The organism is Sphingomonas silueang (assembly GCF_040049155.1).
Lineage (GTDB): Bacteria > Pseudomonadota > Alphaproteobacteria > Sphingomonadales > Sphingomonadaceae > Sphingomonas > Sphingomonas silueang.
In genome coordinates, this window is record NZ_JBDZDK010000028.1 from 1 (window position 1) to 53,398 (window position 53,398).

The 53,398-nt window shown below is 69.4% G+C and carries 50 protein-coding genes, 1 pseudogene and 1 riboswitch; of the genes and pseudogenes, 25 read left to right on the plus strand and 26 right to left on the minus strand.

Annotated features, from left to right (window positions below; all coding sequences use genetic code 11):
• The 4 genes from ABLE43_RS18675 to ABLE43_RS18690 all read right to left on the minus strand — a co-directional run.
• On the minus strand, positions 1-1,203 hold a 1,203-nt coding region (locus ABLE43_RS18675), incomplete at its 3' end, for an AAA family ATPase (RefSeq protein ID WP_348979732.1).
• A 159-nt stretch (positions 1,204-1,362) separates the two neighbouring features.
• On the minus strand, positions 1,363-2,091 hold the full coding sequence (locus tag ABLE43_RS18680) for a thioredoxin domain-containing protein (protein WP_348979733.1): 729 nt from the start codon (positions 2,089-2,091) through the stop codon (positions 1,363-1,365).
• A 29-nt stretch (positions 2,092-2,120) separates the two neighbouring features.
• Complete coding sequence (locus ABLE43_RS18685) at positions 2,121-2,831, minus strand: DsbA family protein (RefSeq protein ID WP_348979734.1); 711 nt, start codon at positions 2,829-2,831, stop codon at positions 2,121-2,123.
• Complete coding sequence (locus tag ABLE43_RS18690; RefSeq protein WP_348979735.1) at positions 2,831-3,364, minus strand: DUF721 domain-containing protein; 534 nt, start codon at positions 3,362-3,364, stop codon at positions 2,831-2,833. The genes ABLE43_RS18685 and ABLE43_RS18690 overlap by 1 nt, the downstream gene beginning before the upstream one ends.
• A 28-nt stretch (positions 3,365-3,392) precedes the next feature.
• Here ABLE43_RS18690 and ABLE43_RS18695 point away from each other — a divergent pair, with 28 nt between their 5' ends.
• Genes ABLE43_RS18695 through nudC form a run of 3 tightly spaced genes read left to right on the plus strand, consistent with a single transcriptional unit; the run spans position 3,393 to position 6,597 of the window.
• Positions 3,393-4,424: an A/G-specific adenine glycosylase gene (locus tag ABLE43_RS18695; protein WP_348979736.1), complete on the plus strand. Its 1,032-nt coding sequence runs from the start codon at positions 3,393-3,395 to the stop codon at positions 4,422-4,424.
• Complete coding sequence (locus tag ABLE43_RS18700) at positions 4,421-5,737, plus strand: serine hydrolase domain-containing protein (protein WP_348979737.1); 1,317 nt, start codon at positions 4,421-4,423, stop codon at positions 5,735-5,737. Before ABLE43_RS18695 ends, ABLE43_RS18700 begins: the two co-directional genes overlap by 4 nt.
• Positions 5,734-6,597 (plus strand): NAD(+) diphosphatase, encoded by an 864-nt coding sequence (nudC, locus tag ABLE43_RS18705; RefSeq protein ID WP_348979738.1) that lies wholly within the window; start codon positions 5,734-5,736, stop codon positions 6,595-6,597. The genes ABLE43_RS18700 and nudC overlap by 4 nt, the downstream gene beginning before the upstream one ends.
• A gap of 145 nt (positions 6,598-6,742) precedes the next feature.
• Here the strand turns inward: nudC and ABLE43_RS18710 are convergent, their stop codons facing one another.
• Positions 6,743-7,633 carry a prephenate dehydratase gene (locus ABLE43_RS18710; protein WP_348979739.1) on the minus strand — a complete coding sequence of 297 codons (891 nt, stop codon included), beginning with the start codon at positions 7,631-7,633 and terminating at the stop codon, positions 6,743-6,745.
• Positions 7,634-7,749: 116 nt separating this feature from the next.
• On the opposite strand from ABLE43_RS18710, the gene ABLE43_RS18715 reads away from it, so the two are divergent.
• On the plus strand, positions 7,750-8,454 hold the full coding sequence (locus ABLE43_RS18715; RefSeq protein ID WP_348979740.1) for a c-type cytochrome: 705 nt from the start codon (positions 7,750-7,752) through the stop codon (positions 8,452-8,454).
• Between the two features lie 73 nt (positions 8,455-8,527).
• Here the strand turns inward: ABLE43_RS18715 and ABLE43_RS18720 are convergent, their stop codons facing one another.
• Positions 8,528-8,950: a CoA-binding protein gene (locus ABLE43_RS18720; protein ID WP_348979741.1), complete on the minus strand. Its 423-nt coding sequence runs from the start codon at positions 8,948-8,950 to the stop codon at positions 8,528-8,530.
• Between the two features lies 1 nt (position 8,951).
• Positions 8,952-9,920 (minus strand): Mrp/NBP35 family ATP-binding protein, encoded by a 969-nt coding sequence (locus tag ABLE43_RS18725; RefSeq protein WP_348979742.1) that lies wholly within the window; start codon positions 9,918-9,920, stop codon positions 8,952-8,954.
• An 84-nt stretch (positions 9,921-10,004) separates the two neighbouring features.
• On the opposite strand from ABLE43_RS18725, the gene hflK reads away from it, so the two are divergent.
• From hflK to ABLE43_RS18750, 5 genes and pseudogenes are all read left to right on the plus strand, one after another.
• Positions 10,005-11,108 carry a protease modulator HflK gene (hflK, locus tag ABLE43_RS18730; RefSeq protein WP_348979743.1) on the plus strand — a complete coding sequence of 368 codons (1,104 nt, stop codon included), beginning with the start codon at positions 10,005-10,007 and terminating at the stop codon, positions 11,106-11,108.
• Positions 11,105-11,971: a protease modulator HflC gene (gene hflC / locus ABLE43_RS18735; RefSeq protein ID WP_348979744.1), complete on the plus strand. Its 867-nt coding sequence runs from the start codon at positions 11,105-11,107 to the stop codon at positions 11,969-11,971. Before hflK ends, hflC begins: the two co-directional genes overlap by 4 nt.
• A gap of 94 nt (positions 11,972-12,065) precedes the next feature.
• Entirely contained in the window at positions 12,066-13,589 is a 1,524-nt protein-coding gene (locus ABLE43_RS18740; RefSeq protein WP_348979745.1) for a Do family serine endopeptidase, read from the plus strand.
• 121 nt (positions 13,590-13,710) lie between these two features.
• Positions 13,711-15,347 (plus strand): annotated as a pseudogene (locus tag ABLE43_RS18745) (helicase HerA-like domain-containing protein).
• 2 nt (positions 15,348-15,349) lie between these two features.
• Entirely contained in the window at positions 15,350-16,282 is a 933-nt protein-coding gene (locus ABLE43_RS18750) for a hypothetical protein (RefSeq protein ID WP_348979746.1), read from the plus strand.
• Between the two features lie 292 nt (positions 16,283-16,574).
• Here the strand turns inward: ABLE43_RS18750 and ABLE43_RS18755 are convergent, their stop codons facing one another.
• From ABLE43_RS18755 to queF, 3 genes are all read right to left on the minus strand, one after another.
• The gene (locus ABLE43_RS18755; protein ID WP_348979747.1) at positions 16,575-17,855 is read right to left on the minus strand and encodes a glycoside hydrolase family 130 protein; all 1,281 of its coding nucleotides are present in this window, start codon (positions 17,853-17,855) and stop codon (positions 16,575-16,577) included.
• Between the two features lie 38 nt (positions 17,856-17,893).
• Positions 17,894-20,161, minus strand: coding sequence for a glycosyltransferase family 4 protein (locus ABLE43_RS18760; protein WP_348979748.1), 2,268 nt, complete (start codon positions 20,159-20,161; stop codon positions 17,894-17,896).
• Between the two features lie 146 nt (positions 20,162-20,307).
• Entirely contained in the window at positions 20,308-20,751 is a 444-nt protein-coding gene (gene queF / locus ABLE43_RS18765) for a preQ(1) synthase (RefSeq protein WP_348979749.1), read from the minus strand.
• Between the two features lie 30 nt (positions 20,752-20,781).
• Here queF and ABLE43_RS18770 point away from each other — a divergent pair, with 30 nt between their 5' ends.
• Entirely contained in the window at positions 20,782-22,329 is a 1,548-nt protein-coding gene (locus ABLE43_RS18770) for a cryptochrome/photolyase family protein (RefSeq protein WP_348979750.1), read from the plus strand.
• Between the two features lie 129 nt (positions 22,330-22,458).
• Here ABLE43_RS18770 and ABLE43_RS18775 read toward each other — a convergent pair whose 3' ends face one another.
• The 4 genes from ABLE43_RS18775 to ABLE43_RS18790 all read right to left on the minus strand — a co-directional run bounded on the left by ABLE43_RS18775 (position 22,459) and on the right by ABLE43_RS18790 (position 27,414).
• Positions 22,459-22,653: a YbdD/YjiX family protein gene (locus ABLE43_RS18775; RefSeq protein ID WP_348979751.1), complete on the minus strand. Its 195-nt coding sequence runs from the start codon at positions 22,651-22,653 to the stop codon at positions 22,459-22,461.
• A complete protein-coding gene (locus ABLE43_RS18780) occupies positions 22,637-24,676 on the minus strand; it encodes a carbon starvation CstA family protein (protein WP_348979780.1) in 2,040 nt (679 codons plus the stop codon). The genes ABLE43_RS18775 and ABLE43_RS18780 overlap by 17 nt, the downstream gene beginning before the upstream one ends.
• A 301-nt stretch (positions 24,677-24,977) precedes the next feature.
• A complete protein-coding gene (locus ABLE43_RS18785; RefSeq protein ID WP_348979752.1) occupies positions 24,978-26,165 on the minus strand; it encodes a M24 family metallopeptidase in 1,188 nt (395 codons plus the stop codon).
• A gap of 4 nt (positions 26,166-26,169) precedes the next feature.
• On the minus strand, positions 26,170-27,414 hold the full coding sequence (locus tag ABLE43_RS18790; RefSeq protein WP_348979753.1) for an NAD(P)/FAD-dependent oxidoreductase: 1,245 nt from the start codon (positions 27,412-27,414) through the stop codon (positions 26,170-26,172).
• A 50-nt stretch (positions 27,415-27,464) separates the two neighbouring features.
• Here ABLE43_RS18790 and ABLE43_RS18795 point away from each other — a divergent pair, with 50 nt between their 5' ends.
• From ABLE43_RS18795 to ABLE43_RS18810, 4 genes are read left to right on the plus strand one after another with little or no spacing between them, the layout of a single operon-like run.
• A complete protein-coding gene (locus ABLE43_RS18795) occupies positions 27,465-28,385 on the plus strand; it encodes a dihydrodipicolinate synthase family protein (protein ID WP_348979754.1) in 921 nt (306 codons plus the stop codon).
• Between the two features lie 10 nt (positions 28,386-28,395).
• On the plus strand, positions 28,396-29,394 hold the full coding sequence (locus ABLE43_RS18800; protein WP_348979755.1) for a 4-hydroxyproline epimerase: 999 nt from the start codon (positions 28,396-28,398) through the stop codon (positions 29,392-29,394).
• A complete protein-coding gene (locus ABLE43_RS18805; protein ID WP_425475289.1) occupies positions 29,391-30,101 on the plus strand; it encodes a GntR family transcriptional regulator in 711 nt (236 codons plus the stop codon). Before ABLE43_RS18800 ends, ABLE43_RS18805 begins: the two co-directional genes overlap by 4 nt.
• A gap of 47 nt (positions 30,102-30,148) precedes the next feature.
• On the plus strand, positions 30,149-31,552 hold the full coding sequence (locus ABLE43_RS18810; protein ID WP_348979757.1) for an amino acid permease: 1,404 nt from the start codon (positions 30,149-30,151) through the stop codon (positions 31,550-31,552).
• Here ABLE43_RS18810 and ABLE43_RS18815 read toward each other — a convergent pair whose 3' ends face one another.
• Together ABLE43_RS18815 and ABLE43_RS18820 are read right to left on the minus strand one after the other, a co-directional pair.
• A complete protein-coding gene (locus ABLE43_RS18815; protein WP_348979758.1) occupies positions 31,553-32,305 on the minus strand; it encodes a molybdopterin-dependent oxidoreductase in 753 nt (250 codons plus the stop codon).
• Positions 32,302-32,994 carry a cytochrome b/b6 domain-containing protein gene (locus ABLE43_RS18820; protein WP_348979759.1) on the minus strand — a complete coding sequence of 231 codons (693 nt, stop codon included), beginning with the start codon at positions 32,992-32,994 and terminating at the stop codon, positions 32,302-32,304. The genes ABLE43_RS18815 and ABLE43_RS18820 overlap by 4 nt, the downstream gene beginning before the upstream one ends.
• Positions 32,995-33,072: 78 nt before the next feature.
• Between ABLE43_RS18820 and ABLE43_RS18825 the strand changes: the two genes are divergently transcribed.
• Positions 33,073-33,678, plus strand: a complete 606-nt coding sequence (locus ABLE43_RS18825; RefSeq protein WP_348979760.1) for a flavin reductase family protein — start codon at positions 33,073-33,075, stop codon at positions 33,676-33,678.
• A 6-nt stretch (positions 33,679-33,684) separates the two neighbouring features.
• On the opposite strand, the gene ABLE43_RS18830 is transcribed toward ABLE43_RS18825, so the two are convergent.
• Positions 33,685-34,443 carry a sulfite exporter TauE/SafE family protein gene (locus ABLE43_RS18830; RefSeq protein ID WP_348979761.1) on the minus strand — a complete coding sequence of 253 codons (759 nt, stop codon included), beginning with the start codon at positions 34,441-34,443 and terminating at the stop codon, positions 33,685-33,687.
• Positions 34,444-34,652: 209 nt separating this feature from the next.
• Between ABLE43_RS18830 and ABLE43_RS18835 the strand changes: the two genes are divergently transcribed.
• On the plus strand, positions 34,653-35,036 hold the full coding sequence (locus tag ABLE43_RS18835) for an HdeA/HdeB family chaperone (protein ID WP_348979762.1): 384 nt from the start codon (positions 34,653-34,655) through the stop codon (positions 35,034-35,036).
• Positions 35,037-35,060: 24 nt separating this feature from the next.
• Here ABLE43_RS18835 and rlmN read toward each other — a convergent pair whose 3' ends face one another.
• The 4 genes from rlmN to ABLE43_RS18855 form a co-directional block, all read right to left on the minus strand.
• Positions 35,061-36,236, minus strand: coding sequence for a dual-specificity RNA methyltransferase RlmN (gene rlmN, locus ABLE43_RS18840; protein WP_348979781.1), 1,176 nt, complete (start codon positions 36,234-36,236; stop codon positions 35,061-35,063).
• An 8-nt stretch (positions 36,237-36,244) separates the two neighbouring features.
• Positions 36,245-36,973: an NYN domain-containing protein gene (locus tag ABLE43_RS18845; RefSeq protein ID WP_348979763.1), complete on the minus strand. Its 729-nt coding sequence runs from the start codon at positions 36,971-36,973 to the stop codon at positions 36,245-36,247.
• A gap of 122 nt (positions 36,974-37,095) precedes the next feature.
• Positions 37,096-37,545: a hypothetical protein gene (locus tag ABLE43_RS18850; protein ID WP_348979764.1), complete on the minus strand. Its 450-nt coding sequence runs from the start codon at positions 37,543-37,545 to the stop codon at positions 37,096-37,098.
• The gene (locus ABLE43_RS18855; protein ID WP_348979765.1) at positions 37,542-38,195 is read right to left on the minus strand and encodes a histidine phosphatase family protein; all 654 of its coding nucleotides are present in this window, start codon (positions 38,193-38,195) and stop codon (positions 37,542-37,544) included. The genes ABLE43_RS18850 and ABLE43_RS18855 overlap by 4 nt, the downstream gene beginning before the upstream one ends.
• A 144-nt stretch (positions 38,196-38,339) precedes the next feature.
• Between ABLE43_RS18855 and ABLE43_RS18860 the strand changes: the two genes are divergently transcribed.
• The 3 genes from ABLE43_RS18860 (at position 38,340) to ABLE43_RS18870 (ending at position 41,809) form a co-directional block, all read left to right on the plus strand.
• A complete protein-coding gene (locus ABLE43_RS18860; RefSeq protein WP_348979766.1) occupies positions 38,340-38,999 on the plus strand; it encodes an outer membrane protein in 660 nt (219 codons plus the stop codon).
• Positions 39,000-39,334: 335 nt separating this feature from the next.
• A complete protein-coding gene (dnaN, locus tag ABLE43_RS18865) occupies positions 39,335-40,447 on the plus strand; it encodes a DNA polymerase III subunit beta (RefSeq protein WP_348979767.1) in 1,113 nt (370 codons plus the stop codon).
• 300 nt (positions 40,448-40,747) lie between these two features.
• Positions 40,748-41,809, plus strand: a complete 1,062-nt coding sequence (locus ABLE43_RS18870; protein ID WP_348979768.1) for an AI-2E family transporter — start codon at positions 40,748-40,750, stop codon at positions 41,807-41,809.
• Between the two features lie 134 nt (positions 41,810-41,943).
• Here ABLE43_RS18870 and ABLE43_RS18875 read toward each other — a convergent pair whose 3' ends face one another.
• From ABLE43_RS18875 to crtY, 4 genes are all read right to left on the minus strand, one after another.
• On the minus strand, positions 41,944-42,873 hold the full coding sequence (locus ABLE43_RS18875) for a phytoene/squalene synthase family protein (protein ID WP_348979769.1): 930 nt from the start codon (positions 42,871-42,873) through the stop codon (positions 41,944-41,946).
• Complete coding sequence (locus ABLE43_RS18880) at positions 42,870-43,451, minus strand: LOG family protein (RefSeq protein WP_348979770.1); 582 nt, start codon at positions 43,449-43,451, stop codon at positions 42,870-42,872. The genes ABLE43_RS18875 and ABLE43_RS18880 overlap by 4 nt, the downstream gene beginning before the upstream one ends.
• Before the next feature lie 198 nt (positions 43,452-43,649).
• Positions 43,650-45,128 carry a phytoene desaturase gene (locus tag ABLE43_RS18885; RefSeq protein WP_348979771.1) on the minus strand — a complete coding sequence of 493 codons (1,479 nt, stop codon included), beginning with the start codon at positions 45,126-45,128 and terminating at the stop codon, positions 43,650-43,652.
• A gap of 13 nt (positions 45,129-45,141) precedes the next feature.
• Positions 45,142-46,305, minus strand: coding sequence for a lycopene beta-cyclase CrtY (crtY, locus tag ABLE43_RS18890; protein WP_348979772.1), 1,164 nt, complete (start codon positions 46,303-46,305; stop codon positions 45,142-45,144).
• A gap of 293 nt (positions 46,306-46,598) precedes the next feature.
• Here crtY and ABLE43_RS18895 point away from each other — a divergent pair, with 293 nt between their 5' ends.
• From ABLE43_RS18895 to thiC, 6 genes are all read left to right on the plus strand, one after another.
• Entirely contained in the window at positions 46,599-47,414 is an 816-nt protein-coding gene (locus ABLE43_RS18895; RefSeq protein WP_348979773.1) for a sterol desaturase family protein, read from the plus strand.
• A complete protein-coding gene (locus ABLE43_RS18900; protein WP_348979774.1) occupies positions 47,371-47,769 on the plus strand; it encodes a DUF2141 domain-containing protein in 399 nt (132 codons plus the stop codon). The genes ABLE43_RS18895 and ABLE43_RS18900 overlap by 44 nt, the downstream gene beginning before the upstream one ends.
• Before the next feature lie 71 nt (positions 47,770-47,840).
• Positions 47,841-48,722, plus strand: a complete 882-nt coding sequence (locus ABLE43_RS18905; protein WP_348979775.1) for a MipA/OmpV family protein — start codon at positions 47,841-47,843, stop codon at positions 48,720-48,722.
• 58 nt (positions 48,723-48,780) lie between these two features.
• Positions 48,781-49,269, plus strand: coding sequence for a DUF2569 family protein (locus tag ABLE43_RS18910; RefSeq protein ID WP_348979776.1), 489 nt, complete (start codon positions 48,781-48,783; stop codon positions 49,267-49,269).
• Positions 49,270-49,308: 39 nt separating this feature from the next.
• The gene (gene dinB / locus ABLE43_RS18915; protein WP_348979777.1) at positions 49,309-50,379 is read left to right on the plus strand and encodes a DNA polymerase IV; all 1,071 of its coding nucleotides are present in this window, start codon (positions 49,309-49,311) and stop codon (positions 50,377-50,379) included.
• Between the two features lie 184 nt (positions 50,380-50,563).
• Positions 50,564-50,674: riboswitch (TPP riboswitch) on the plus strand.
• 25 nt (positions 50,675-50,699) lie between these two features.
• Positions 50,700-52,589 carry a phosphomethylpyrimidine synthase ThiC gene (thiC, locus tag ABLE43_RS18920; RefSeq protein WP_348979778.1) on the plus strand — a complete coding sequence of 630 codons (1,890 nt, stop codon included), beginning with the start codon at positions 50,700-50,702 and terminating at the stop codon, positions 52,587-52,589.
• A 116-nt stretch (positions 52,590-52,705) separates the two neighbouring features.
• Here the strand turns inward: thiC and ABLE43_RS18925 are convergent, their stop codons facing one another.
• Positions 52,706-52,987, minus strand: coding sequence for a DUF3892 domain-containing protein (locus ABLE43_RS18925; protein ID WP_348979779.1), 282 nt, complete (start codon positions 52,985-52,987; stop codon positions 52,706-52,708).
• Between the last annotated feature and the right edge of the window lie 411 nt (positions 52,988-53,398).

Genomic DNA, 53,398 nt, shown 5'->3' on the forward strand with positions numbered 1-53,398 from the left:
GACCTGTGCGGCGGCATGGGCCAGCGCTTCGGCATGGGCGGCGTCGGCGGTCTGTGCATGACCTTCGGCTTCGGCAAGTCGCGCGTGCCGTTCGGGGAGCGCGGCATCGGCTTCGGCCAGCGCGGCGGCGAGGTGGTCGGCCTCGGCGGTCAGGCGGGCGATCGCGGCGGCGGCGTCCTGCCCCAGCGTCGCCTCGCGCGCATGATCGGTGTCGAGCCGCGCCGCCTGTGCGGCAAGATCGGACAGGCGGCGGGCCGCGGCGGTCAGCTGCGCGCGCAGCGTGTCGCGGGCGTGGGTCGCCTCGCGCAGCGCATCGCGCTCGCCCTGCGCGGCGGTGCGGGCGGTCGCGAGCGCCTCGGCCGCCTGCGCCTGCGCGGCGGTGGCGGCGGCATGGGCGGCGGCCTGCGTCGCGACCGCGCCCTCGGCGGCGAGCGCCTGCGCCCGCGCGGCATCGGCGGCAGCGGCGGCGGCGCGCCAGCGGGCGTAGAGCGCGCGTGCCTCTGCCACGCGGATCGCATCGGTCAGCTCGCGGTAGCGCGCCGCCGCCTTCGCCTGTCGCCGGAGCGCCGCGATGCGCGCGTCCTGATCGGACTGGAGTTCGCTCAGGCGTTCGAGGTTGGCCTCGGTCGCGCGCAGCTTGCCTTCGGCGTCCTTGCGGCGGACGTGGAGGCCCGCGATCCCCGCGGCCTCCTCCAGCATCGCGCGGCGTTCGGCGGGGCGGGCGGCGATCACCGCGCCGATGCGGTTCTGGCTGACCAGCGCGGGCGAATGCGCGCCGGTCGCGGCATCGGCGAAGCGCAGCGCCACGTCCTTCGCGCGTACGTCGCGCCCGTTGATGCGATAGGCCGAGCCTGCGCCGCGCTCGATCCGGCGGACGATCTCCACCTCGTCGCCGTCGCCGTCCTCGGCGAGGATCGTCACCTCGGCGAAGTCGCGCGGCGGGCGGGTGGCGGTGCCCGCGAAGATCACGTCCTCCATCCCCGCGCCGCGCAGCGATCGGGCGCTGTTCTCGCCCATCGTCCAGCGCAGCGCCTCGAGCAGGTTGGACTTGCCGCAGCCGTTGGGGCCGACCACGCCGGTCAGCCCCGGTTCGATCACGAGGTCGGCGGGATCGACGAACGACTTGAACCCGGTGAGGCGCAGGCGGCGGATGGTGAGGGCGGGGGTGGGGGTCATCGCGCCGGACGCGGGGTCGATCGACATTCAGGCGTTGAGTCGTCGAAGCGGCTCCCCTCCCTGGAAGGGAGGGGTTGGGGGTGGGTCGGCCTGCGAGGGAAGGTCACGCCCGCCACCGGGCCGACCCACCCCCGACCCCTCCCTTGTCAGGGAGGGGAGAAACCGGCGCGATCCGAACCTGTCGCGTCAGGCCCCGGCACCCTTCAGCGCCGCCTCGACATCCTTCCAGCCCACCGCATTCTCGACCTTGTTGCCGTTGATGAGGAAGGTCGGCGTGCCGGTGACGATCGCGCCGCCGTCCTCGGTGAGCTTGACCACCTGGTTCAGCAGATTCTGGTCGGCGAGGCATGCGCGCGCCTTCGCCTCGGGCACGCCGCGCTGCTTGACGAAATCGACATAGCCCGCCGCATCGGCCCAGCCCGACACCGCCTGCACCGGCGGGATCGACTGGAGCCGGGCCTGTTCGGACTGGGGCAGCGCCTGCATCCGGTTCAGCGTCGCTTCCTGGTCCTGGTACATCGCCTCGAGCAGCGGGAAGAAGGTGGCGGTGCCGTTGCAGCGGCCGAGCACCCCGGCGGCAAGGTCCGGCGCGCCGTGGATCGCGAAGTCGCGGAACTCGAAGCTGACCTTGCCGGTCGAGACATAGTTGTCGATCAGCGGCTCGAACCCCTCGCGGGCGAAGGCGCCGCAGGCCGGGCAGGTGCGCGAGCCGAACTCGACCAGCTTCACCGCCGCATCGGGGTTGCCGATGCGATAGCCGCCCTCGGGCGTCACCGCGACGACATCGGTCCACTTCTGGCCCGCCGGTGCCGCGACATTGGCGACCGGGGCGGCGGCCGAAGCATTGCCGCCCGCGTCTCCGCCGCCGCAGGCGGTCAGGGCGGCAAGGGCGATCAGGGGGAGCGCGAAACGCATGGGCGATACTTTCTGTGGAAAGGGGTGAATTACGCGGCCGGGACCAGCAGCGGCTTGAGCTCGGCCCAGCCATGCGCCTCGACCCGGCGGCCGTTGACCTCGAACGTCGGGGTGGCGGCGATGTTCGCCGCCTGCGCCGCCTCGGCAACCGCGATCGCGCGGTCGTGCCCGGCCTCGTCGTTCAGGCAGCGGGTATAGGCGGCGTCGGGCACGCCCAGCGTCCGGCCCGTGGCGCGCAGCGGCGTGGCGTCGGCCAGTTGCCGCAGCCGTTCGGCGACGGTCGCGGTGGGCGCCTGTGCGGCAGGCGTGGCGGCGAAGGCCGTGGCCCGGTCGAGCATCGCCGTCTGCCCGGCGAAGATCGCGTCATGGAGGGCGACGAAGCGCGTCGGCCCGCCGCAGCGCGCGAGGAGGACGGCGGTGAGATCGAGCGCGTCGCGCGGCATCGGGCGATAGTCGACCCGCACCTTGCCCGCGCGGACCAGCGCGTGCAGCTCCACCTTCGATTCGCGGGCGAAGGCGCCGCAGTGCGGGCAGGTGTAGCTCAGCCATTCGGTCAGCACGACCTTCGCCGCCGGATTGCCGACCAGCACCCCGCCGCCGGGCTGGAACACGACCGAGCGGGTCCAGTCGCGCGCTGGTGCGGCGGCGGCGGGGCGTTTCGCGCCCTTCGCCTGCGCCTGTGCGTGCGGCACGCCGACGAGGGCCAGCAGGAAGGAGAACAGCAGGATCAGGATGCGCATCAGCGGACCTTGCCGAGGATGGGGATGGCGGGCGGCGGCGGGGCGGCGACCGCACCCGCGAGCGCGGTCAGCACGGCCTTGAGTTCGGGATCGGCGATGTCGCGCAGGCTGTCGCCCAGTTCCTGCGGGATCGCCGGGGCCTCGCGGCGCGGCGGTGCGGCGCGGCGCGGGCGGACCTCGCCGTGGCGGAACACCAGCCGGGCGACGGCGGCATAGCCGAAGAAGCGGTTGACCCGCTCGACGATCTCGGGCGCGATATGCTGCATCATCGTGCCGTGCGCGCCGGATACGGTGAGGGTCAGCACCCCTTCCGCCCGCTTGCCCGGCGGGAAGCGGATCGATTCGGGGGCGGAGACGCGGGCGAAGCGATCGCCGACGATCTCGCCCCAGCGGCTGACCACCGCCGACTGGACGAAGCCGAACTTGCGGAAGGCGGTGCCGCCGATGTCGGGCAGCAGCTCGCTGACCGCGCGCATGGAGCCGCGGCGGCGCGGTTCGGGAATCGTCGGGTGCGGGCGGGTGCGCGTCGTCATTGCGGGCATCCCATGCCATAGGGAGCGCGTGGACGCCAAGCATCTCTCTGTCGCCGATCGCCTGCTCGGCTGGTACGACCGCAACCATCGCAGCCTGCCGTGGCGCGCGGCCCCCGGCGATCCGGCGCCCGATCCGTATCGCGTCTGGCTGTCGGAGGTGATGCTGCAACAGACGCAGGTCGCGACGGTGCGCCCGTACTTCCTGGGCTGGACCGCGCGCTGGCCGTCGTTCGCGGCACTGGCGGCCGCCGACGACGGCGAGGTGATGGCGGCGTGGGCGGGGCTCGGCTATTACGCCCGGGCGCGCAACCTGCTGGCCTGTGCAAGGGTGGTGGCGGCGCGCGGCGCCCTGCCCGACACCGAGGGCGAACTGCGCAAGCTGCCCGGCATCGGCGACTATACCGCCGCGGCGATCGCCGCGATCGCGTTCGGGCGGCGGGCGGTGGTGGTCGATGCCAATGTCGAGCGGGTCGTGTCGCGGCTGTTCGCGATCGGAGAAGCGTTGCCCGGTGCGAGGCCCGCGATCCGCGAGGCGACCGACTCGATCACGCCGGACCTGCGGGCGGGCGATTTCGCGCAGGCGATGATGGACCTCGGCTCGGGCATCTGCACCGCGCGTGCCCCGCGCTGCCTGCTCTGCCCGTTGCGCGCCGACTGTGCGGCCTATGCGCGGGGCACGCCCGATGCCTATCCGGTCAAGGCCGCGAAGAAGGCGAAGCCGCAGCGCCACGGCACCTTCTTCTGGGCGGAGCGCGCGGGGCAGGTGCTGCTGGTGCGGCGGCCCGACAAGGGGCTGCTCGGCGGGATGCGCGCGCTGCCGACCGGGCCGTGGGAAGCACATGATCCGGGCACGGCGGGCGCGCCGTTCGCGGCGGAATGGCGGGCAATCGGTACCGTCCGGCACGGCTTCACCCATTTCGACCTTGCGTGCACCGTCGTGGTGGCGGATGCAGCGCCCGACGACGTTGCGGGCGAATGGTGGCCGGTCGCGGACCTTGCGCAGGCGGGGCTGCCGACGCTGTTCGCCAAGGGTGCGGCTCTGGTGGAGGGAATGCGATGAGAGCGATGCTTGCCGGGATTTCGCTGGCGCTGCTGCTGGGCGGCACGGCCCATGGACAGGCCGCCCCGCCGCGCCCGCCCGCGACGCGCAGCATGGGCGCGACCGAGGCGCTGGTGAAACGTTATGTCGCCGAGAAGAAGGCGCCGGGCATCGTCGTCGCGGTCGGCGGGCCGGACTGGACCAGCATCCATGCCGCCGGGCGCACCGGTGCCGACGCCTCGGGCCGCCCGGTCGATGCCGATACGCTGTGGCGGGTCTATTCGATGACCAAGCCGATCACCGGCATGGCGGCGATGATGCTGGTCGAGGACGGCAGGCTGAAGCTGGACCAGCCGATCAGCGACTTCATCCCCGCGTTCCGGAACATGCGGGTGCTGACCGATCCCGACAATTCGCTGGCCAGCCGTCCGGCGGCGCGGCCGATCACGGTGCGCCACCTGCTGACCCATACCGCGGGGCTCGGCTACAATATCGTCACCAAGGGGCCGTTGCTCAAGGAATATGAGCGCCTCGGCATCATCCCCGCATCGGTCAACGCGCAGGTCGAGGTGGAGGTCGCCAGGGCACGCCCGAAGTCGCTGGAGGAATTCGCGAACCGCGTCGCCGGGCTGCCGCTGATCGCCGATCCGGGGACGAAGTGGAGCTATTCGATCGGGCTCGACGTGCTGGGCCGGGTGATCGAGGTGGCGAGCGGCATGTCGTTCGAGCGATTCCTGCAGACGCGGATGTTCGATCCGCTCGGCATGACCTCCACCTATTGGCAGGTGCCCGAATCGCAGAAGGGGCGGCTGGCGACCAATTACGTGTTCGTCGGCGACAATATGGTGCCGCTCGATCCGGCGGCGACCTCGGTCTGGCTTCAGCGCCCGAGCTTTCCGTACGGCGGCGCGGGGCTGGTGATGTCGGCGCGCGACTATGACCGGTTCCTGCACATGCTGCTGGACGGCGGTACGCTGGCGGGCAAGCGGGTGATGAAGCCGGAGACGGTCGCGCTCGGCATGTCGAACCTGCTGCCGCCGGGCGTTGAGTTCGGCGGGGTCGACGGCGGCACCGGCGGCGAGGCAGGGCCGAAGATGGGGTTCGGCGCGGGCGGATCGGTGTATCTGGAAACGCTGCCCGGACGGCCCGCCAGGGGCACCTATGGCTGGGGCGGGGCGGCGGGGACGATCGCGTTCGTCGATCCGGCGCGGCGGCTGCGCGGCACGGCGATGGTCAACTACTTCCCCGCCGACCGCTGGCCGCTGCGGGCCGATCTGGTCAAGGCGCTGGCCGCCGACCTGACGCCGGCCGCCCCGACCCCGGCCACCAGGTGATCGGCTTCACCGGCGCGGCGCTGGTCCGCCTCGACAACGAGCGGGACGATCCGGCGGCGTTCGCGCGGGCGCTGGCCGATCCGGGCGCGCGGCTGCTGATGTTCGGCGGGCTGGAGCCGGAGGTGGGCGCGGACGGCAGGCTGCTGCTGCACCCGATGGACCCGGCGCGGGGCGACGCGCTGCTGCTGGGCGAACTGGACGGGCATCCGCTGTTCGTGACCGGCGGGGGCGAGGGCGATGCCCCGGCGATGCGGTCGCCCGCGCTGATGACGTTGCTGGCGAACATGCCCGCGCCGGACATGGCGCTGTACGGCATCGCGCGCAGCCTGCTCGACTGGCATGCGCGGCACGGATTCTGCGCACGTTGCGGCGCGCGGAGCAAGGTGTCGCGCGGCGGCTGGGCGCGCGAATGCGGCAGCTGTGCTGCGCAGCATTTCCCGCGTACCGACCCGGTGGTCATCATGGCCGTCGAGCATGACGGGCGCGTGCTGCTGGGTCGGCAGCCGTCGTGGCCGCAGGGGCGCTATTCGACGCTTGCCGGGTTCGTCGAAGTGGGCGAATCGGTCGAGGAAGCCGTCGCGCGCGAGGTGCTGGAGGAAGCGGGCGTGACGGTGACGGGCGTGCGCTATGTCGCGAGCCAGCCGTGGCCGTTCCCGTCGCAGCTGATGATCGGCTGCATCGCGACGGCGCGCGACGTCCGGCTGGCGGTGGATGCGCGCGAGCTGGAGGATGCCTTCTGGGCGACGCGCGACGAGGTGCGGGTGGCGCTTGCCGGGGAGCCGGGGCGGTTCGTGGCGCCGCCTGCCCATGCGATCGCGCATAGCCTGCTCAGGGCTTGGGTGGGGGATGTACCCTCCTGACCCTTCCCGTTCGGTTCGAGCAGCTTCAAGCCTGTCGAGAAGCGTCCGTCGAGAACGTCCCGCCGGGGCCATGCCTTCTCGACTACGGGTCTCGACTGCGCTCGACCCTGCGCTCGAAGCGAACGGGGGTGGCGAAGGGGAGGACTTACCCCCGCTCCCTCGCCCTTGCATAGCTGCCGAGCAGCCGCACCCATTTGCTGTGGAACCGCAGCTCGTCCAGCGCGCGGTCGACATGCGCCTCGCCCGGCCGCCCCTCGATGTCGCAGAAGAACTGCGTCGCGGCGAAGCTGCCCGCGGGCTGGTAGCTTTCCAGCTTGGTCATGTTGACGCCGTTGGTCGCGAAGCCGCCCATCGCCTTGTACAGCGCGGCGGGCACGTTCTTCACCTCGAACACCAATGTCGTCATGCATGGCCCCTCGGGCAGCGTGTCGGGCGCGGCGCGGGCGAGGACGACGAAGCGCGTCGTGTTGTGATCGGCATCGGCGATATCGTCGGCCAGCACCCGAAGGCCGTAGAGCGCGGCGGCGGCGGGCGGGGCGAGTGCTGCGACCGCCGGATCGGCCATCGCCGCCGCCGATGCCGCCGCGCCCGCCGTATCGGGATGCGCCACCGGCTCGATCCCGCGCGCCGACAGCCAGCGACGGCACTGTCCCAGCGCCTGTTCGTGGCTCATCGCCTGCTTGACCGCCTCGATCGGCCCCAACCCCAGCAGCGCGTGGCGGATGGGGAGGAAATGCTCGCCGGTGATGACCAGCCCCGATTCGGGCAGCAGGAAATGCATGTCGGCGACGCGACCGTGGAGCGAATTCTCGATCGGGATGATCGCGCAATCGGCCTGCCCCCCGCGCACCGCGTCGATCGCATCGGCGAAGCCGAAGCAGGGCAGCGGCAGCGCGTCGGGAAACGCCTGTGCCAGCGCGACGTGCGAATTGGCGCCGGGCGCGCCCTGGAACGCGACCGCGCGGTGCGGTTCGCGGGCGGCGGCTTCGGTCATCTGCGCCACCAGCGGGCGCGCCGGGGCGGCGTATTTGTGCATGGGGCCGGGCGATTATCCCCGTGACGCGCGATCGGCAACCCTGTCTTGCCAGTAGGGAAAGCCGCCTCTAAGCATGGCTCCAAACATAAGCACCATTAGGCGAGACGGCTGAGCGCATGGACGACCGGACGAACACGATCGCGGGCTGGGTATTGGCCGGATGCGCAGCCGCCCTCGGCCTGTCGATCGCCAGCGGCATGATCTTTCATTCGGGCCCGCCCGAAAAGCCGGGCTATCCGGTCGAAGGCGCCGCCGAGGCGGGTGGCGGCGGCGGTGCGGCGGCGGTGCCGATCGCGACGCTGCTGGCCAGCGCGGACGTTGCCAAGGGCGCGGAAGTCTTCAAGAAATGCGCCGCGTGCCACACGGTGAACCAGGGCGGGGCCAATGGCATCGGCCCGAACCTGTGGGGCGTGATCGGCAAGAAGCACGGCCATATCCCCGGCTTCGCCTATTCGGGCGCGCTGACCGGCATCCCGGGTAACTGGGACTTCGATGCGATGAACGAATGGCTGACCTCCCCGCGCAAATACGCGCCGGGGACGAAGATGACCTTTGCGGGTCTCGGCAATGCGCAGGACCGGGCGAACGTCATCGCCTATCTCAATTCGCAGGGGTCGAACCTGCCGCTGCCCGCCGCGCCTGCGGCAGGAGCCGAACCGGCGGCGGGGGCGGAAGCCAATGCCGCCGCCCCTGCGGGCAACAGCGCCGACGAAGGCAAGCCCGCCGACAGCGCCGATGTGGTGAACGCCGCGACCCCGGCATCGGGCGCGCCCTCGGTCGATCCGGCGGCGGCGGAGCAGGCGGCGAAGAAGGGGCGGTAATCACGACCGTCGTCATTCCCGCGCAGGCGGGAAGGACGATCCGAATGTTGTCGGAGGCGGTAGGGATCCGCCCTCAACCCACCGCCGCAATCCCCAGCCGGGGGATCTCGATCGCCGGGCAGCGGTCCATCACGACCTTGAGCCCCGCGGCCTCGGCACGCGCGGCGGCGGCGTCGTTGACGACGCCCAGCTGCATCCACACCGCCTTCGCGCCGACCGCGATCGCCTGATCGACCACCTCGCCCGCCGCCGCCGAATTGCGGAAGATATCGACGATGTCGATCGGCTCCCCAATCTGCGAAAGGTCGCGGAAGACGAATTCGCCGTGGAGATGCTCGCCGGTGATCTGCGGGTTGACCGGGATCACCCGGTACCCCTGTCGTTGCAGATAGGCCATCACGCCATAGGACGGCCGACCGGGCCGGTCCGACGCGCCGACCAGCGCGATCGTGCGCGCGGTCGTCAGCAACTCGCGGATGCCGTGATCGTCCAGCATGTCAGTTCCTCGTCAGCCAGTCGCCGACCCGTGCGGCGATACCGAGGAACGGTCCGGCATCGGCCCCGTTCCCCGCAGCGGGGGGTGTGCCCCCGTCCGACGCGCTGCGGATGTTCATCGTGAGCGGCACCCGCCCGAGGAAGTCGATGCCGAGTTGCGCCGCGCGCGCCTCCGCGCCGCCGTGGCCGAACGGGTCCGACACCTCTCCGCAATGCGGACAGGCATAGCCCGCCATATTCTCGACCAGCCCGATGATCGGCACGCCCGCCTTGTGGAACAGGTCGATCGCGCGGGTCGCGTCGATCAGCGCGAGGTCCTGCGGCGTCGACACGATCACCGCGCCTGCCGGGCGGTGCTTCTGGATCATGGTCAGCTGCACGTCGCCGGTGCCCGGCGGCAGGTCGACGACCAGCGTGTCGGCCATGTCCCAATGCGCATCGACCAACTGGGTCAGCGCGCCCGCCGCCATCGGCCCGCGCCATGCGATCGCCTGGTCGGCGGGCACCAGCTGCCCCATCGACAGCAGCGGCACGCCGTGCGGCGTGGCGACCGGGACCAGCTTCTTGTCGTGCGCCTCGGCCTTGATCCCCGCGACGCCGAGCAGCCGCGGCTGCGACGGGCCGTAGATGTCGGCGTCGATCAGCCCGACCCGCCGCCCGGCACCGTGCAGCGCGACCGCGAGATTGGCGGCGAGCGTAGACTTGCCGACCCCGCCCTTGCCGCTGGCGACGGCGACGATCCGCGCGGCGGTGCGCTCGCTGGTCTGGAGGATGCGGACCTCGGCGATGCCGGGCGCCCCGGTTGCGGCGGCGCGGACATCGGCCTCCAGCGCGTCGCGGGCAGGCGCGGGCAGGCCGGTCACGTCGAGGATGATGCTGGCGCGCGCATCCTGCACCCGGATGGTCGCGCGCCCGGCGGCGACGGGGGCAAGGAGCGCGGACAGCGCGGCGGCGGGTTCGGAACGGCTCATGACCCGCGCGATGTAGCGCTGCGGTGGCGTGTTACCACTGTAAAAGGCGCGGATGCCCCCTATAAAGGAGGGATGCGATGGATCATGGGACGCGCCGCTCGCGCGCGGGTGCTGGGGATGAGCGACAACGGCCCATGGGGCGGCGGCGGTTCCGGAGGCGGCTCGGGCGGCGGCGGCGGTGACGACGGGCCGCGCAATCCGTGGTCGATGCCGCCCGGCGGACGGCGCGGCAAGCCCGGCGGCGGTTCGACCTCGCTCGAGGATTTCCTGAAGCGCGCGCGCAGCGGCGGCGGCGGCGGGCCGCAGCTTCCGGCCAATGTCGGGCGGCTGTGGGCGGCGGCGGTGGCCGCGCTGGTGCTGGTGTGGATCGCCTTTTCGAGCATCCATTCGATCGAGCCGCAGGAACGCGGCGTCGTGACCCTGTTCGGGCGCTATACCGGCACGCTGAACCCCGGTATCCAGTTCACCCTGCCCGCGCCGCTGATGCGGGTGCAGGTGGAGGACGTGCAGAACACCCGGACCGAAGTGTTTCCGGCGGGCGGCACCCAGCCGAACCTGATGCTGACCGGCGACCAGAATATCGTCGACCTCGCCTATTCGGTGCGCTGGAACATCAAGTCGCCCGAGGATTATGTCTTCGAGATCAAGAACCCGAAGGAAACCGTGCGTGCCGTCGCCGAAAGCGCGATGCGCGCGGCGGTGGCGGGCGTGAACCTGACGACGGCGATCGGGCCGGGGCGCGGCGCGATCGAGGCCGAGGTGCAGACGCGGATGCAGGCGCTGCTCGACGAATATCAGTCGGGCGTGCGCGTGCTGGGCGTCAGCATCCAGAAGGCGGCGGCCCCGGCCGAGGTCGACGATGCGTTCAAGGCGGTGACGGCGGCGCAGCAGGAGGCGCAGTCGAACCTCAACCGCTCGCGCGCCTATGCGCAGCAGGTGATCGCGCAGGCGCAGGGCAGCGCGACCGAGTTCGACAAGATCTACGAACAATATCGCATGGCCCCCGACGTCACCCGGCGGCGGCTGTATTACGAAACCATGGAGCAGGTGTTGAGCCGCGCCGACAAGACGATCGTCCAGCCGGGCACCCAGGCCTATCTGCCGCTGCCCGAGGTGCGCCGCCAGCAGCAGGCGCCCGAACCGGAGGCGCCGGCCCCGGCCCCCCAGGCGAGCGGAGCGGCACGATGAACCGGGCGCTGCGCAACCCCATCGCCATCGCGATCGTCGCGCTGGTGCTGCTGATCCTGCTGTTCAACACGGTCAAGCCGGTGCCCGAGACGCGGCAGGCGGTGATCCTGCGCTTCCAGCAGCCGGTCGCCATCGTCAATCCGTACCGTGCCGACCAGCCGTTCGGACAGACCGGCGCGGGGCTGATCTACAAGGTTCCGTTCGTCGATCGCATCGTGTGGATCGACAAGCGGGTGCTGGATATCGAGCTGAACAACCAGCCGGTGCTGTCCACCGACCAGCTGCGGCTCGAGGTCGACGCCTTCGCCCGGTTCCGCATCGTCGATCCGCTGCAGGCGGTGATCTCGACCGGATCGGCGGGCAATACCGAGGAGCGCGTCGCCAACCAGCTCGAACCGCTGCTGTCGTCGGCGCTGCGCGCCGAGCTGGGGCGGCGGACGTTCGCGTCGCTGCTCAGCCCCGAACGGGGCGCGGTGATGGACAATATCCAGAACGCGCTCCAGCGCACCGCCCGCCAGTACGGCGCGGAGATCGTCGACGTGCGGATCAAGCACGCCGACCTGCCGACCGGCAGCCCGCTCGATTCGGCGCTGGCGCGGATGCGCTCGGCCCGCGAGCAGGAGGCGGTGACGATCCGTGCGCAGGGCGAGCGCGACGCGCAGGTGGTGCGCGCCGAGGCGGAGGCCCGCGCCGCGCAGATCTATGCGCAGAGCTTCGGCAAGGATGCCGAATTCTATGCCTTCTGGCGCGCGATGCAGTCGTACCGCACCACGCTGGTGCCGCAGCGCGGACAGGGGAACACGTCGATCATCCTGTCGCCGCAGGACGGCTATCTGCGCGAATTCGGCGGGCGGGAACGCTAGGCCCCGTCCGCACATTCAAACCGCGTTCAGCAAGTGCCCGGCACGATCCCGCCTGAAGGGGTCTGCCAAGCCAATCTGAGAGGACCACACGATCGTGCGTTACGCCTACGCCATTACTTCCGCGCTATTGCTCGGCGGCGCCGCCGCCACGCTGACGCTCAACCCGTCGGACGCACAGACCGCCCAGAACGAACCCGGCGCGATCAACGCCGCCAGCGCGCCGCGCGCGGGCGCGCCGATGAGCTTCGCCGACATGGTCGCCCGCCTGTCGCCCGCGGTCGTCAACATCTCGACCACGCAGCGCATCACCGTGCAGCAGCAGGCGAACCCGTTCCAGGGCACGCCGCTCGAACAGTTCTTCGGCCAGCGCGGCGGCGGCGGCGGCCGGTCGCAGGAGGCGCAGTCGCTCGGCTCGGGCTTCCTGATCTCGAACACCGGCTATATCGTCACCAACAACCATGTCGTCTCGGCCGGGGCGCAGGGCGCGACGGTCGAATCGATCAAGGTGACGCTGGCCGACCAGAAGGAATATACCGCAAAGCTGGTCGGGCGTGACGAACTGTCCGACCTCGCGGTGCTGAAGATCGAGGGGGCCAACTTCCCCTTCGTCCGCTTCGGCGATTCGCGGCAGGCGCGGGTCGGCGACTGGGTGGTGACGATCGGCAATCCGCTGGGCCAGTCGGGTACGGTCACGGCGGGCATCATCTCGGCGCTGAACCGCGTCGGGCAGGGACCGTACGACCGCTTCATCCAGACCGACGCCGCGATCAACCGGGGTAACTCGGGCGGGCCGATGTTCGACATGCAGGGCAATGTCATCGGCATCAATTCGCAGATCCTGTCGCCGACCGGCGGCAGCATCGGCATCGGCTTCGCGATCCCCGCCGAACAGGCCAAGCCGATCGTCGACAAGCTGATGAAGGGCCAGTCGGTCACGCGCGGCTATCTGGGCCTGACGCAGCAGGAGGTGAACGAGGACATCGCCGCCGCACTGGGCATCGCCAAGGAGCGCGGCGCGCTGGTCAACGGCGTCACGCCGGGCGAGCCTGCGGCGCGGGCCGGCATCCGGCCGGGCGACGTGATCCTGTCGGTCAACGGCAAGGAGATCAATCCGCAGCAGTCGCTGACCTATCTCGTCGGCCTCGAGACGCCGGGCAGCCGCGTCACGCTCGACGTGCTGCGCGACGGTCGCCGCCAGCAGATTCCGGTGACGCTCGGCACCCGCCCGCCCGAACAGCAACTGCTGGCGCAGGACGAGCGGTTCGATCCGAACGGCCAGCCCGATACGCCGCAGACGGGCAGTGCGCTGTCGGCGACGGCGGGGCTGGCGGTCCAGCCGCTCACCCCGGCGATCGCGCGGCAGCTCGGCTTCGACCAGGCGATGCGCGGCGTGGTGGTCGCGGGCGTCGATCCCGACAGCGATGCCGCGTCCAAGGGCGTCAAGCGCGGGGTGGTGATCCTGACCATCGACCGGCAGCCGGTCACGTCCACCGCGGACGTGGCACGGCTGGTACAGGCGGCGCGGGCCGCCGGGCGCAAGCAGGTGCTGCTGTTCGCGCAGCAGCCGGGTTCGCGCGCGCCGGTCTTCGTGCCGATCGCGATCGACAGCCGCAACTGATCCGGTTGCGATGAAACACGGGGGGCGGCGATCCGGGCGATCGCCGCCCCCTTTATTTTGGGCGATGCGCGGCAGATTAAAACAGGTTAGCAGGACCGGGTAACGCTTTGGGAAACGGCGGATGAGCGACACGACGCAACTGTTCCTCGGCGCGACGGCGGCGGGCGTGCCCCAGTCGCTGGTACTGCGCCGCGCCAACCGCCACGGGCTGATCGCGGGGGCCACCGGCACCGGCAAGACGGTGACGTTGCAGGGCCTCGCCGAAAACTTCGCCGCCGCCGGAGTCCCGGTGTTCGTGGCGGACGTGAAGGGCGACCTGTCGGGCATCGCCATGGCGGGCAGCGCCACCGCCCGGGGCCATGCCGCCTTCGCCGCGCGCGCCGCTGAGATCGGCGACAGCGACTGGCGCTATCGCGACACGCCGACCGTGTTCTGGGATCTGTTCGGCGAGGCCGGGCATCCGGTGCGCGCCACCGTATCGGAAATGGGGCCGCTGCTGCTCGCGCGCATGCTCAACCTGAACGAGGTGCAGGAGGGCGTGCTGACCATCGCCTTCCACGTCGCCGACGAGGAAGGACTGCTGCTGCTCGACCTCGACGATCTGCAGGCGATGCTGGCGCATTGCGCGGAGCGGGCGGAGGAACTCACCCCCCGCTACGGCAATGTCGGCAAGCAGTCGGTCGGCGCGATCCAGCGGGCGCTGCTGCAACTGCGTGCCCAAGGCGGCGACCGCTTCTTCGGCGAACCGGCGCTCGACCTCGCCGATTTCCGGCGGACGGGCGACGACGGGCGCGGTATCGTGTCGGTGCTGGCGGCGGACAGGCTGATGGCCTCGCCCAGGCTCTACGCCACCTTCCTGCTGTGGCTGCTGTCCGAACTGTTCGAGACGCTGCCCGAGATCGGCGATCCCGACAAGCCGGTGCTGGTGTTCTTCTTCGACGAGGCGCACCTGCTGTTCGACGATGCGTCGGACGCGCTGGTCGAGAAGGTCGAGCAGGTGGTGCGGCTGATCCGTTCCAAGGGCGTCGGCATCTATTTCGTGACGCAGAACCCGGTCGACATCCCCGAACGGATCGCAGCGCAACTCGGCAACCGCATCCAGCACGCGCTGCGGGCGTTCACGCCGAAGGAAGCGCGCGCCATCCGCGCGGCGGCGGAGACGTTCCGCCCCAATCCGGCGATCGACGTGGGTCAGGCCATCACCGAACTGGCGATCGGCGAGGCGCTGGTATCGGTGTTGCAGGACGACGGCACGCCGAGCCCGGTCGAGCGGGTGCTGATCCGCCCGCCCGCGTCGCGCGTCGGCCCGGTAAGCCCGGAGGAGCCGAAACCGATGCGATCGGCGACCGCTACGACACCGCGATCGACCGCGACTCCGCCGCCGAACTGCTGGGGGCCAAGGCCGAGGAGGCCAGGGCCGCCGCCGCCGCCGCCAAGGCGCAGGTCGCCGCCGCCAGGGAAGCCGCGTTGCAGGCGAAGGAGGACGCCCGCGCCGCCAAGGAAGCCGAGCGCCAGCGCATCGCCGCCGCGCGCGAGGCGGAGCGGGCCGAACGCGCCGCCGCGCGCGAGGCGGCGAACAGCCCATGGGCCCGCGCCACCCAGTCCGCCACCCGGTCGGCCGGATCGGCGGTGGGGCGGATCGTCGTCAACGAGATCGGCAAGCAGGTGTTCGGCACCACCCGCGGCGGACGCGCGAAGAGTGGCGGGGCGCTGGGCGGGCTGCTGCGCGGCGTGCTCGGCGGGCTGTTCCGGGGCTGAGCGTGGCGGCGCTCCACGCGGTCAGCGGCGGTACCGAGACGCCCGACGTGCCGGCCGCGCTGTTCGCGATGCCGGAGGGGATGGCGATCCGGTACGACCGGCCCGCCGAGGCGCTGACCGACTACGTCACCGGCTATCACCTCTATGCCGCTGCCGGGCCGCAGGCGATGGGGCTGGAGAACTGGTTCCTGCCCGGCACCGCGACGGTCCGCATCCTGCTGAACGCCGGGCCGGTCGCGGTGACGATCGGGCGCAGACGCTATGACCCGCTGCCGCAGGTGACGTTGTTCGGGCCGACCAGCCATGCGGTGCACACCCGATCGAACGGCGGCATCGTGATCGGCTTCGGCGTCAGCGCGCTCGGCTGGGAACGCTTCTTCCACGGATCGGCCGAGCGGTGCCGCGAACAGGTGGTGCCGCTGGCGGAGGTGAGCACGCCGGGGTTCGCGCGGCGGCTGCTGGGCGTGCTGGCGGCGATCCCGGACGAACATGCGATGAAGCCCGCGCTGGATGCGTTCCTGACCGCGGAGATGGGGCCGGTGTCGTCCGACGCGCCGCTCATCCGCCGCATCGCGCAGTTCATCACCGACGATGCGCCCGGCGGGGTGGCGGAGGCGGCGCGGCAATGGGGCGTGTCGCAGGACGTGGTGCGACGGACGTGCAAGCGCCATTTCGGCTTCGGCCCCAAGACGCTGCTGATCCGCTCGCGCTTCCTGCGCTCGCTGATCCCGCTGATCGAGGCGGAGGGCGAGCAGGACTATTCGCAGATCGACGCCGCCTATGTCAGCGCGTCGCATTTCCTGCGCGATGCGCAGGCGGTGCTGGGCACCACCCCCCGCCGGTTCGTGCGCGAGGATCTGACGTTCCTGACCGCCAGCCTGCGGGTGCGCGCGGCTGTACTGGGCTGTCCGACGCAGGCGCTGCACCGGATATAGCGCGTGATGCCATGCAGCGGAACCGTTCGTGCTGAGTAGAGGCTGAGCAACGTCGAAGCCTCGTATCGAAGCACCTGCCCCAGGCGGTCCTTCGATACGCCCCTTCGACAAGCTCAGTGGCTACTCAGGACGAACGGGTATCCTTGAAGTCATCATGCTCTGACGCTTTCGTCCAGGACGAACGACGGGATGCCGTTCGTCCCGAGCGACGTCGAGGGACGTGCCGCGAGCGGTCCGCCCGGTGTCTCGACTGCGCTCGACACGAACGGGAGGCGAGCCCGCGGCACCCGCCTCACATCGTCGAGAGCAGCGATTCGATCGTCACGAAGGCGAAGGCGACCGAGCTGTCGGCCACGCCATAGGGGATGAAGATGCGGTCGCCGTGGCGGATCGCGCCGCACGAATAGACGACGTTGGGCACATAGCCCTCGCGGTCCTCGTTCGCGGCGGCGAGGATCGGTTCGGGGGTGCGCCCGATCACCTTCGACGGATCGTCCTTGTCGAGCAGCACCGCGCCGATCGCATATTTGCGCATCGCGCCGACGCCGTGGGTCAGCAGCAGCCAGCCCTCGTCGATCTCGATCGGCGGGCCGCAATTGCCGATCTGCACCAGCTCCCACGGATAATGGGGCTTGAGCAGCAGCTCGCCCTCGTCCCAGTGGGTGAGGGTGTCGGACTGGATCAGGAACAGGTTCTCGCCGTCCTGCCGCCCGATCATCATGTACTTGCCGTTCACCTTGCGCGGGAACAGGCCCATGCCCTTGTTGCGCGCCGCGCTGCCGGTCATCGGCACGAGGTCGAACGCGCGGAAGTCGCGGGTGCGCAGCAGCTCCGACTGGATCATCGACCCGTTATAGGCGGTATAGGTGCCGAGCCATTCATAGGTGCCGTCGTCATGCTGGAAACGGACGAGGCGCATATCCTCCAGCCCCTTGGACTGGGCCTGGGTGATCGGGAAGATGACCGTGCCCGACAGGGTGGAATCGCGGTGGCGGAACACCGTCACCTCGCCCTCGGGCGCTTCCTCCTCGTCGCCGATCGCGTCCGCCGCGGTGGCGAAGGGCGGTTCGGGGGCGAGCGTCAGTTCGTTCTCGTCGGTGATGATGCCTTCGCGGAAGGCGACCGACGAAATATGGCCTTCGCCGACCGCGCGCAGCGACATGAGGATGCGCAAGCTGCCCTCGGGCATGCCCGACTGGTCGAAATGCGGCACCGCGCTGGGGTTCATCAGTGCCGCTGCGGCATAGCTGTATTCGTGGCAGAAATAGGCGCCGATCAGCTGGCGCTTCTCGTCGCCGATCTCGGCGCCGTTGAGGTTCAGCACCGCCTCGATCTCGTCATAGCGGGTCATGAACACGCGGCGCGTCTGCCAGTGGCGCGCCTCGAAATCCTTGAGCACGGTTTCGAGCTGCGCGCGCGTCTCCTGCGCCGACATCGCCAGCACCTCGCTCACCAGCCGCTCGGTGCGGCTGGGAGCGGAGCCGGTGCGCTGCCATGCGATATGGAAGGGGCGCACCACCACGCGCGAGGGATCGGCATAGAGCCGCAAGGGGTGGTTGTGGATATCGAGCATGCGCGTCCCAGTTTCCGGCCGTGGTGCGCCGCGGCGGATCAGGCCACGGCGCGGCGCGGGTCTGCCACGGATGCGCTGCCCTTTGAAAGGGTTGAAATCACGCACGACGCCAGTTGCAGCGCGAGAATCGACTCCGCGCCCTGGTTGCGGTTGAGGCCGGTCGGCATCAGCCCGTCGAAACAGCCGCCGTCGGCCACGGTCGCCAGCGGCAGGTCGAGGTCGTTGGCGCCCAGATACCAGCGATAGGCCTTGAGCGCCTCGTCGTGCCAGCGCCGCTCGCCGGTCGCCTGATAGGCGGCGGCGCATGCCTCCACGGTCGCCTGCGCCTCCAGCGGCTGCTGGTCGAACGGCAGCGGCTCGGCATAGGCGCGCCCGAAGCTCTCGGTGCCGACCGCGCGGAACCGGCCCTCGGGCGAGGTCTGGCGCGCGACGATCCAGTCGAGCGTGTCGAGCCCGACGTTCAGGAAATCCTCGCGGCCCAGCGCCTGGCCCGCGCGGATCATCGCCTCGGGCAGGCGGGCGTTGTCATAGGCGAGCACGATCTCGAACCAGCGCCATTCGGGGCGGCGCGCGGCATCAAGCAACGTGACCAGTTCGTCGCCGAACCGGCCGGCGATCTCGGTCGAGAGCGCATGGCCCGGCGCGACCTCCAGCATCGCCACCGCCGCCAGCATGGCGAAGGCGCGGGCGCGCGGGCTGCCGAGGTCGAGCGCGATCGAGGCGGTCTGGTCATAGAGCGCGGTCGCCCAGTCGCGATGCTTGCGCAGCTTCGCGTCGCGCGCGGTGATCGCCAACGCCCACAGGGTACGGCCGTTCGAGTCCTCCGACCCCTCGTCCTCGCACCATGTCCGGTCGAAGTTCATGAAGTTGCGGAAGCGGCGCTTGTCGGGGTTCCAGGCGTACTGGACGAACGATGCGTAGATGGTGGTCCATTTGTCGCGCACGGCGTCGTCGAGTTCCCCGATCTGCGACATCAGGATCAGCGCGCGGGCATTGTCGTCGATGCAATAGCCGTGACGGCGATCGGGCACCGAATAGATCGAATGCTGCAACATGCCGGTCGCGTCGCTCATGCGTTCGACGGCGGCGAAATCGGGTTTGAGTACGGACAGGTCCATATCGGTCTTCATCCGGCGCGGTCGCGCGGCGATCGCCGCCGCCACCTCCCCCATGGCTTCCTCGACGAGGCACGGCCACAGCATCGTCCGGCCGCGCGCATAGGCACGGGCGGCAAGGTCGGTACGGCGCGCATCGTCGCCGAGCAGGTCGCGAATCTCGCGCGCGAAGGCGGCGGCATCGCCGAAGTCGACGATCACGCCATGATCGTCGGCAAGGATCTCGGTCGCATGGACGTACGGCGTGGAGACGACCACCTTGCCCATCGCCACCGCATAGGACAGCGTGCCCGAGGTGATCTGCGCCGGGTTGGAATAGGGCGTGACATACAGGTCGGCGGCCTGGAGATAGTCGAGCAGTTCGTCCTGCTCGACGAAGCCGTCGAGGAAGCAGACATTGTCCGCGACGCCGAGCGATGCCGCCTGCGCCTTCAGCCGGTCGCGATAGGCCTCGCCCTCATGCGCCACCAGATGCGGGTGGGTGGCGCCGAGCACGACGTACAGCGCGTTCGGATGGGCGGCGGCGACGGCGGGCATCGCCTCGATCATCGTCTCGATCCCCTTGTTCGGGGCGAGCAGGCCGAAGGTCAGGATGACCTCGCGATCCTCCCAGCCGAAGCGCGCCTTCATCCCGGCGGGGGCGACGAACGGGCGGTCGGGCACGCCGTGCGGGATCGTCACGATCTTGCGCGAATCGGTGCCGTGGACGCGCATCAGTATCTCGCGGCCCTTCTCGGCCATCACCACCACCTTCGCGGCGCGACGCAGCAGCGCTTCGAGCACGCGGCGCTCGTCGGCGTTGGGATGTTCGAGGATGGTGTGCAGCGTGACGAGCACCGGCACGTTCACCCGGTCGAGCAGCGCGACGATATGTTCGCCCGCCGACCCGCCGTAGATGCCGTATTCATGCTGCACCCACACCGCCTGCGCGCCGCTCGCCTCGATCCGGCGGGCGGCATCGAGATAGGCGATGCGATCGTTCTGCGGGATCGCATGGGTGACTTCCGGCGGATAGGCATAGGCGCCGGGCCGGTCGTCCATCGCATAGACGTCGACCTGCATGTCGGGATAGCGATCGACGAGCGCGTTGAAGGTATCGGTGGTGAACGTCGCCAGCCCGCATTTGCGCGGCAGGAAATTGCCGATCAGCGCGATATGATCGAGCGATTCGAGGGCGGCGGTGCGGTCCATCCGGCTTCCTTATGGTTGGGACACCCGCACTGATTCAGGCGGGGTACGCCCAAGGAAACATTTTGATACGTCAATAGTTTCATCGTCGCCGTATTGCAGTGCATCATTTTCGCCGGGACGTAACAAACCGTCGCCAGGGCGAGGGATCAGCCCCGCCCGCGATAGCCCGCCACGCCCTGATCGGGCACCCACACGCCCTTCGGCGGCTCGCCCGACTGCCAGAACACGTCGATGGGGATGCCACCGCGCGGATACCAATAGCCGCCGATGCGCAGCCACACCGGCCGCATCTCGGCGAACAGCCGCTCGCCGATGCCGACGGTGCAGTCCTCGTGGAATGCCGCATGGTTGCGGAACGATCCGAGGAAGAGCTTGAGCGACTTGGATTCGACGATCGTCTCGCCCGGCACGTAATCGATCACCAGATGCGCGAAATCGGGCTGGCCGGTGACCGGGCAGAGCGAGGTGAATTCGGGCGCGGCGAAGCGCACCAGATAGGGCGTGCTGCGCGGGTTGGGAACATAATCGAGTTCCGCGGCTTGCGGATTGGGCGGCAGCGTGCTCGCCCGGCCAAGGTGTTTCGCGTCCATGGCCGCCCATGTAGGAGGCAAGGCGGCACAATGGAACGGGTGTTGATCCCGGTGCTGGGCGACCAGCTGTCGATGGACCTGTCGTCGCTCGACGGTGCGGAGAAGGGCGCGACCACCATCCTGATGATGGAGGTGGTCGAGGAGGCGACCTATGTCCGCCATCACCCCAAGAAGATCGCCTTCCTGTTCGCCGCCATGCGCCATCATGCGGCGGCGCTGCGCGCGGGCGGGTGGGAGGTCGACTATGTGACGCTCGACGATCCCGACAATGCGGGCAGCTTCACCGGCGAGGTCGCGCGCGCGGTCGAACGCCATGATCCCGCGCGGATCGTCGTGACGGAAGCGGGCGAATGGCGGGTGCAGGCGATGCTGGAGGCATGGGAGACGATCTTCGGCATGCCCGTCGACATCCGCGCCGACACCCGGTTCCTGTGCAGCCACCAGCGCTTTGGCGAGTGGGCGGAGGGGCGGCGCGAGCTGCGCATGGAATATTTCTACCGCGAGATGCGGCGCGAAACCGGGCTGTTGATGGACGGGGCCAGGCCGGTCGGCGGGCAATGGAATTTCGACAGGGACAACCGCAAGCCCGCCCGCCGCGATCTGATGATGCCGCGCCCGCTGTCCTTCGCGCCGGACGCGGTGACGCGGGACGTGCTGGCGCTGGTCGCCGACCGGTTCGGCACCCATGCGGGGACACTCGACGGGTTCGACTTCGCCGTCACGCGCAGGCAAGCCCTCCGCCAGCAGCATGCGTTCCTGAAGCACGCCTTGCCCGGCTTCGGCGACCATCAGGACGCGATGCTGACCGACGAGCCCTATCTGTGGCACGCGGTCCTCTCGCCCTATATCAACGCCGGGCTGCTCGACCCGATCGAGCTGTGCCGCGCGGTCGAGAAGGAGTATCGGGCGGGCCGGGTGCCGATCAACGCGGCGGAAGGCTTCATCCGCCAGATCATCGGCTGGCGCGAGTTCATCCGCGGCGTCTATTGGCGCGAGGGGCCGGACTATGGCAGCCGCAACTTCCTCAACGCGACGCGCGACCTGCCCGGCTTCTACTGGACCGGCGATACCGACATGCACTGCCTGTCCCAGGCGATCGGGCAGACGCTGGCCAACGCCTATGCCCATCATATCCAGCGATTGATGGTCACGGGCAATTTCGCGCTGCTGATCGGCGCGGACCCGGTGCAGGTGCAGCGCTGGTATCTGGAAGTCTATGCCGATGCCTATGAATGGGTCGAGCAGCCCAATGTGCTGGGCATGAGCCAGTTCGGCGACGGCGGATTGTTCGGCACCAAGCCCTATGCGTCGTCGGGCGCCTATATCGACCGGATGTCGGATTATTGCGGGCATTGCCGCTACGATGTGAAGGCGCGGACGGGCGGGGATGCCTGCCCGTTCAACGCGCTCTACTGGGACTTTCTCGACCGCAACCGCGACAAGCTGGGGCGCAACCCGCGCATGGGCATGCCGTACCGGACATGGGACAAGATGGCGGAGGAGACGCGGGAACAGCTGCTGGCGCAGGCGAAGGGGTTTCTGAAGAAGCTCGACGCGCTGCCGAAGTACGAGGGGTAGGGGTTTCCCGTCCCCGTTCCGTCATTCCCGCGAAGGCGGGAATCCATACACGCAGCCGGTTCGGCTTCATCCGCGACACCAGCGTCTATGGATCCCCGCCCAGGCGGGGATGACGATCGGGGTAACGCGCTAACAGCAGCGCACCACCCGGTCCTTGCCCGAGCCGCCGCCGTAGCGCCGCTCCACCCGGTCGCGGTGGAACTCGGCCAGCGTCATCACCGGCTCGCCCGGATGCGCGGCCAGCCGGTGCGCGACATAGGCGTCGTAATCGGGCACGCCGACCATCAGCCGCGCGGTCTGTGCCGCCCTATGCAGGAAGCGCATCGCCGATCTCCTTCGTGGTGGGCCGATCGCTCGCCAGCGCGCGGCGGGCGCCCGCGATGCCATAGACCACGATCGCCAGCACAACAGCGACGAAGAAGGCGGTCAGCACCGCGTCGATCCGGTCGTTCAGGATGATCCGCTGCATCTCCGCCATCGTCTTGGCCGGGGCGAGCAGCCGCCCTTCTGCCAGCGCCGTCGAGAATTGATCGGCATGCGCGAGGAAACCGATGCGCGGATTGGGGTGGAACAGCTTCTGCCACCCGGCGGTCAGCGTACAGATCAGCAGCCATGCGGTCGGCACGATCGTCAGCCATGCGTATCGTTGCCGCTTCATCTTGAAGAGCAGCACGGTGCACAGCGTCAGCGCGATCGCCGCCAGCATCTGGTTCGAGATGCCGAACAGCGGCCAGAGCGTGTTGATGCCGCCCAGCGGATCGGTGACGCCGCTGTACAGGAAATATCCCCATGCGCCCACCGCCAGCGCGGTGGCGATCAGATTGGGGGCGGTGCGGTGGGTATCCTTCATCACCGGCACCACGCTGCCGATCAGGTCCTGGATCATGAAGCGCGCGACGCGGGTGCCCGCATCCACCGTGGTCAGGATGAACAGCGCCTCGAACAGGATCGCGAAATGATACCAGAAGGCCATCATGCCCGGGCCGCCGATCACCTGGCTCAGGATATGCGCCATGCCGACGGCCAGCGTCGGCGCGCCACCCGCGCGGGACAGGATCGTGCTTTCGCCGACGTCGCGCGCCAGCTGGTCGAGCATCTCGGGCGTGACCGCGAAGCCCCAGCCGCCGATGACCTGCGCCGCCTCCTGCGCGGTCGTGCCGATCAGCGCGGCGGGGGCGTTCATCGCGAAATAGACCGACGGATCGAGCACGCAGGCGGCGATCAGCGCCATGATCGCGACGAAGCTCTCGGTCAGCATCGCGCCATAGCCGATGTAGCGCAGATGCCCCTCGCTCGCGACCATCTTGGGCGTCGTGCCGCTGGCGATCAGCGCGTGGAACCCCGACACCGCGCCGCAGGCGATGGTGATGAACAGGAAGGGAAACAGCGTGCCCGAAAAGGCGGGGCCGGTCCCGTCCACGAACTGCGTGACGGCGGGCATCTGGAGTTCGGGCCGCACGATCAGGATGCCGAGCGCCAGCCCCGCGATCACCCCGATCTTGAGGAAGGTCGAGAGATAGTCGCGCGGCGCGAGCAGCAGCCACACCGGCACGACCGAGGCGATGAAGCCGTACGCCATCAGGATCAGCGCCAGCGCCGGGCCGCTATAGGTGAACCACGGCGCCAGCGTGGCCGATCGCGCCACCGGCTCGCCCCCCATGATCGCCGCCATCAGCAGGACGAAGCCGATCGCCGACATCTCGGCAATGCGGCCCGGCCGGATGTAGCGGCCATAGATGCCCATCAGCAGCGCGATCGGAATCGTCGCGAACACGGTGAAGGTGCCCCACGGGCTGCCGGTCAGCGCCTTCACCACCACCAGCGCCAGCACGGCGAGCAGGATGACCATGATCATCAGCACGCCGACCAGCGCGATGGTGCCGGGCACCGCGCCCATCTCGCTGCGGATCATGTCGCCCAGCGACCGCGCGTCGCGCCGCGTCGAGAAGGTGAGGACGAGGAAATCCTGCACCGCGCCCGCGAACACCACGCCGACCAGCAGCCACAGCGTACCGGGCAGATAGCCCATCTGCGCCGCCAGCACCGGGCCCACCAGCGGCCCCGCGCCCGCGATCGCGGCGAAGTGATGGCCGAACAGGAAGTGCCGGTCGGTCGGCACGAAATCCAGCCCGTCCTGCCGCCGCACCGCCGGGGTCGCGCGCGCCGGATCGAGCCGCAGCACCCGCGTCGCGATGAACAGGCCGTAGAAGCGATAGGCGATCAGATAGGTGCACAGCGCCGCGACGACGATCCACAGCGCGTTGACGCTTTCGCCCCGCGTCAGCGCGACGACGCCCAGCGCGACCGCCCCGATCAGCGCCAGCGCCGCCCAGCCGATCCGCGCCATGGGCGTCGCGGGCAGCAGCTTCTGTGCAGCGGTGATCGTTGCCGACATCCTCGTCTCCAGCCCTGTTTCCGCCTGATTCCGGCGATTGTCGCGAGCATGCCATCATTCGCTGCGCCGCGCAGCAGGGATTGTCGCCCCGGAGCCCGAGTGACGCAACAAACTTGTATAATATATAGCTGAGCCGTCCCTGAGCCGGGCGCGTAAAGCGATGCGTTCCGGACGATTGCCGCGTTCGGCGAGCGTGGCGGGAATCGCGTTCGGGCCGCCGCTGCCCGCGGCGGCGCAGACCACGGACGCCCCCCTATCCGAACGGCCGGTCGATCGAGCGCTGCGGCTGCGTGAACCATGCCGCGCCGGTTTCGGTGACATGGAAATGATCCTCCAGCCGCACGCCGAAACGGTCGGGCACGACGATCATCGGTTCGTTGGAAAAACACATGCCCGGCGCCATCGGGGTCCGGTCGCCGCGCACCAGATTGGCGGGTTCGTGGATCGACAGGCCGATGCCGTGGCCGGTGCGGTGCGGCAGGCCCGGCAGGCGATAGTCCGGCCCCAGGGCGTGCTTCGCCAATACCCGCCGCGCCGCCGCATCGGCTTCCTCGCACGGCACGCCAGGCGCGGCGACCGCGAAGGCCGCGGCCTGCGCTTCGTGTTCGATCGCCCAGATGTCGCGCACCTCCGCTTCGACCTGCCCGAAGGCATAGGTACGGGTGATGTCCGAATGATAGCCCTGCACCCGGCAGCCGGTGTCGACCAGCACCAGCTGGTTCTCCTCCAGCCGCGGGTCGCCGGGCAGGCCGTGGGGAAAGGCGGTGGCGCGCCCGAACTGCACCGCGCAGAAGAACGAGCCGCCGCCGCCGATCGCGCGATGCGCCGCGTCGATGAAGGCGATGACCTCGCTCGCGGCGATACCGGGGCGCAGGATCGCGGCGGCGCGGGCGTGGACCTCCAGCGTCATCGTCTTCGCTTCCTGCAGGCAGGCCAGCTCGGCGGCGGACTTGACCATGCGGCACCCGTCGATGGCCCCCGCCCCGTCGAGCGTCGTGACGCCGTGGCCCGCCAGCTTCAGCCCCCAGGCGAAGGGCAGCAGCGGATCGATCGCCACCCGCGCGCCCGGCCCGACGATCCGCGCGACCAGCGCGACCGGATCCTCGTCCTCCTCCCACAGCGCGGCCTCGACCGGCACCGCGACCCCGGCGTCGAGCGACCCCTGCTCGAAGCGCGGGCAGATCATCACCGGATCGCCGGAGACGGGCAGCAGCAGCGCGACCATCCGCTCGGTCGGCCCCCATGCCAGCCCGGTGAAATAGCGCAGCGATGCGCCCGCATGGACCAGCAGCGCGTCGGCCCCGGCCTGCGCGGTCAGCCGCCGCGCCCTGGCGATGCGCGCGGCATATTCGTCCGCGCCGATGCGCGGCACCCGCACGGCGGGCGGGCGGATCGCGGCGAGCTGGGTGGCGGCGTCGGAGGTGCCGATGGTCATGGCCATCCTTTCAGAAACGGTCGAGGTCGAAGGGCGTCAGGTCGGGCGCGTCGCCGCACAGCATATCGCCGACGATCTCCCCGGTCACGGGACCGAGCGTCAGGCCCAGATGCTGGTGCCCGAAGGCGTAATGGAGATTGTCCGCCCGGCCGGATCGTCCGATCGCGGGCAGATAGTCGGGCAGCGTCGGGCGCGCGCCCATCCAGCGGGTGAACGGCCCGGTGAGCGGCAGGCCGAGTGCGGCGACATGGGCCTCCAGCCGTGCCCATTTGCGCGGATCGGGCGGGGCGTGGCGGTCGGCGAACTCGACGAAGCCCGCCACCTGCACGCAATCGGCATAGCGGGTGACGATCATCGCGCGATCCTCGAACGCCACGGGCGGCAGGTCGGCGGGCCAGTCCCGCGCTGTCGCCCGCAGGTGATAGCCCCGCTCGGCGATCAGCGGCACGCGGTGCCCCGCCGCCGCCAGCAGCTCGCCCGAGGCCGCCCCGGCGGCGACGACGATGCGATTGGCATCGATGCCGGGGATCGTCATCCGCCGCCCCTGCCGCACCAGCTCCGCCGCTGCTGCCACCCGTTCGACCCCGGCGGCGAGCAACGCCCGATCGAGCGCCGCCGCCAGTTGGTCGAGGTCGGCGACCTGCGCCGTGCCGGTAAAGCGGATCGCGCCCGCCACCCCCGGCGCCAGCGCGCGCAGCCGGGCGAGGTCGCCCGCATCGGCATCGGCGAAGCGCGCGGTGCCGGTGTCCGCCGCGGCCCAGCCCGCCCGGCCCGCAGCCGCGCCGGCGGCGCTCTCCCATGCCACGAAATGCCCGTCCCGCCGCAGCAGTTCGGGGGCGCCGATCGCCGCGACCAGCCGCTCCCATGCCGGAAGCGCCTGTGCCAGCAAGCCCCCCAGCGCCGCCTTGCCCGCCGCGAATCGCGCCGGACCCGATGCCGCCAGCAGGCGCAGCACGAACGGCCCCCAATGCCCGATCCGGCGCGGCGGCAGCGCGAGCGGCCCGCCGCGCACGAACAGCCGCCCCGGCACCGACGCGATCGTCGCGCGCGAGGCGAGCGGCGCGACCTGTTCGGTGGCGATATGCCCGGCATTGCCCCACGACGCCGCCGGCGGTCCGCCCGCCGGATCGATCAGCACCACCCGCTGCCCGCGTGCCGCCAGTGCCAGCGCGATCGATCGCCCGACGATGCCGCCGCCCACGACAGCGGTGTCATGACTTGCTACGGTCGATCGTGCGTACAGGGCCTTGCTCATATCCGATCACTATCGTATACGGTATTCACAAACAAGCTTCAGGATAGCACATGACGATTGACTGGCAGGGCGTCTTTCCGGCGGTGACGACGCAGGTGGGCGAGGATCTCTCGATCGATCTCGCCGATACGCAGCGGGTGGTCGACGATCTGATCCGCGACGGCGTGACCGGCGTGATCGCGCTCGGCACGGTGGGCGAGAACAACTCGCTGACCCAGGACGAGAAGATCACGGTCCTGACGGCGATCGTCGAGGTCGTGGCGGGGCGCGTGCCGGTCGTGACCGGCGTGTCGGAATACGATACCCGCCGTGCGGTGGCCTATGCGCAGGCGGCGGAGAAGGCCGGGGCCGACGGGCTCATGCTGCTGCCGCCGATGGTCTACGTGCCCAAGGCGCATGAACTGGCCGCGCATTTCAACGGCGTGGCGGCGGCGACCGCGCTGCCGATCATGCTCTACAACAACCCGCCCGCGTACCGGACCCAGATCGACAATGCGGTGCTGGCGATGGTCGTCGATACGCCGAACATCGTCGCGATCAAGGAATCGGCACCCGACACCCGCCGCTTCACCGATGTGAAGAATGCGTTCGGCGACCGCTTCGTGCTGTTCGCAGGGCTGGACGACGTGGCGCTGGAAGGGCTGTTCCTCGGCGCGCGGGGCTGGGTCTCGGGCCTCACCAACGCCTTTCCGCGCGAATCGGTCGAGCTGGTGCGCGCGTTCCAGCGCGGCGACCATGCCAGGGCGATGGAGATCTATCGCTGGTTCATGCCGCTGCTCCACCTCGATGCCGAACATGACCTCGTCCAGTCGATCAAGCTGGCCGAGCAGGTGATGGGCCGCGGGTCGGAGCGCGTGTTGCCGCCGCGCCTGCCGCTGGTCGGCGAACGCCGCGCCGAAGTGATCGCGATGGTCGAACAGGCGGCGGCGACCCGCCCGGCGATCGACGCGCCCGTCGCCGCCGCGGCCTGAGCGGACGGCCATGCGCCACAGCTTCTTCTGCATCGACGGCCATACCGCCGGAAACCCGGTGCGGCTGGTCGCGGGTGGCGCACCCTTGCTGAAGGGCGGGTCGATGTCGGCGCGGCGGCAGGATTTCCTGTCCCGCTTCGACTGGATCCGCACCGGGCTGTGCTTCGAGCCGCGCGGCCATGCGATGATGTCGGGCGGGTTCCTCTATCCGCCGACGACCGGTGACGCCGATGTCGGCATCCTGTTCATCGAGACGTCGGGCTGCCTGCCGATGTGCGGGCACGGCACGATCGGGATCATCACCTTCGGGCTGGAGCATGGCCTGATCCAGCCCGCCACGCCGGGGCGGCTGCGCGTCGAGGTGCCCGCCGGGGTGATCGACATCGCCTATGCCGTGGACGGCGACCGGGTGACGTCGGTCAAGATCACCAACGTGCCCTCCTATCTCGCGGCGCGCGGCATTGCGGTGCAGGTGCCGGGGCTGGGCGACCTCGTGGTCGACGTCGCCTATGGCGGCAACTATTACGCCATCGTCGAGCCGCAGGGCGGCTATCCCGGGCTCGATGCGCTGGGGGCGGAGGCGATCGTCGCGCACAGCCGGGTGCTGCGCGAGGCGGTGCGCGCGGCGTTCGAGCCGGTGCATCCGCTCGACCCGACGATCCGCGGGGTCAGCCATGTGCTATGGGCCGACGCGCCGAAGGGCGAGGGGGCGGACGGGCGCAACGCGGTCTTCTACGGCGACGGCGCGATCGACCGGAGCCCGTGCGGCACCGGCACCTCGGCGCGGCTGGCGCATCTCGTCGGCACCGGGCGGCTGCACGTCGGCGACCGCTTCGTCCACGAAAGCTATATCGGCAGCCGCTTCACCGGCCGGGTCGAGGCGGCGACGACGCTGGGCGACCGGCCCGCGATCCTCCCCTCGATCGAGGGGTCGGCGATCGCGACCGGATTCAATACGATATGGATCGACCGCGCCGATCCGTTCTGGCAAGGTTTCGTGGTGCGATGAGGCCCGCTCCGGGCGACTCCGTACCAGAGGTCCCATCCGTGAACGCCCCCCGTACCGTCGTCGTGCGTACCCTGTCCGACCAGATTTTCTCGATCGTGCGCGACCGCATCGTCACCGGCAGCCTTGGCCAGGACGTGCCGATCCGCCAGGACGCGCTGGCCAACGAACTGGGGGTCAGCAAGATTCCGCTGCGCGAGGCGCTGGGGCGGCTGGAACAGGAAGGGCTGCTCGTCAGCCAGGCCAATCGCGGCTATTCGGTGCGGCCGATGTCGGCGGCGCAGGTCGACGAGATCTATGCGCTGCGCCTCGCGATCGAACCCGCCGCCGCGGTGCGCGGGTCGCTCGCCGCCGACGAGGCCGCGCGGGCCGAGGCGCTCGCCGCCTTCCACGCGCTGGACGAGGCGGCGCACAGCAATCTGGCCGAGGTCGCGGTGCGCAACCGCAACTTCCACGTCGCGCTGGTGCGCCCGGCGGGCGGCGTGCTGACCACGCAACTGGTCGAGCGGCTGGCGTTCCTTGCCGAGCGCTATGTCGTCGCCCATCTCGAACCCGCCGGGCGCGACGCGCGCGCGCATCTCGAGCATCGCCACCTGATCGACGCATGGCTCGCGCGCGACGGCGCGGTGCTGCAGGATCTGCTGCACCGGCACATCGCCGCCACGCTGGACGATCTGCACGCACAATTCGCCGCGACGGGCGACGCCTGATCCGCACCCGATACGGGGCGGATCGCATTTCGGGGGGAACAAGCAACATGTCGATCTTCGGTCCGCGCAAAGTGCCGGGCGCGCATGCCCCCGCCGGACAGGCGCTCGCCAAGACGCTGGGCTGGCCGCATCTGATCGCGCTGGGGGTCGGCGCGATCGTCGGCACCGGCATCTATACGCTGACCGGCGTCGGCGCGGACCGGGCGGGTCCGGCGGTGCTGCTCGCCTTCGCGATCGCCGGTGCGGTGTGCGCCTGCGCCGCGCTCGCCTATGCCGAACTGGCGACGATGATCCCGGCGGCGGGCAGCGCCTATACCTTCAGCTATACCGCGCTCGGCGAAACCGTGGCGTGGGTGGTCGGCTGGTCGCTGATCCTCGAATATTCGCTCGCCTGCTCGACGGTCGCGGTCGGCTGGTCGGGCTATCTGGTCGGCTGGATCCAGGCGATGGGGGTGCAGCTGCCCGCCGAACTCCTCTCCGGCCCGCACGGCGGCGGCATCGTCAACCTGCCCGCGGTGCTGGTCGCGCTGGCGGTGATGGGGATGCTGGTCGCGGGCACGCGCGAGAGCGCGACGCTCAACATCATCCTCGTCGTCGTGAAGCTGGTGGCGCTGGGCGTGTTCATCGCCTTCGCGCTGCCCGCGTTCGACGGCGCGAACCTCGAACCCTTCATGCCCTATGGCTTCGGCAGTACCGAGGTGGACGGCACCAAGCGCGGGGTGATGGCGGCGGCGGCGATCGTGTTCTTCGCCTTCTACGGCTTCGATGCGGTCGCGACCTCGGCGGAGGAGGCGAAGAATCCCGGGCGCGACCTGACGATCGGCATCGTCGGATCGATGCTGCTGTGCACCGCCATCTACATGGGCGTGGCGCTGGCGGCGATCGGGGCGGTGCCGTTCCGCGCACTGGCCGACAGCCCCGAACCGCTGGCGCTGGTGCTGCGCTCGCTGGGGCAGCCGACCGCCGCGCATCTGATCGCGCTGGCGGCGGTGATCGCGCTCCCCTCGGTCATCCTCGTGATGATGTACGGGCAGAGCCGCATCTTCTTCGTGATGGCGCGCGACGGGCTGCTGCCCCAGGGCCTTGCGACCGTCAGCAAGCGGACCGGCGCGCCGACGCGGATCACGGTGTTGACCGGCCTGTCGATCGCGCTGGTCGCCGGGCTGTTCCGGCTGGACGAGATCGCCGAACTGGCCAATGCAGGCACGCTGATCGCCTTCGTCTCGGTCGGTGCCTGCCTGATGGTGCTGCGCCGGACGGCGCCGCACGCCGAGCGGCTGTTCCGCTGCCCTGCGCCCTATGTGGTGGGGACGGGGGCGATCCTCGGGTGCATCTATCTGCTCTTCAGCCTGCCGGGCGCCACGCTGCTGCGGTTCGTGGCGTGGAACGTGATCGGGCTGGTCGTGTATGTCGGCTATGGCCGCCGCATGAGTCTGGCGCGGCGGGGGTGATCAGATCCCCGCATACCAGTCATAGCCCGCGACATCTTCCCAGAAGCCGCCCTTGCCCCCGGCGATGCCGGTGAGCGCGGCGACCGCCTCGATCCGCTCGACATATTTGGCGTGCTTGTAGCCCAGCTGCCGCTCGACCCGGAGGCGCAGCGGCGCGCCGTTGGGAATGCCGAGCAGCCGGTCGTTGAGCGCCCAGGCGAGGATCGTCTGCGGGTGGAAGGCATCGATCAGGTCGATCGATTCATAATAGCGCCGCCCGCCGATCGCATCGGCACAGTGGAACACCAGATAGCGCGCGGCAGGCAACAGCCCGGCGAGGTCGAGGATGCGCGACAGCCGCGGCCCGGTCCATTTGCCGATCGCGCTCCATCCCTCGACGCAATCGTGCCGGGTGATCTGCCGGCGCGCGGGCATTTGCCGGATCTGGTCGAGCCGGAGCGACAGCGGGCGCGCGACCAGCCCGTCCACCGCCACCCGCCAGTCGGCGAAGCGCCGCGCGGCATGGGCGTTATAGTCGGGCGTGTTGGGATTGCTGGTGCCGTTGGCGCGGAACACCGGCGATCGCTGGTCGGGGGCATATTCCACCGCCAGCGCGGTCCGCGCCGTGATCGCGCGCTGCAGCCCGCGATGCGCGACCTCCGCCCCGCCCAGCAGCGCCTGCGCCTGCGGCAGCCCCGCCACCCGGTCGCACGCGGCGACCAGCCCGCCCGCGCCGACCACCAGCGCCGAGCGCCGCGAGAGCAACCGGCTCATTCGGGCACCCGCCACCAGCCGGTAATCATCGAGCGCACCTCGTTCACCGCGCCTGCGAGGATCACCAGCACCAGATGGACGATCACGAACAGGGTGATCCCCCCGGCCGCAAGGAAATGGATCGAGCGCGCCGACTGTCGCCCGCCGAGTATCTCCAGCAACCATGGGAAGGCCGCGTTCAGCCCCGGCGACATCGCGATGCCGGTCGCGATCACCAGCGGCAGCAGGCCGAAGAGCACCAGCACATAGCTGAGCTTCTGCAGTACGTTATAGTCGCCGGGCGCTTCGGGATCATGGAAGCGAAAGGCGAGATGCGCCCGCACGTCGGCCAGCAGGTGCGCGCGCGACAGCTCGCGCCGCCGGATCGTCAGGTCGCGCGCGAAATGCCGGTTGAGCAGGCTGGCGATCATGTACGCCAGCAGGCCGAATCCCAGCACCAGCGCGAAGCTCAGGTGCCAGTTGCGCGCCAGCGCGAGGTTGTAGCGCTGCGGGATCGTCACCCAGCCGGGAAACCGCTCGAAGGTCAGCCACGCATGGTCGAAGTTCGCGCCATAGCGGCCCCAGTACAGCCGGGGATGCGCGTTCAGGATCATCAGCCCGCTGCCGATCAGGATGACGATCGCGACGGCGTTGACCCAGTGCCACAGCCGCGTGGCCAGCCGGTGGCGATAGACGGTGCGCGCGCTCATCGCCGGAGCATGGGGCCTGCGGGGGCCGACGCCAAGGGGGCTTGCCCCGATCGTCCGCCTCGTGCGTTGGCTCGCCCCATGACCGACTTCCATTCCTATGCCCCGGCCGACGGGCATCGCCTCGCCCATGATCCGTTCAACGCCATCATCGCGCCGCGCCCGATCGGCTGGATCGCAAGCGTGTCGCCGGAGGGCAAACGCAATCTCGCGCCCTACAGTTTCTTCAACGCCTTCAACTATCGCCCGCCGATCATCGGCTTCGCCTCCACCGGGGCGAAGGACACGCTGGCCAACGCCCGCGATACCGGGGCGTTCGTCTGGAACCTCGCGACGCGGCGCCAAGCGGAGGCGATGAACGTCACCTCGGCCACGACCGATGCCGACGAGTTCGTGCTGGCCGGGCTGGAGACGCTGCCGTCGGTGGTGGTCGCCCCGCCGCGCGTCGCGGGATCGCCGGTGCAGTTCGAGTGCGTGACGACGCAGATTCTCAGGCTTCAGGATCGGCAGGGCGCGGACGTCGACACCTGGCTGGTGCTGGGCGAGGTGGTACACGTCCATATCGACACCGCGCTGCTGACAGACGGGGTATACCAGACCGCCGCCGCCCGCCCGATCCTGCGCGGCGGCGGGGCGGGGGACTATTTCGAGCCGGGCGAACGCTTCGGCCTGCGGCGGCCGACGTAACCGGGTTCAGCGATAGGCGCGCCAGAAGAACACCGCCGTGACGCTGGCCGTCACGAACAGTGTCCATGCCCGCACCTGTCCCGGCGTCAATCGCGCGCCGACCTTCGCGCCCGCCCAGCCGCCGAAGATGCCGCCGAGCAGCATGGGTATGCAGGCGGCCCATGCGACCATGCCCGACGCGATGAACAGGATCGCCGCCGCGCTGTTGGCGGTGGCCAGCATCAGCGTGCGCGGCGCGGCCATCGCCTTCACGCTCATGCCCGCCAGCAGGCCATAGGTCGCGGTGACCATCATCCCCACGCCCCCGCCGAAATAGCCGCCATAGACGCCGAGCAGCACCTGCGCGACGATCAGGGTCGCGGGACCGATCGTCACCCGCGCATGCAGCCAGTCCGCCGCGCGCCGCCCGAACGCGATGGCGAGGAACGCGACGAGCAGCAGCCACGGCACGATCACGTCGAACAGGTCGCTGGGCGTCCACACCAGCAACAGGCTGCCGAGCAGCCCGGACACGAAGGTGATGCCCGCCAGCAACCGGATCGGCAGTCCGCCGAGTGGCCCCAGCCCGCGGCGATAGGCCCATGCGCTGGCGATCGCACCGGGTTGCAGCGCCACGTTGGAGGTCGCGTTGGCGACCGATCCGGGCAGCCCCAGCGCGATCAGCGCGGGCAGGGTCGCGAAAGTACCGCCCCCGGCCAGCGCGTTCATCGCGCCGCCGACCATTCCGGCCCCGGCGGCAAGGGCGATCGAGGCGGGATCGAGCATGGGCCGCGCTAGATACTATCGCGCGCGGCATGTCGAGGGGCGCGGCGCCTTGCCCACCCCGGCGGCGGGCATGCGGATTACACCGCGTTCATGCCTGTCGAGGGGTGTCGCCCGCCGATCGATTAAACCTTCGTCATGTTGGACCGGACACGAAACAACCACCGGTTTCGCGCGATTTCCGGAACCTCTGGCAAAGAGGAGATGGCATCATGAAGCAACTGGTTTTCGCGATCGTCGGCACCCTTGGCGTTCTGGGCGGCGGTGCCGCGCTTGCCGCGCAACCCGCGAAAAAGCCGTGGGTGACGGAGCAGGCGCAGGTGCCCGGACGCGCCGGGACCGAACGGACCGTCGCGGTCATCAGGAGCGGCAGGAACCTCGAGACGGTGAGCTGCCGCGACTTCAACCTGCTCGACGAATCGTTCAAGCCCGAAGCGATCCGCTATGCCGCCAACTATGGTCCGAAGGGCAAGCCGCACCCGACCGTGACGGTCAGGGGGGTCGAGACGATCCGGCCGATGGTGCTGGCCAGCTGCAAGGCGCGACCGGGCGACCATTTCACCGCCGCGGTCAACGCCGCGCTGAAGCGGGGCTGATTCCCGGCACGACCCCGGCGGCGCTCAGGCGTTGAGCGCCGCCGCCTCACGATCCCGCTCGGCGCGGCTCTTCTTCTCGGCGGCGGTCTTCAACTGGCCGCAGGCGGCACCGATGTCCTGCCCGCGCGTGCGGCGGACGGGGGCCGAGATGCCGCCCTCGAACACGATGTCGCTGAACGCGCGGATGCGCTCGGGCGTCGAGCATTCGTACGGCGCGCCCGGCCACGGGTTGAACGGGATCAGATTGACCTTGGCGGGCAGCTGGTACTTGCGCAGCAGCCGCACCAGTTCGCGCGCATCGGCGTCGCTGTCGTTCTTGTCCTTCAGCATGACATATTCGAAGGTGATCCGCCGCGCATTGTTGGCGCCCGGATAGTCGGCGCACGCCTGCAACAGCTCCTCGATGCCGTATTTGCGGTTCAGGGGCACGATCTCGTCGCGCACCGCCTTGGTCACGGCATGGAGCGACACGGCGAGGTTCACGCCGATCTCCGCGCCCGCGCGCGCCATCATCGGCACCACGCCCGAGGTGCTGAGCGTGATCCGCCGCTTGCTGAGCGCGAGGCCGTCGCCGTCCATCACCACGCCCAGCGCATCGCGCACCGCGTCGAAATTATACAGCGGCTCGCCCATGCCCATCATCACGATGTTGGTGAGCATCCGCCCTTCCGGCGTCGAGGGCCATTCGCCCAGCGCATCGCGCGCCAGCATCACCTGCCCCACGATCTCGCCCGGGGTCAGGTTGCGCACCAGCCGCATCGTGCCGGTGTGGCAGAAGGTGCAGTTCAGGGTACAGCCGACCTGGCTCGACACGCACAGCGTCCCCCGATCGGCGTCGGGGATGAACACCATCTCGTAATCCTGCCCGTCGCTCGAGGTCAGCAGCCACTTGCGCGTGCCGTCGGACGACACCTGCGCCTCCTTCACGTCGGGCCGCCCGATGACGAAGTGGCGCTCGAGCAGCGGATGCTGCGCCTTGGCGATATCGGTCATCGCCGCGAACTCGGTCGCGCCGCGATTGTAGATCCAGTGCCAGATCTGCTTGGCGCGCAGCTTCGCCTGCCGCGCATCCAGCCCGGCGGCGGCGAGCGCGTCGCGAATCTCGGGCCTGGACAGGCCGATCAGGTCGGTGCGCCCGTCGGCACGCGGCACCGCCGCGCGCGGCACGGGCACGGGATCGACATGGCCGGGGATCGGCATCGCAGGGGTCATGGGCGTGGTTCCGTCAGGGGCGAGCCGATCTGCATCCGGCAATTGCGGATACCATCGACGTGTTGGAGAAGGTCGGGCGCGACATGGGCGGACATCGGGTCCAGTACCACATCGATCCCTTCGCGGCGCGCCAGCTTGGCGGGCGGTACGAAATCGGCGTCGGCGGCGACCATCACGATCTGGTCGACCTGCCGCTTATAGGCCATCGACGCGACGTCGAGGCCGAGGCGCATGTCGACGCCCTTCTGGATCACGTCGAGTTCAAAGTCGTCGTCGGTCGGCGCGAAGCCGTCGCGGTGCCAGCGCTCGACCGCGCTCGGCTTCAACCGCCACGGCGACAGCTTGTCGTTCAGCCGGCCCAGCCGTACCGCCACCTTGCGCGTCCGGTGCAACCGTTCGTGGATCGCCATGCGCAACTGCGCCGCCGGGGTCCGGCTGAAATCGATCGATCGCTTGCCGACCGGGGTGTGCAGCCGCTTGGTCCACGGCGGGCAGTCGTAGAAGAAGATGCGATAGAGCTCGCGCGTTTCCTCGGGGCGATAGCGGTCGCCGTCGACATTGCCCTGCCACGTCGGCGTCGCATGCAGCCGGGTAGAGACATGGAACGCCGCCATCGAGATGACGCCCAGCGCGACGTCCTGTGCGCTCTGCGCATCCAGATTGGGAAAGGCGTTGCTGAAACGGCGCAGGAAAAACGCGCCGTCGATCACGACGGCAGTCGACATGACGGGCACCAAAAACAGGTTGCCCCCGGGGGCGGCCTTGAGCTGATGTCTGCTCTTGCGAGCGCCTCAAGACGGCTACCGGGGGCCTGATGGGTATCGACATAGCGGGTTGACAAAAAAAGTCAACCGCGCAGGCACCCCAGCGTCGCCGCGTCGATCGCGCTGGCCGCGCCGCCCAGTGCGTAGACGTCGGCGAAGGCCGCGCCGTTCGCGGCCACGCTCTCGACGCTCATCGATCGCCCGCCGCGCATCGCCGCCACGATCGCGCGGTCGGCGGCGGCATCGGGTGCCCAGGCGTCGCGCGCACCCGCGGTCAGCTCGAAGCGCCGCTCGCCGATCGCCAGCACGACGCGCGCGCGCGGGTTGCGCGCACGGCTCAGGCGGACATGCACCTGCGCCCGCACCCGTGCCCCCGGCCAGTTGCCGACGCTGGCGAAGGCATCACCCCCGACCGGCGCGACCGGGCGGGCGATGGCATAGCAGCGCGTCGGCGCATCGCTGCGGAACGCGCCCCAGCGCTGGTACACGCCGATCGCCTGCGGGGCCGCCGCCGCCAGCAGCAGCGCGATCATGCCGGTGCCGCGACCGAGGCGCGGCCGCTGCCCAGATGTACCACCTGCTCGATGCCGCCCTCGATCCGCACGATCGATCCCTGCGGCAGGTCGGGAGCTACCGGTGCGTCGAACTGCGGCAGCACGTCGGCACCCGTCAGCACGCCGCGCAGCACCCGGCTCGACATGCCGTGCATGATGACCAGCCGGTCGCCGGGATCGTCGTTCGTGTCCGCCGCCCAGCCGCCGACCCGCGCCGCGATCGCGTCATACCATTCGCCGCCGGGCGCGGGGCGGCGATAGAGGCGGGCGTCGACGTCGAGGAAATCGGCATCGGGCCCGGCCAGCTCGTGGTAGTAGCGCCCCGACCATTGCCCCATGCCGATCTCGACCAGCCGGTCGTCGCGCATCGCCTGATGCCAGTCGAGTTCGAGATGCTCGGCGATGATCGCCAGCGTCTGGAGCGCGCGCCCCGCGCTCGATGCCCAGAGCGTGATCTTCGGTTTGACGCCCAGCAACTCGCGCAGCGCCGCGCCCATCGCATCGGCCTGTGCGAACCCGGCGCGGGTCAGCGGGGTATGGAGGTGATCGCCCTGCATCCGCTGGGCGATGTTGTACACCGTCTCGCCATGGCGGGCGATATAGTCTCGGCCTTTGCGCTGGGTCGTCATCGGCTTACTTTCAAGGCTGTGTTGCGAAAGTGCAACGGTTTTCGCTGTTTAGGTGAGGTTCATGCAACAGCGGCGCAGATCGTCCATTGGAACGGGGCGCCCGCCGACACGGACCGTGCGGGCACTAGATGACGGAGTAACGACATGCGTACCACCCTGATCGCCCTCGGCCTTGCTGCCGGCACCGCGCTCGCCACCCCGGCGCTGGCGCAGGACGTCAACCCGGCCTTCACCGGCTTCCGCGTCGGCGCGCTGGCAGGCTATGACGGCATCCGCCCGGGCAGCACCGAGGACAGCGACCTCGACGGTGATAACGAGACGGTCAACGGTCTCGTCTACGGCGTCGACGCAGGCTATGACTTCGCGCTCAGCAACATCCTGATCGGGATCGAGGGCGAATATACCGGATCGACCGGCAAGGTCGAAACCGCGCGCACCGACCCCAATTTCTTCGGCTTCGGCAACGTCAAGACCGGCCGCGACCTGTATGTCGGCGCGCGCGCGGGCATCCTCGCCGCGCCCGAGACGCTGGTCTATGTGAAGGGCGGCTACACCAACGCCCGCCTCGACGTGGTGGCCAGCAACGGCACGACCGACAGCCGCGAGAATTTCGAGCTGAACGGCTATCGCCTCGGTGCGGGCGTCGAGCAGGCGATCGGCAGCCGCGCCTATGCCAAGCTCGAATATCGCTACTCGAACTACAACAACGCCGACTTCCAGTTCCGCGACGGGGCGACGACCTCGCAGTTCGACATCGACACCGACCGGCATCAGGTGGTCGCGGGCGTCGGCATCCGGTTCTGAGTTTGCTTGACCGGGCGTGCGTGTTCACGCCCGGCGGCGGTACCGCCCTGATCCGGCTTTGCCGTATCAGACCCCAAGACTCGCTGCTTCGTCCTTCCCGCGCAGGCGGGAATCCATAGTCGCCGACGCTTCGGCAAGATCGCAGCCGTTGCGGCAATGGGTCCCCGCCTGCGCGGGGACGACGGGAATGGGTCGAATATTGCTGTAGCGGGAAAGGCCGGAGTTGTTTGCTCCGGCCTTTCTTTGCGCTAGGGGTATCGTTCAGGTTTCAAATACGCCCGGCGAATCCGTGACGCCGGCACCAGTGCGAGCGCGGGTACGCGCGGGGGATTTGCATGAAGGCGACGATCGAACGCGCGACCCTCCTCAAGGGGCTGAGCCATGTCCAGTCGGTGGTCGAGCGGCGCAACACCATCCCGATCCTGTCCAACGTCCTGATCGAGGCGCGGGAATCGACGATCCGCCTGATGGCGACCGACCTCGACCTCCAGATCGACGAGACGGTGCCCGCCGCGGTCGACCAGCAGGGCGCGATCACCGTGTCGGCGCACACCCTGTTCGACATCGCCCGCAAGCTGCCCGAGGGCGCGCAGGTGCAACTGTCCGCCGCCGAAGGCCGCCTGACCGTGATCGCGGGCCGCGCGCGCTTCAGCCTCGCCACGCTCCCGCGCGACGACTTCCCGGTGATCGCCGAGGGCGAGCTGCCGACCCAGTTCGAGCTGCCCGCCAGGACGCTCAAGGACATCATCGACAAGACGCGCTTCGCCATCTCGACCGAGGAGACGCGCTATTATCTGAACGGCATCTTCCTCCATGTCGCCGAGAACGACGGCAAGCCGGTGCTGAAGGCGGCGGCGACCGACGGCCACCGCCTCGCCCGCATGACGGTCGAGCGGCCGGAGGGCGCGGAAAAGATGCCCGACGTGATCGTGCCGCGCAAATGCGTGGGCGAACTGCGCAAGCTGCTCGACGAGGTGGACGGGTCGGTCGGCGTGTCGCTCTCGGGCAGCAAGATCCGTTTCGACCTGGGGCAGGCGATCCTGACCAGCAAGCTGATCGACGGCACCTTCCCCGATTATTCGCGCGTCATCCCGACCGCGAACGACAAGCTGCTGAAGCTCGATCCGAAGAGCTTCATGGCCGGTGTCGACCGCGTGTCGACCATTGCGACGGAAAAGACCCGCGCGGTCAAGATGGCGCTCGACCGCGACAAGATCACCCTGTCGGTGACGTCGCCCGAAAACGGCGCGGCGGCGGAGGAAGTGCCCGGCGACTATGCCGCGCTGCCGTTCGAGATCGGCTTCAACAGCCGCTACCTGCTCGACATCCTCGGCCAGATCGACAGCGACACCTGCGAAGTGCATCTGGCCGACGCCGCCGCCCCGACGCTGATCCGCGAGAACGACGCCTCGCCCGCGCTGTACGTGCTGATGCCGATGCGGGTGTAATCGAGCGCAGCAAGGAAGAAGGAAGTTTTCGCGCAGAGGCGCAGAGGCGCGGAGAAGGTTCGTTCACGGCTCCGTTTCGCGTCAGCGAAACCTTCCGCCCATCTGCGACGCCTGATCCCTTCGATCGCTGTGCGATCGGGTTCCCCACAGCGAGCGTCCTCCGCGCCTCTGCGCCTCTGCGCGAAAACCTCCTTCGTCTGCCCTTCGCAGCGCCCGCCATATCAACACGTTACGATATCGTTCCGGAACGCTCCGTACCCCCGCCCGTTTAGCCCGTGACCAAGGGGGGGGCGAACGCACATGGACGGCGGAACACGGCACGGCGGGGTGAGCATCGGACAGGTCGCGCGGATCACGCTGACCGTCGTCGCGATCGTCGGGGCGGCATGGCTGCTGGTCAGCCTCGTCCGACTGGTGATGCTGGTGTTCGCCGCCAGCGTGATCGCGGTGCTGTTCAGCGCGCTCGCCCGCCGCATCTGCGCCGCGACGCGCATGCCGCGCGGCCTTGCGCTCGCATTGTCGGTCGTGCTGCTGCTGGGCACGGTGGCGGGCATCTTCTATTTCTTCGGCGCGCAGCTCGTGGCGCAGTTCGATACGATCCGCGAACAGATTCCCCCGGCGCTCGCCGCGATCCAGCGCCAGCTCGACAGCTGGGGCATCGGCGAACCGGCGCGCGAACTGCTGTCGCAGGGGTCGAGCGACGTGTCCTCCCTCATGTCGCGCGCGGGCACCTATGTGCTGACCTTCGGCTCGGGCCTGTCGGATGCAGTGCTGGTGCTGGTCGGCGCGATCTTCCTCGCCGCCGATCCCGAACTCTACCGGCGCGGGCTGGTGAAGATGTTCCCCAGGTCGGTCGACGATGTGGCGCAGCATGCGGTGGACGATGCCGCCGCGGGCCTGCGCGGCTGGATGAAGGGGGAGGCGCTGGCGATCGTCGTCGTGGCGGTGCTGACCGGCGGCGGGCTCTATGCGCTGGGCGTGCCCGCCGCGCTGGGGCTGGGGCTGATCGCCGGGCTGATGGACATCATCCCCTTCGTCGGGCCGATCATCGCCGGGGTGCCCGCGGTGATGCTGGCCTTCACCCAATCGCCGTCCACCGCGCTGTGGACGATCGTGCTGTTCCTCGTCGTGCAGCAGATCCAGGGCAATATCCTGCAACCGATCGTGCAGAAACATGCGGTCGACGTGCCGCCCGCCGTGCTGCTGTTCTCGGTGATCGGGATGGGCATCCTGTTCGGCTTCGTGGGCGTGATCCTTGCCGCACCGCTGACGATCGTGGTGTTCGTGCTGACCCAGCGCATCTATGTGCAGCACCTGCTGGGCCGCGAGATCAAGGTCGCGACCGACGAGGCGAAGGAATAGGGCGTTTTCCGCCCTGCCTGCTCCAGGCCCCCGACCGTTCGTGTCGAGCGCAGTCGAGACACCCAGCGCAGCGTTTGCGGCCCGTCCCTCGACTTCGCTCGGGACGACGGGGGCGGTTCGAGGCGAAAGGCGCGCTACCCCCGCGGCCGCGTCCACAGCAGCGGATCGCGCGGGCGTTCCGGTGCGGGGCGCCAGCGCCCCGCGACATAGGCCCGGGCGATCGCCGCCAGCTTCTCCGCCTTCGACGTCGTCTGCCGTCGGTCCCATGCCGCCGGACCCGCCGCGGCGACCTTGCGCGCGATGCCGCCATAGATGTCCGCCGCCGCCAGCACCGCCCATGCCGATCGCCGCGGCAGCCGCGCCGCGCCGATGCGCGCGCTCGCCTCGTGCAGCGCCGCCCGCGCCGCCATCCGCCGGGCGAGCACCGCGACCTTCGCCGGGTCCGCCATCACGTCCGCCGGATCGATGCCCAGCTCGACCAGCCAGTCGCGCGGCAGATAGCAGCGCCCCGCCGCCGCATCCTCGCGCACGTCGCGCGCGATATTGGCGAGCTGGAACGCGAGGCCCAGGTCGCACGCCCGGTCGAGCGTGTCATGGTCGTGCGGCGACACCCCCATCACCCCGGCCATCAGCCCGCCGACCGCGCCCGCGACATGATAGCAATATTGGTAGAGGTCGCCCTCGCGCACCGGCCGCCAGCCGTCGGCGTCGAGCTGGAACCCGTCGATCACGTCGTGGATGAGGCCATGCGGCAGCGCGACCTCGGCGGCGACGACGCCCAGCGCATCGAACGCCGGATCGCCGGTCGGCTCGCCCGCCAGCGCCGCTGCGGTCCGCGCACGGATCGTCGCGATGCGTTCGGGCGCGTCGTCCAGCCGCTGCATCCCGTGGCCCATGTCCTGCCCGTCCGCCAGGTCGTCGCACGCGCGGCACCACGCATAGAGCAGCCACGCCCGCTCGCGCGTGACAGGATCGAACAGCCGGCTCGCCGCCGCGAAGCTCTTCGAGCCGCGCGCGATGGTGTCGCGGGCATGCTCGACCAGCGCGGCGCGGGGCAGGATCAAAGGTCGGCGCTGCTCATGTGGATGATCGCCTGCACCGGGGTATGCGCCGCCATCTTCGCCAGCAGCGCGTCGAGCGTATCGGCGACGATCAATATGTCGCGGTGCATCGGCCGCATGAAGCCGACCTCGGCCATCTTCGCGACGAAGGCGATCAGATGGTCGTAGAAACCGGCGACGTTGAGCAGCCCCACGGGCTTGGCATGATAGCCGAGCTGCGCCCAGCTCATCGCCTCCCACAATTCGTCCATCGTGCCGGTGCCGCCGGGGATGGTGACGAAGCCGTCGGACAGGTCGGTGAACGCCTGTTTGCGCTGGTGCATCGTGTCGACGACATGGAGTTCGGTGAGGCCCTTGTGCGCCGCCTCCGCCTTGACCAGCGCGGTCGGGATCACCCCGATCACCTCGCCGCCTGCCGCGATCGCGCCGTCGGCGACCGCGCCCATCAGGCCCAGTTTCCCGCCGCCATAGACGACGCCGATGCCCCGTTCCGCCAGCATGCGGCCCACCGCGCGGGCGGATTCGATATAGACGGGATCGGCGGGGGTCGCGGACCCGCAGTACACGGCAAGACGCTTCATGGCCGCGAGCGGTAGGCGAAGTGGGAAGGGGGGGCAAGCGTTCGCCTTGCCTTGCCCCCTCATCCCGTTCGGTTCGAGTAGCGATCGAGCGAAGTCGAGAGCGCGTATCGAGAACGCCTCGCCCCAAACGGGGGCCGTTCTCGACGGACGCTTCTCGACTGCGCTCGAAGCTGCTCGAACCGAACGGTCAGGTCAGGCTTACCCCTCGCCCGCCAGCATCAGCCCCGCGGTCGCCTTCGCGCTCCCGACCACCCCCGGAATCCCCGCGCCCGGATGCGTCCCCGCGCCCACGACATACAGGTTCGGGATATGGTCGTCGCGGTTGTGCGCGCGGAAATAGGCGCTCTGCGTCAGGATCGGCTCCAGCGAGAAGGCCGATCCCTGATACGCATTCAGGTCGCGGGTGAAGTCGCTCGGCATATAGCTGAACTTGGTCACGATCCGCTCGTGGATGTCGGGGATCAGGCGGTGGCCCACCTCGTCGAGGATGCGCTTCTCGAGGATCGGGCCGATCGCGTTCCAGTCGACCGGGAACTTGCCCGTGTGCGGCACCGGGCACAGCGCGTAGAAGGTCGAATGCCCCTCGGGCGCCATCGACGGGTCGGTCACGGTCGGGTGGTGGAGGTAGAGCGAGAAATCCTCGCTCAGCACGCCGTGATCGTAGATGTCCGCCAGCAGCCCCTTATAGCGCGGCCCGAACAGGATCATGTGGTGCGGAATGCCCGGCCACGTCCCCTTCACCCCGAAATGGACGACGAACAGCGACGGCGAGAACCGCTTCTTCTCCAGCCGCTGCGTGGTGCGCCGGGCCGAGCGCGAGCCGACAAGCAGGTCGCGGTAGCTGTGGACCAGATCGGCGTTGGTCGCGACCATGTCGGCCCCCACCACCACGCCGCTCTGCGTCGTGACCCCGGTCGCGCGGTCGCCCAGCGTGTCGATGCTCTTGACCGGATCGCCGAGCATCAGCGTGCCGCCCAGCTTCTCGAACAGCCGCACCATGCCCGCGACGAGGCGATTGGTGCCGCCCATCGCGAACCACACGCCCCCGTCGCGCTCCAGCTTGTGGATCAGCGCATAGATGCTGCTGGTCTTCATCGGATCGCCGCCGACCAGCAGGGTGTGGAACGACAGCGCCTGGCGCAGCTTCTCGTTCTTCACGAACGACGAGACGATCGAATAGACCGATCGCCACGCCTGATATTTGGCGAGCGCGGGCGCGGCTTTGATCATCGATGCGAAGTCGAGGAACGGCACATGCCCCAGCTTCACATAGCCTTCCTCATACACGCCCGCCGAATATTCGAGGAACCTGGCATAGCCCGCGATGTCGTCGGGATCGAGCCTGGCGATTTCCGAACGCAGCAGCGTGTCGTCGTTGGTATAGTCGAAATTGGTGCCGTCGGGCCAGTTGAGCCGGTAGAAGGGCGTGACCTGCCGGAGCGTCACGTCCTCGGAAATGTCGCGACCGGTCAGCGCCCACAATTCCTGCAACGCCTCGGGCGCGGTGATGACGGTGGGGCCGGCATCGAACACGAAGCCGTCGCGTTCCCAGTAATAGGCGCGCCCGCCCGGCTTGTCGCGGCCCTCGATCAGGGTGGTCTGCACCCCTGCCGATTGCAGGCGGATGGCCAGCGCCAGCCCGCCGAATCCCGCCCCGATGACCGCTGCCGTCTTCACCTCATGCTCCCCATCAAACCGCTCGACCCAAAATGGCGCTCACCGCCCGGCCGATCGGCACGGGCGGCTTGCCGATCAGCACCCGCGCCTTGTCGACGAAGGTCGAACGCCCCGCATAGAAGCGCCCGACCAGCTTCGGGTCCAGCCGGTAGAAGCGTTCGAGGATGCGATAGCGTTCCGCCGGTTCGGCGGCGCGGAACAGCATCGTCGCCAGCATCCGGTAATAGCCGCGCGCCTTCCACAGCTGCGCCGCATAATCATGCGTCAGCGTGTGCAGCGCACCGCCCGACCAGTCGCTCGCCTCGGCGACCTTGTGGGCGAGGCGCATCGCATCGGGCAGCGAATAGCCGGTCAGCGGATGGAACAGCCCGGCGCGCATCCCGCCCTTGGCGACGCGGTTGCCGCCCGATCGCCAATATTCCTCGAAGTCGCCGCCCATCGCGACCGGCAGCACGCCCGTCTCGCACCGCCCGACCGCCGCGACCGGCCAGCCCTTCGCTCCCGCATAGGCCGAGATGCGGCCTGCCAGCAGCTGCGTGTCCAGATCGGGGGTGTCGCTGTAATAGGTATCCTCGACGAACAGCGTCGCGGCGTCGAACGGCAGGGTATAGACGAAGCGATAGCCGTCATGCTGCTCGATCGTCGCGTCCATCACGATCGGGCGCTCGACGCCGTGGGGATAGGCGGTCTTGAGCTCCATCCCCATGAACTTCTGCCAGCCGAGGTCGAGCGCGGCGGTATCGCCCGGACCGCGGCAGTCGATGACGCCCTGCGCTTCCACCCGGTCGCCGTCGGCCAGCACCACCGCGGTCGGGCTGGCGCCGAGCACGCGGGCGCCCGTCATCAGCGCCTCGGGCGGCAGCGCACTGTGCACCACCTCGTCCAGCCGTTCGGAGGTGATCGAATAATAGCTGGTGTCGATGGTGCGGGCATGCGCGGGGAAGGCGATGTCGTAGGCGGGCCAGCCGTGCGCGACCAGCGGCGCGATCAGCGCGCGGTACGGCCCCGGCGCATCGCTGCCGAAGAACGACCAGACATGGTTGCCGCCGAAGTGCGCCGATCCCTCGATCAGCCGGATACGCGCATCGGGCCGCCGCTTCGCCGCCGCCAGCGCGATCAGCGCCCCCGACAGTCCCCCGCCGACGATGGCGAGGTCGCAATGATGGATGGTGGGCATCGCCAAGGCCCTAGGCCAGCAGGCAGGGGCTGGCAACGGTGCGCGACCCAAGATCCTCCCCGCTCGCGGGGAGGGGGACCGTCGCCGAAGGCGATGGTGGAGGGGGGTGGCCGCATACGCAACGGTGGCGTTGGAGCTTGCCGCGTGGGAAGCGAAGCGCGGCGGGGGTGTCCGCACACGCCACGGCAGCGTTCGCGGCGACCCCCCTCCACCATGCTGCGCATGGTCCCCCTCCCCGCGAGCGGGGAGGATCTTGGCTGTCATCCAGCGCCGAAACCCGCTACAGCGCCCCCATGTCCATCGCACTCGCCGTCCTGCTTTCCGCCGTGGCGATGACGGTCATCGTCGGCGTACGCTATCTCCTCGCCTCGGGCGGGTTCGCGCTCGCCACCCGCGCGAAGCATCCCGGCCTGTACGTCGGGCTCGACCGGCAGATCGCGAAGGAAATCCGCTGGTCGCTGCTCTCCGCCGCGATCTACGGCGTGCCCGCGGGCGTCGTCGCCTGGGGGTGGCAGCATCGCGGCTGGACGCAGATCTACACCGACGTCCACGCCATGCCGCTGTGGTATCTGCCGCTGTCGGTGCTGCTCTATCTCTTCGCGCACGACACTTGGTTCTACTGGACGCATCGCTGGATGCACGTGCCCAAATGGTTCCGCATCGCCCATGCCGTCCACCATGCCAGCCGTCCGCCGACCGCATGGGCGGCGATGGCGTTCCATCCGATCGAGGCGCTGACCGGCGCTGTGGTAATTCCGCTACTGGTATTCCTGATTCCGATCCATGTCGGGGCACTGGCATTGGTGCTGACGATCATGACGGTTATGGGAGTGACCAACCACATGGGGTGGGAAATCTTTCCGAAGTTCCTGTGGGGGGGGCGGCTGGGAAGTTGGCTGATTACCGCCAGCCATCATCAACGGCATCATGAGAAATACGGGTGTAACTATGGGCTATACTTCCGGTTCTGGGACCGCCTGTGCGGCACCGACGGCGGGCTTGGGGATTTCGCGGGCGAGCGCGCGCGTGCGGCGCGTCGCCGCGAACATCGTGCTGGGGGGCGCGATGCTGGCGACGCTGGGCGGGGCCATGCCGACGGGCACGCTTGACGTCCGCGTCACCGACGTCCGTTCGACCAAGGGCGTCATCCGCCTCTGCCTGACCGCCGAGCCCGAGAATTTCCCCGGCTGCACCGACGATCGCAACGCCGTGACCCGCACCTTTCCGGTGCGCGACGGCGGGGTCCGCATCGCGGGCCTCGGGCGCGGTGCCTATGCCGTGTCGGTGATCCACGACGAGAACAACAACGCCCGGCTGGACACGTTCGCGGGCATCCCGCGCGAAGGCTTCGGCTTTTCGCGCAATCCGGCGATCCGCTTCGGCCCGCCGCGCTTCAGCGCCGCCGAATTCCCGGTCGGTGGTGATGCAACGGTGCAACAGGTAAGGATTCGCTACCTGCTCTAGTCGATCGGCGTGGAGCGAACCGGGGGCGGGCAGCGTTACGCCGCTGCAACATTTTCCCCGGAGCCACGCCCTTGCGCGCCATCACCGCCGCCCTGCTGACCGCCGCCGCCTTCGTCGCGACTCCCGCCCAGGCGCAGGATGCGGCGGTCGCTCCCGCGCCCGAACCGTCCGCCGCCACGATGCGGAACGACGACACCGGCGGCGACTTCTACGTCGTCGGGCTGGGGGCGGCGGTCCTGCCCGATTACGAGGGGTCGGACGACTACAGCTTCTCCCCCGTTCCCGCCGCCACGGGGCGGGTGTCGGGCTTCAACTTCCTGCTCGCGGGCAACCGGCTGAGCGTCGACCTGATCCCCGACGGCGTCGGCCCGACGTGGGACGTGCAGGCGGGGCCGATCGCGGTCGTCAACCTCAACCGCAGCAGCACGAGGGGCATCGACGACGCGCAGGTCCGCGCGCTCGGCAAGGTCGATACCGCGATCGAACTGGGCGGCTATGTCGGCATCGGCAAGACCGGGGTCGTCACCTCCGAATTCGACCGGCTGTCCTTCTCGCTGAGCTATCGCAAGGATGTGGCGGGCGGGCACAAGTCCACCGTCCTCGCCCCCACCATCAACTACGTCACCCCCTTGAGCACCAAGGCGATCGCAGGCGTGTTCGTCTCGGGCGAGCGGGTGGGCGAGGGCTATGCCGACAGCTATTTCTCGATCACCCCGGCGCAGTCGCTGGCGAGCGGCCTGCCCGTCTACAACGCGCGCGGCGGATGGAAGAACTGGACGCTGGGGGCGCTCGCGGGCCGTTCGCTGACCGGCGACCTGCGCTCGGGCCTGCAGGTCTTCGGCACGGTGGTCTATCGCCGCCTGCTGAACGACTTCGCCGACAGCCCGATCGTGTCGCAGAGCGGTTCCGCCGACCAGTGGCTGGGCGCGGTGGGGCTGGCCTACAGCTTCTGACGCAGCGCGCTTGCGGTCCCGCTGCCTGCCGATAGACTGGCGGGCAGGGGGACGGCACATGGCATATGACGAACGGGCACTGCGGGGCGTCGGCGGCTGGCTGGCGTTCCTGATCGTCGCGCTGGGAATCTTTTCGCCGCTCCGGATGCTGCTCCAGGCGATCGCCATCTGGTCGCTCGAGCGCGCGCAGGTACCGGGGTTCGGCGACAATCTCTTCGCGTTCCAGCTGCTCGAATCGGCGGTGATCGCGGTCAGGCTCGCCGGATCGCTCTACCTCGCATGGCGGCTCTATGCGGTCCACCGGCCGGAAACCGTGCCGATCGTCATGTGGGGGCTGTGGCTGCTGGCGATCGGTATCCCGCTGGTCGAGGCGGTGCTGGTCGCGATCGTCACCGGGGTGTCGATCGGCGCGATCCTCGGCGGCGGTCTGATTCCGCTGATCCAGGGTCTGGTCTTCGCCGGGATTTGGACCGCCTATCTGCGCCGCTCGCGCCGGGTCGCCAATACCTATACCCCCGAGTACGCGAGCGCCGACATCTTCGCCTGAACCCTTTGCAACCCTGCCCGGCAGGTCCATAACGGGAACATGGCCGGGCCCGTCCGCAAGATCATCCATGTCGACATGGACGCCTTCTTCGCGTCGGTCGAACAGCGCGATGCGCCCGAACTGCGCGGGCTACCGGTCGCGGTCGGCGGGTCGAGCGGGCGTGGCGTCGTCGCCGCCGCTTCCTACGAGGCGCGCCGCTTCGGCGTGCGCAGCGCCATGCCCTCGGTCACGGCGCTCAGGCGCTGCCCCGACCTGATCTTCGTGCGCCCCCGGTTCGAGGTGTACAAGGCGGTGAGCACGCAGATCCGCGCGATCTTCCACGACTATACCGATCTGGTCGAACCGCTCTCGCTCGACGAAGCCTATCTCGACGTGACCGGCAACCGTCGCGGCCTGCCCAGCGCCACCGCGACGGCGCAGGAAATCCGCACGCGCATCCTGTCCGACACCGGCCTGACCGCATCGGCGGGGATCAGCTACAACAAGTTCCTCGCCAAGCTCGCGTCCGACATGAACAAGCCGAACGGGCAATATGTCATCCCGGTCAAGGCAGGCCCGCGCGTCGTCGCCGGGCTGGAGGTCAAGCGCTTCCACGGCATCGGCCCGCGCACCGCCGAGCGGATGGCGAGCCTCGGCATCCACACCGGCGCCGACCTGCTGCGCTGGGACCTGCCCGATCTCACCCGCAGCTTCGGCAAGGCCGGGCGCTGGTACCACGACATCGCCCGCGGACTGGACGAGCGCCCGGTGCGCCCGAACCGGGTGCGCAAGTCGTCCGGCTCCGAAACCACCTTCCACCACGACCTGACCGATCCCGCCGCGATCGAGGAGCGGGTGCTGGCGATGGCCGACGACGTCTGGGGCTGGGTGGAGAAGACGCGGCAATATGGCCGCACCGTCACGGTGAAGGCCAAATACGGCGACTTCCGCATCGTGACGCGCAGCCGCACCCTCGGATCGCCAGTGCGCGACCGGGCAACCTTGCACGCCACCGCCCGCGCGCTGATCGCGACGCTCTACCCCTTGCGCATGGGGTTGCGGCTGGTCGGGGTGACGCTGGCCGGGTTCGATGGGGGCGATCCGCCGAGCGGGCAACTCGATCTGTTGTAAGGCCGGCCCGCATCCCCGCCGCCCATCGTCATTCCGGCGAAGGCCGGAATCCATTGTGTCGGGTGCCGTCGATCTTGCCGGGCCGTCGCCCCATCCATGGATTCCGGCCTTCGCCGGAATGACGGCGGATCGTGGCTGGTCGACGATCCAGACTTTGACGCCTCGCCACAACCCGCCTACAACCGTGCGGTCCCCGGGGGAGCGTTACCGTCACGCTTGAGAGGAAGGCCGCAGCCTTCGACCCGCTGAACCTGATCCGGCTGACACCGGCGTAGGGAGGGAGCGGCAGCCCCGCATCCCTCCGCTTGGAGTGGAACACAATGGCAGATATCCCCGCACGCGCCGAAATCGGCGTCACCACCGGCCCGATCCGCGGCAGCCGCAAGATCCATGTCGGTCCCCTGAACGTCGCGATGCGCGCGATCGACCTCGACCCGTCGTCGGGCGAGCCGCCGCTCAACGTCTATGACACGTCCGGACCGTACACCGATCCGGACGCGCGGATCGACATCATGGCGGGCCTCCCCCAGCTGCGCCGCGACTGGATCGTCGGGCGGGGCGATGTCGAGAGCTATGCCGCGCGCCAGGTGCGGCCCGAGGACAACGGCCAGCTCGGCCCCGACCGCTCGGGCGGCGTCCAGCCCTTCCCCAACGTAGTCCAGCGCCCCTTGCGCGCGAAGGCGGGCGCGAACGTCAGCCAGATGCACTATGCCCGCCGCGGCATCATCACCCCCGAGATGGAATATGTCGCCACCCGCGAGAATCTCGGCCGCGAGATGCTGCGCGAGTACGTCCGCGACGGCGAGAGCTTCGGCGCGAGCATCCCCGATTACGTGACCCCCGAGTTCGTCCGCGACGAAGTGGCGCGCGGCCGGGCGATCATCCCGTCGAACATCAACCATCCCGAATCCGAACCGATGGCGATCGGGCGCAACTTCCTCGTCAAGATCAACGCCAACATTGGCAATTCGGCGGTCGCATCGAACGTCGCCGCCGAGGTCGACAAGCTCATCTGGGCGATCCGCTGGGGCGCGGACACGGTGATGGACCTGTCGACCGGGCGCAACATCCACGACACCCGCGAATGGATCATCCGCAACTCGCCGGTGCCGATCGGCACGGTGCCGATCTACCAGGCGCTCGAAAAGGTCGGCGGCATCGCCGAGGAGCTGACGTGGGACATCTTCCGCGACACGCTGATCGAACAGGCCGAGCAGGGGGTGGATTACTTCACCATCCATGCGGGCGTGCGCCTGCCGTACATCCCGATGACCGCGAAGCGCGTGACCGGCATCGTCTCGCGCGGCGGATCGATCATGGCGAAATGGTGCCTCGCGCATCATCGCGAATCGTTCCTCTACGAACATTTCGACGAGATCACCGAGATCATGAAGGCGTATGACATCGCCTATTCGCTGGGCGACGGCCTGCGCCCCGGATCGATCGCCGACGCCAACGACGAGGCGCAGTTCAGCGAGCTCTATACGCTGGGCGAACTGACCCACCGCGCATGGGCACAGGACGTGCAGGTCATGATCGAGGGCCCCGGCCATGTGCCGATGCACAAGATCAAGGAGAATATGGACAAGCAGCTGCAGGTCTGCGGCGAGGCGCCCTTCTATACCCTGGGGCCGCTCACCACCGACATCGCGCCGGGATACGACCATATCACCAGCGGCATCGGTGCGGCGATGATCGGCTGGTTCGGCTGCGCGATGCTCTGCTACGTCACGCCCAAGGAGCATCTGGGCCTGCCCGACCGCGACGACGTGAAGGTCGGCGTCGTCACCTACAAGCTCGCCGCCCATGCCGCCGATCTGGCCAAGGGGCACTCGGCGGCCAAGCTGCGCGACGACGCGCTGAGCCGCGCCCGCTTCGACTTCCGCTGGCGCGACCAGTTCAACCTCAGCCTCGATCCCGACACGGCGGAGGATTACCACGACCAGACGCTGCCCGCCGAGGGTGCCAAGACCGCCCATTTCTGTTCGATGTGCGGCCCGAAGTTCTGTTCGATGAAGATCACCGCCGAGGTCCGCGAGTTCGCGGCGAAGCAGAACCAGTCGGCGGACGGTTTCCTCCACGCGACCCCGGCGGACGCCGAGCGCGCGGCGTTCGCGGGCGGCGGTGTCGCCGAGGCCGAAGCGGGCATGGCGGCGATGAGCGAGAAGTTCCGCGAAAAGGGTGGCGAGGTGTATCTGCCGGCGGAGTGAGCAACCGCCCGAAGCTCCTCCCCGCTACGCGGGGAGGGGGACCATGCGCAGCATGGTGGAGGGGGGTGGCCGCAGGCGGGACGGTCGGGGTGCCGCCGCCCCGCCTGCAATTTACGTCAGGGACATTCCGGCAGGCTCAGCAGGTTGTTCGGCTGCTCGCCGTCGTTCTGCGTCTTGAGATACTTGTTACCTAACGCACTCGTGGCGACGATCACCCACACCGATGCGCCATTCGCATGAACGAAAAACCGTGTCATGCCGGTTTCGATCCTGCCGATCGCTTCGCTCTGCGACATGCTCCAGCGGTAGGGGTAACCGCCGCCAACATAAGAAATGCGTTCGTAGGCACTGAACCGGTTGGTCTTGCGGATACATTGGATTTGCAGCGTCTCGGTCATGTCGGTCTCCATTCAGGTTGGACCGACGCGCAGGCATCTGCGTCGGTTGACCGGATACGCGAGGCCCCATACATCCTCGGTTGCTCAGGCTGAGCGCGAGGTGGGATGCCTGCCTCACGGGGTCGCTGTTGGCGCAGCGACCCCAATCCGCATCCAGATCCCCGCGACGGCGGGGAAGGCTTGGCCTCTTCCGACCAACACGGCCCGCTAGGGGGTCCATCCCCTCGTAGAGGGGGAGGCATTATCGAATCGATCGTTCGAAAATGGGTTGGTTCGTCACAAGGCACACTAGGGTCTGTGGGGATTCATCGTGAGTTGATGACGGCGCCGACGAGGTGGATCATGGCTTCGAAGCTGCGGTCGGTTTTGCAGGCTCGCATGGCGATGCGCTTGAACTCCTTGAGCTTGCAG

Excerpts from the sequence above, each read along its gene's own strand:
- ABLE43_RS18680 (WP_348979733.1), bottom strand. The coding sequence starts at position 2,091 with ATGCGTTTCGCGCTCCCCCTGATCGCCCTTGCCGCCCTGACCGCCTGC.
- ABLE43_RS18685 (WP_348979734.1), bottom strand. The coding sequence starts at position 2,831 with ATGCGCATCCTGATCCTGCTGTTCTCCTTCCTGCTGGCCCTCGTCGGC.
- ABLE43_RS18690 (WP_348979735.1), bottom strand. The coding sequence starts at position 3,364 with ATGACGACGCGCACCCGCCCGCACCCGACGATTCCCGAACCGCGCCGC.
- ABLE43_RS18700 (WP_348979737.1), top strand. The coding sequence starts at position 4,421 with ATGAGAGCGATGCTTGCCGGGATTTCGCTGGCGCTGCTGCTGGGCGGC.
- ABLE43_RS18710 (WP_348979739.1), bottom strand. The coding sequence starts at position 7,633 with ATGCACAAATACGCCGCCCCGGCGCGCCCGCTGGTGGCGCAGATGACC.
- ABLE43_RS18715 (WP_348979740.1), top strand. The coding sequence starts at position 7,750 with ATGGACGACCGGACGAACACGATCGCGGGCTGGGTATTGGCCGGATGC.
- ABLE43_RS18720 (WP_348979741.1), bottom strand. The coding sequence starts at position 8,950 with ATGCTGGACGATCACGGCATCCGCGAGTTGCTGACGACCGCGCGCACG.
- ABLE43_RS18725 (WP_348979742.1), bottom strand. The coding sequence starts at position 9,920 with ATGAGCCGTTCCGAACCCGCCGCCGCGCTGTCCGCGCTCCTTGCCCCC.
- hflK (WP_348979743.1), top strand. The coding sequence starts at position 10,005 with ATGGGACGCGCCGCTCGCGCGCGGGTGCTGGGGATGAGCGACAACGGC.
- hflC (WP_348979744.1), top strand. The coding sequence starts at position 11,105 with ATGAACCGGGCGCTGCGCAACCCCATCGCCATCGCGATCGTCGCGCTG.
- ABLE43_RS18755 (WP_348979747.1), bottom strand. The coding sequence starts at position 17,855 with ATGCTCGATATCCACAACCACCCCTTGCGGCTCTATGCCGATCCCTCG.
- ABLE43_RS18760 (WP_348979748.1), bottom strand. The coding sequence starts at position 20,161 with ATGGACCGCACCGCCGCCCTCGAATCGCTCGATCATATCGCGCTGATC.
- queF (WP_348979749.1), bottom strand. The coding sequence starts at position 20,751 with ATGGACGCGAAACACCTTGGCCGGGCGAGCACGCTGCCGCCCAATCCG.
- ABLE43_RS18770 (WP_348979750.1), top strand. The coding sequence starts at position 20,782 with ATGGAACGGGTGTTGATCCCGGTGCTGGGCGACCAGCTGTCGATGGAC.
- ABLE43_RS18775 (WP_348979751.1), bottom strand. The coding sequence starts at position 22,653 with ATGCGCTTCCTGCATAGGGCGGCACAGACCGCGCGGCTGATGGTCGGC.
- ABLE43_RS18780 (WP_348979780.1), bottom strand. The coding sequence starts at position 24,676 with ATGGCGCGGATCGGCTGGGCGGCGCTGGCGCTGATCGGGGCGGTCGCG.
- ABLE43_RS18785 (WP_348979752.1), bottom strand. The coding sequence starts at position 26,165 with ATGGCCATGACCATCGGCACCTCCGACGCCGCCACCCAGCTCGCCGCG.
- ABLE43_RS18790 (WP_348979753.1), bottom strand. The coding sequence starts at position 27,414 with ATGAGCAAGGCCCTGTACGCACGATCGACCGTAGCAAGTCATGACACC.
- ABLE43_RS18795 (WP_348979754.1), top strand. The coding sequence starts at position 27,465 with ATGACGATTGACTGGCAGGGCGTCTTTCCGGCGGTGACGACGCAGGTG.
- ABLE43_RS18800 (WP_348979755.1), top strand. The coding sequence starts at position 28,396 with ATGCGCCACAGCTTCTTCTGCATCGACGGCCATACCGCCGGAAACCCG.
- ABLE43_RS18805 (WP_425475289.1), top strand. The coding sequence starts at position 29,391 with ATGAGGCCCGCTCCGGGCGACTCCGTACCAGAGGTCCCATCCGTGAAC.
- ABLE43_RS18810 (WP_348979757.1), top strand. The coding sequence starts at position 30,149 with ATGTCGATCTTCGGTCCGCGCAAAGTGCCGGGCGCGCATGCCCCCGCC.
- ABLE43_RS18815 (WP_348979758.1), bottom strand. The coding sequence starts at position 32,305 with ATGAGCCGGTTGCTCTCGCGGCGCTCGGCGCTGGTGGTCGGCGCGGGC.
- ABLE43_RS18820 (WP_348979759.1), bottom strand. The coding sequence starts at position 32,994 with ATGAGCGCGCGCACCGTCTATCGCCACCGGCTGGCCACGCGGCTGTGG.
- ABLE43_RS18825 (WP_348979760.1), top strand. The coding sequence starts at position 33,073 with ATGACCGACTTCCATTCCTATGCCCCGGCCGACGGGCATCGCCTCGCC.
- ABLE43_RS18830 (WP_348979761.1), bottom strand. The coding sequence starts at position 34,443 with ATGCTCGATCCCGCCTCGATCGCCCTTGCCGCCGGGGCCGGAATGGTC.
- ABLE43_RS18835 (WP_348979762.1), top strand. The coding sequence starts at position 34,653 with ATGAAGCAACTGGTTTTCGCGATCGTCGGCACCCTTGGCGTTCTGGGC.
- rlmN (WP_348979781.1), bottom strand. The coding sequence starts at position 36,236 with ATGCCGATCCCCGGCCATGTCGATCCCGTGCCCGTGCCGCGCGCGGCG.
- ABLE43_RS18845 (WP_348979763.1), bottom strand. The coding sequence starts at position 36,973 with ATGTCGACTGCCGTCGTGATCGACGGCGCGTTTTTCCTGCGCCGTTTC.
- ABLE43_RS18850 (WP_348979764.1), bottom strand. The coding sequence starts at position 37,545 with ATGATCGCGCTGCTGCTGGCGGCGGCGGCCCCGCAGGCGATCGGCGTG.
- ABLE43_RS18855 (WP_348979765.1), bottom strand. The coding sequence starts at position 38,195 with ATGACGACCCAGCGCAAAGGCCGAGACTATATCGCCCGCCATGGCGAG.
- ABLE43_RS18860 (WP_348979766.1), top strand. The coding sequence starts at position 38,340 with ATGCGTACCACCCTGATCGCCCTCGGCCTTGCTGCCGGCACCGCGCTC.
- dnaN (WP_348979767.1), top strand. The coding sequence starts at position 39,335 with ATGAAGGCGACGATCGAACGCGCGACCCTCCTCAAGGGGCTGAGCCAT.
- ABLE43_RS18870 (WP_348979768.1), top strand. The coding sequence starts at position 40,748 with ATGGACGGCGGAACACGGCACGGCGGGGTGAGCATCGGACAGGTCGCG.
- ABLE43_RS18880 (WP_348979770.1), bottom strand. The coding sequence starts at position 43,451 with ATGAAGCGTCTTGCCGTGTACTGCGGGTCCGCGACCCCCGCCGATCCC.
- crtY (WP_348979772.1), bottom strand. The coding sequence starts at position 46,305 with ATGCCCACCATCCATCATTGCGACCTCGCCATCGTCGGCGGGGGACTG.
- ABLE43_RS18895 (WP_348979773.1), top strand. The coding sequence starts at position 46,599 with ATGTCCATCGCACTCGCCGTCCTGCTTTCCGCCGTGGCGATGACGGTC.
- ABLE43_RS18900 (WP_348979774.1), top strand. The coding sequence starts at position 47,371 with ATGCTGGCGACGCTGGGCGGGGCCATGCCGACGGGCACGCTTGACGTC.
- ABLE43_RS18910 (WP_348979776.1), top strand. The coding sequence starts at position 48,781 with ATGGCATATGACGAACGGGCACTGCGGGGCGTCGGCGGCTGGCTGGCG.
- dinB (WP_348979777.1), top strand. The coding sequence starts at position 49,309 with ATGGCCGGGCCCGTCCGCAAGATCATCCATGTCGACATGGACGCCTTC.
- thiC (WP_348979778.1), top strand. The coding sequence starts at position 50,700 with ATGGCAGATATCCCCGCACGCGCCGAAATCGGCGTCACCACCGGCCCG.
- ABLE43_RS18925 (WP_348979779.1), bottom strand. The coding sequence starts at position 52,987 with ATGACCGAGACGCTGCAAATCCAATGTATCCGCAAGACCAACCGGTTC.